Genomic DNA, 54,022 nt, shown 5'->3' on the forward strand with positions numbered 1-54,022 from the left:
GGCGCCGTGCGCTGACGCCCGGCCCCCGTCCAGCCGTCCGCTCGTACACTGGATCCATGCGTGTTCTGGCGGCGATGAGCGGGGGAGTGGACTCCGCCGTGGCCGCGGCGCGCGCGGTCGAGGCCGGTCACGACGTGGTGGGCGTGCATCTCGCGCTCTCCCGCGCGGGCGGCACCCTGCGCACCGGAAGCCGCGGCTGCTGCACGATCGAGGACGCGATGGACGCGCGGCGCGCCGCGGATCTGCTCGGCATCCCGTTCTACGTCTGGGACTTCTCCGAGCGCTTCCGCGAGGACGTGATCGACGACTTCGTCGCGGAGTACCGCGCCGGCCGTACGCCGAACCCGTGCCTGCGCTGCAACGAGAAGATCAAGTTCGCGGCGCTCCTGGAGCGCGCGATCGAGCTCGGCTTCGACGCCGTGTGCACCGGGCACTACGCGACGCTCGTCGACGGCGAGGGCGGCCTGGAGCTGCATCGCGCCTCCGACGCCGCCAAGGACCAGTCCTACGTGCTCGGCGTGCTGAACGCCGAGCAGCTCGCGCACACGTACTTCCCGCTCGGATCCACGCCGTCCAAGGCACTCGTGCGCGCGGAGGCGGCGGAGCGCGGACTGAGCGTCGCGCAGAAGCCGGACAGCCACGACATCTGCTTCATCCCCGACGGCGACACCCGCGGCTGGCTCGCGGAGAAGGTCGGCGCCGAGCAGGGCGAGATCCTCGATCGCGACGGCGAGGTCGTCGGAACGCACGACGGCGCGCACGCGTTCACCGTGGGCCAGCGCAAGGGCCTTCGCCTCGGCGTGCCCGCACCCGACGGCAAGCCCCGGTTCGTGCTGGAGGTCCGCCCGGTCTCGAACACGGTCGTCGTCGGTCCGAAGGAGGCTCTCGCGATCGCCGAGATCTCCGGCGGGCGCCGGTCGTGGGCGGGGTCCGCGCCTGCCGCGGAGGAGTTCGCCTGCGAGGTCCAGATCCGCGCTCATGCCGATCCTGTTCCCGCGCGTGCCTTCATCGCGGAGGACGGCGTCAGGGTCGTCCCCGACGAGCCGCTCGACGGCGTCGCACCGGGCCAGAGCGCCGTGCTGTACGTCGGAACGCGGGTGCTCGGCCAGTTCACGATCGACCGCACGGTCTCGGCGGTGCCGGCCGGGGTCTGAAGCCTGCTCCCTCGCGGGCGTCATGTCGACGGCGGCCGCCGCAGCCTCTGTGATGATGGGTGCACGGTCCGACGGAGGAGGCGCCATGACGAGGACGTACATCCGCGATTTCCACGGGGACGATCTGGACCAGATCGTCCGGTTGTGGGGGCAGGTCACGCGCGAGAACGAGTGGCCCATCTACTCGCTCGCCGAGGTGATCGCCTCGTGCCAGCAGGATCACGCCGTCGTCGCGGTCCAGGGCGAGCTGCTCGTGGGCGCCGCCGTCGGCCGGGGCGCGCACGCGCAGGGCTGGATCGTGTTCTTCGGGACGATCGACGACGCCGGATCCGAGGTGAGCTCGTCGCTGCTGCACGCACTCGAGCGCAAGATGGCGCCGCTCGGCCTCGCGAAGCTCTCGGTGCTCATCCCCGAGGCCGACGGGCTCGCCTCGTTCACCGAGAACGGCTTCCACGTGCACCATTCCGTGCGCTACCTCGAACGGGCGATGCCCATCCAGCGGCGTGAGATCGACGCGCTCAAGGAGGTGGGCGGACGCATCCTCCCGCCGCACCTGTGGGATCGCGTCGCGGGGATGACGCATGAGAAGACGCTCCTCGAAGAGCGCCTGGTGACTCCGCTCGCCCGCCCGGAGCTCGCCGAGCGGTTCGGGGTCGTGCCCCCGCGCGCCGTCATGCTCTTCGGCCCGCCAGGCACGGGCAAGACCACGTTCGCGCGGGCGGTCGCCTCTCGACTCGACTGGCCCTTCGTCGAGCTGTTCCCTTCGCGCCTCGCCGACGGGGGTACGGGCCTCGCCGGCGGGCTGCGCGCATCGTTCGAGACCATCGACGAGCTCGAGCACGCGGTCGTCTTCATCGACGAGGTGGAGGAAATCGCCTCCCGCCGCGGCGGGACGCCGCCCTCGCCTACGCAGGGCGTCACGAACGAGCTGCTGAAGCTCGTGGCCGACTTCCGCGACAGGGAGGGCCGGATCCTGATCTGCGCGACGAACTTCGTGCGCGCGCTCGATGCGGCGTTCCTCCGTCACGGGCGCTTCGACTACGTGATCCCGATCGGTCTGCCCGACCCCGACGCCCGCCGGGCGATCTGGGCGCGGTACATCCCGGTCGAGTCGGCCGGAGACGTGGATCTGGACCGTCTGGTCGCGGCGAGCGAGGGGCTGACGCCGGCCGATATCGAGTACGCCGCGCGGCGCGCGTCCCAGGAGGCGCTGGCGCGGGCGCTGAGCGATGGCGCGCACGGATCCGCGCTCGACACGGATGACTACGCGCGGGCCCTCGGGAGCACACGGGCGACGGTGTCGGCGGACGAGATCGCCGAGTTCAGGGCGGACATCGAGACGATCGCCCGGCTCTGAGGATCCGGAGCGGGGCAGGCGGATCCTGGCATCCGGCCTCGCTTCGGCCGCGGACCCGTCCGCTCATCTCTGCAGGAAGAGGAGGATCGCTCTCACGCGCCGGTTCTCCTGCGCCGGAGACAGACCGAGACCAGTGAAGATGTTGCCGACGTGCTTGCGCACGGCGGCATCGCTGAGGTGCAGGGCACGGGAGATGTCGCCGTTGGACGCGCCCTCGGCCATCAGCTCCAGCACCTCGCGCTCGCGGGGAGTGAGGCAGTCCAGCACGTCAGGACCACCGCTGCGCAGCAGGTGGCGGGCGACCTCGGGGTCGATCACGGTGCCGCCGCCCGCGATCGTGCGGAGCGCGCGCTCGAAATCGGAGATCCGGTTCACCCTGTCCTTGAGCAGATACCCGATCCCGCCCTCGGGCAGCGTCAGCAGCTCGCGTGCGTAGTGGTCGGCGACGTACTGCGAGAGCACCAGGATCGGCTGCGTCGGGTGCCTCCGCCGTATCGCCAGAGCCGCCCTCAGTCCGTCGTCGGTGCCGTCCGGCGGCATGCGCACGTCCGTCATCACGAGGTCGGGGGCCGGGACCGCAGCGGCGAAGGCCGCACGGAGCTCATCCGCATCCGCGGCCGTGCCGACGATCTCATGCCCGAGCCGGACGAGCAGGGCGGTGAACGCCTCGCGGAGCAGCGCCGAATCCTCAGCGAGCAGGATGCGCATGCGCGACCTCCTCGAGCCCGCGCGGGGCTGTCAGCGCGATCGTCGTGGGCCCGCCGGCGGGGGAGTCGATCTCGAGCGCGCCGTCGAGCGCCGCCGCGCGCGCGATCAGGCCGGTGAGGCCCGTGCCGGCTGCGGGGTCCGCGCCGCCGCGGCCGTCGTCCCGCACGACCACTTCGAGAGAGGCGCCGTCCGTGCGTGCGATCACGTCGACACGCGTGGCGTCCGTGTGCTTGACCGCATTCGTGAGCGCTTCGCGCACCACGAAGTACGCCGCGGCCTCGACAGCGGGACCGGCGTGCCGGAGCTCGTCGCACTGCAGGGCCACGCGGAGCGGTGATCGCCCCGCCAGCTCCTCGAGAGCGGCGCCGAGGCCGCGATCGGCGAGCACCGCAGGGTGGATCCCCCGCACGGATTCCCGCAGCGCCGCGGAGGCGCGATCGGCCTGATCCTGCGCCGCAGCGAGAGACCGACGGGCGGGATCCGCCTCGTCGCCGAGGCGCGCCAGGTCGAGCTCGAGCGCGCCGAGTCGGGTCGCGAGCACGACGAGTTCCTGTTGCACGCCGTCGTGCAGGTCTCGTTCGATGCGCCGGCGCTCGTCCTCGTGCGCGGTCACGATCGCCGCGCGGGAGCGGGTGAGCCGCTCCATCCGCTGCTCGATCTCGGCTCCGCGCGGGGCGAGCAGCCAGGAGATCGTGAGGCTCTGCGCCGTCGCCAGGGCGAGGTTCAGATACGCGGCGACGACCAGGACGATCACGAGCGCCAGCGGAGGGAGCCACCAGGTGCCTGCGTCGAGGCGGATCCTGGCGTCGCCGAAGAGCAGGATCTCGGTGGCCCCGCGGCTCAGCGCATGGATCGGCACGCCCACGACCACGATCAGGGCCATCGCCTCGAAGAAGAGCAGTCCGAGCGAGAGGAGCCCCGCGACCAGGTCCAGCAGCAGCACGAGCACCTCGCGCCAGGTCGCGGGCTCGGTGAGGCGGATGTTCAGCCAGTTCTGCCGGTCCTCGCCCGCCACCCGGACGTGCCCGGTCGGGATCGCCGCGAAGCCGAGCAGCCTCTGCCGCCGGCGTTCGAGGGCCCCGATGGCGATCCCCCAGATCGGCAGCAGCAGAAGCGTGAGGGGGAGGAGGACCAGAAGCAGCAGGCCGAGCACGGCCGAGATCAGGAGATAGCAGAGCGCCCGCCACGGCCACCAGGAGGTCAGGACGACCCAGGGCGCCCGCTGCAGGGCCTGCGTCACGGTGTGCGCACGACGCGAAGAGAGAAGGCGCGTGCTCATGCGGTCAGTCTAGGGACGAGGGGGATCGGCCGAGCGCGGCTGCGGCGAAGAGTAGACCTGGCGCTACCGGCGAGGAGGCTCGCGGCCTCCTGCGCGCACGACCGGATCCGGCTGGACTGGAGGCATGGAAGAGATCCTGGTGGCCGAGGGCCTCATGAAGCAGTACATCGCGGGCCGGGAACGGGTACCGGTGCTGCGCGGCATCGACCTCGCCGTCGATGCCGGGGAGATGGTGAGCATCGTCGGCCCGAGCGGATCCGGCAAGTCGACGCTGCTGTACTGCCTCGCGGGTCTCGAACGCGCCGATCAGGGGCAGGTCAGGATGCATGGGGAAGCGCTGACCGGTGCGTCCGCGTCGAGGCTCGCGACGCTGCGGCGCGACCGGATCGGCTTCGTCTTCCAGTCCTACAACCTGATCCCTTCATTGTCCGTCCGGGAGAACGTGGCGCTCCCCGCCCGGTTGGCCCGTCGCGCGGCGCCGGACGTCGAGGGTGCGCTCGCCGCGGTGGGGCTGGCGGAACACGGAGCCAAGCGCCCAGGGCAGCTCTCCGGCGGTCAGCAGCAGCGCGTGGCGATGGCGCGGGTCCTCGCCGCGCAGCCGGCCGTGCTCTTCGCGGACGAGCCCACCGGAGCGCTGGACTCCGCGGCCGGCGGCGTGGTGCTCGATCTGCTGCGCGGATATGCGCAGGGGGAGCGCTCCGTGGTGCTGGTGACGCACGACCTGGACGCCGCCGCGCGTGCCGATCGCACGATCGTGCTCCGGGACGGCCTCGTCGTGGCCGAGCTGCGGAGACCGAGCGCCGCGCAGATCCTCGCCGCGCAGCACGCCTCGAGCGAAGACTCTTCCGCGGCCGGACGCGGTGCGGGAACCCATGTGCTCCGCACGGCCGAGGCCGGCGCATGATCCGGCTGCTGCTCGGCGAGCTGCGTGCGGACTGGCGCTCCTGGGCGGGCCTCGTGCTCGTCGCGGCCGTTGCGGGTCTCGCGATCGGGATCGGCGGATCCTTCCTCGAGACCGGCCTTCACGTCGGCGGGCGGAGGGGGGAGGGGATCAGCGGCGTCTCTTCGATGATCCTGGTGTTCAGCGGTGTGAGTGCGATCGCAGTCACCAGCGCCGTCGCCCGTCTCGCGGTCGACCTCGGCAGGCCCGGCTATGCGCGATGGCAGCTCTGCGGGGTCACCCCTCGGCAGACCGCTGCCGTCGTCCTGGGTCAGGTGGTGGTGCTGAGCCTGACCGGGGCAGCGGTGGGTCTCGGCGCGACCGCGCTGCTCGCCCGCTTCGTGCTGAGACTCGCGTTCGACGGCGCGTCCGGAGGCTACGAGACCACGACTGCGATCGTCGGACCGCTGACCGCGATCCTCCTGGGCGGAGGCGTGCTGCTCGTCGCCCTGCTCGGCGGACTGCCCGCCGCGCGCCGGGCCGCCCGCACCCCCGCGCTCGAGGCGCTCCGCGAGTCGGAGCCCCAAGGCACGGCGATGCGGTGGTGGCGATGGGCGCTGTTCGCCGTCCTGACGGCGGGCATGGTGGCCGCGGTGCAGGCGTGGATGTCCTCGGCCGCCACCGCCACCCCCGAGGATCGCAGCACCCTGATCTCGCAGACGCCGCTCATCGCGCCGCTCCTCACGATGGTGATCGTGGCCGGAGGTCCGGTCCTGTACGCGCCGCTGCTGCGGGCATGGACCGCGCTTCTGCCGGCGAGGGCGTCGTCGGCGTGGTTCCTCGCCCGGCACCAGGCGCGCTACCACCTCGGGCGCAGCACGGCCTCGATCACCCCGCTCCTCACCGGAACGGCGATGCTCGGCGGTCTCTACACCGTCACCGCGACCTGGGGGGCGGCGGCGAGAGCCGCCGGCGAGCCCTTCGAGGGGCTCAAGCTCGGCCAGGTGATCGTCCTGCTGGGCGGACCGCTGCTGCTCGCGGGGATCGGCGCGGCCGTGGTCGTGTTCATGAGCAACCGCACCCAGGCACGGGAGCAGGCGCTGCTGTCGGCGAGCGGCGCGACGACGACCGTGATCCTCCGAGCCGCGGTGCTGCAGGCGCTCATCCACGTGTGCACCGCCGCGCTGCTGTCCGGCGCGGTGATCGCGGCGACCGGCGTGCTGACCACCGCCATGCTCCGCCCGTTCTATCCCGCCGTCGTGCCGCAGTTCGACGTCGGATCCTCCTGGGTCCTCGTCGGTGCGGGTGCGCTGCTCACCGCGGCGGCCGTGCTGATCCCGGTCCTGTCACGGCTGCGGGCATCGGTGGCGACGGCGCTCAACGCGGTGTGAGCGCCATCCGGGTGCCGCCCCGCGGATGTCCGTGTCCGCTCGTAGACTTCAGAGGTGCCGGAGAACATCTCGCTGGAAGCCGCCCGCGTCGAGGCCGAGGAGCTGACGACCCGCATCCTGGAGGCGAAGGACGCGTACTACGGCCGCGACACCTCGCTCGTCGACGACGCCACCTACGACGGCTGGATGCACCGGCTCGAGGAGCTCGAGCGCGTGCACCCCGAACTGCAGGGGCAGGATTCGCCGACCCAGATGGTCGGCGCGGCCGACGCGACGGGCCTGCAGACCATCGAGCACGCCGAGCGCATGCTCAGCCTCGACAACGTGTTCTCGCTCGACGAGCTGCGCGAGTGGGCCGCCAAGACCCGCGCCGCGGCCGCTCGCGACGTCGCCTGGCTCACCGAGCTCAAGATCGACGGCCTCGCGATCAACCTTCGTTACGAGCACGGCGTCCTCACCTCCGCCGCCACGCGGGGCGACGGCCGCGTCGGCGAGATCGTGACCGAGAACGCGCTGCGCGTCGCGGGCATCCCCGAGCGGCTCAGCGGCTCAGGGCACCCGGCGATCGTCGAGGTGCGCGGCGAGGTCTTCATCCCCGTCGCCGCGTTCGAGCGGCTGAACGCGGCGCAGGCCGCGTTCCGCGACCGCGCGTACGCCGAGGCGCTGGAGCGCTTCCAGGCCCGTGGCGGCGCCAAGAAGCCCTTCGACGAGGAGAAGGCCCGCACCGCGGCCGCCCGGCGCTTCCCCTCCTTCGCGAACCCCCGCAACGCCGCGAGCGGAGGCCTGCGCCAGCAGCTGGACAAGAAGGACGGCATGGAACTCGAGGCGGGTCTGCTCCGCGTGGACTCCCTCGCGCTGTACGTGCACGGCATCGGAGCCTGGCCGGATCCGCCCGTCTCCGCGCAGAGCGAGGTCTACGAGCTGCTCGCGGAGTGGGGGCTGCCCACGAGTCCGCATACGAAGGTCTGCGCGACGATCGATGAGGTCGCCGAGTTCGTCGCCTACTTCGGCGAGCACCGGCACGACATCGAGCACGAGCTGGACGGCATCGTCGTGAAGGTCGACGAGCTCGATCTGCACGCCGAACTAGGCGCCACGAGCCGTGCGCCCCGCTGGGCGATCGCCTACAAGTACCCGCCGGAGGAGGTGCAGACGACCCTTCTCGACATCGTGGTGTCGGTCGGTCGCACCGGCCGCGCGACGCCGTTCGCGGTCATGGCTCCCGCGCACGTCGCCGGAAGCGTCGTGCGCCAGGCCACGCTGCACAACAAGGACGTGGTGAAGGCCAAGGGCGTGCTGATCGGCGACACGGTGGTGCTGCGCAAGGCGGGCGATGTGATCCCCGAGGTGCTCGGCCCGGTGGTCGAGCGGCGCGACGGCTCCGAGCGGGAGTTCGTGATGCCGGAGCGCTGCCCGGAGTGCGGCTCGATCCTGGCGCCCGCCAAGGAGGGCGACATCGACCTGCGCTGTCCGAACACGCGATCCTGCCCTGCGCAGGTGCGCGGTCGTGTCGAGCACATCGGATCCCGCGGCGCGCTCGACGTCGAGGCGCTCGGCGAGGTCACCGCGGCCGCGCTCACGCAGCCGAGCCACCCTGCGGTCCCGCCGCTGGAGACCGAGGCGGGACTGTTCACGCTCACGCTCGAGCAGCTCGTGCCGATCGAGGTCGTCGTCCGCGACGCCGAGACGGGGCTCCCGAAGGAGGACGAGGACGGGATCGTGAAGACCCGCGCACCGTTCCGCCGCAATCCGACCGCGGCCGAGAAGAAGGAGGGCGTCAACGCGTCTCAGCCGTCCTCCCAGGCCGTCAAGCTGCTCGCCGAGCTCGAGAAGGCGAAGACGAAGGACCTGTGGCGCCTGCTGGTCGCGCTGAACATTCGCCATGTCGGGCCGGTCGCCGCGCGCGCCCTGGCGCAGTGGTTCGGATCCCTGGATGCGATCCGTGCCGCGTCCCGCGAGGAGCTCGCCGCGGTCGAGGGCGTCGGCGGGATCATCGCCGACTCGCTCCTGGACTGGTTCACCATCGACTGGCATCAGGACATCGTGCAGCGCTGGGCGGACGCCGGTGTGCAGTGGGCGACGCCAGGACACGCCGGGCCGGGAGCCGCGACCGCGGAGGGCGGAGTCCTCGACGGGCTCACCGTCGTCGCGACCGGATCCCTCGACGGCTACACCCGCGAGGGCGCGCAGGAGGCGATCATCAAGGCCGGAGGCAAGGCCGCGTCGAGCGTCTCGAAGAAGACCGACTTCGTGGCCGCGGGTCCCGGTGCCGGATCCAAGCTCGCCAAGGCGGAGGAGCTGGGTCTGCGGATCCTCGATGCGGCACAGTTCCACCTCCTCGTGACCCAGGGGCCCGACGCGCTCGACGCCTGAGAGCGCGACAGCCGGGGAGGAGCTGGGCATGACGGGCGGGATCGATCTGCTGCCGACGGTGATCGGGGTGCTCGTCCTCGCCGCGATCGCGACCGCGGCTCTGCTCGCCTTCCGGGTGCCGGGGCGGTGGACCCCGGCGCTCGCGGTCCTGCGCGGCGCGGTGCAGCTCGCGGTGATCAGCGCGATCCTGACCGGGATCGTCTCGCAGCCGGCGTGGATCGGCGTCGCACTGCTGGTCATGTTCGGCATCGCCACGGGCGTGGCCGTACGGCGGACGGGCGGCGGTGCGCACATGGTCCTCGTCATGGCGACCTCGATCGGCGCGGGCGCGGTCGTGTCCATCGGCACGGTGTTCGCGACCGGGGCGCTGCAGCCCACGCCGCGCTACCTCCTCGCGATCGGGGCGATCCTCATCGGCAACTCCATGAGCATCGCCACGCTCGCCGGGCGCCGGTTCACCGCGTCGGTGGCCGACCGGTGGGAGGAGGTCGAGGGGTGGCTCGCCCTCGGCGCGACCCCGCGCCGCTCCACGCTCGATCTCGCACGCCGGGCGGTGCGCGAGGCCCTCATCCCGTCGATCGATCAGACCAAGACGACCGGCCTCGTGGTGCTGCCGGGAGCGTTCGTCGGCGCGATCTTCGGCGGCCTGTCGCCGCTGGAGGCCGGGCGCTTCCAGATCGTGGTGCTGGCCGCGATCATGGCGGCCGGATCCCTCACCGCGGTCCTGATCGCGACGTGGCTCGGCCCGGTGCGCACGAAGCCGGTCATCGCGGCGTGACTGGTCGGCCGGTCTGGTTGCGGCTCCTCATGAGGGGTTGAATACCGTCATGGACGAGGGCGGCGAGTTCCTGGAGTGGTTCGGAACGACCTGGCAGGCGGCCGAGGCCGCGCTGTACGCGGGCGACGCCGGTCCGCGGTTCTCCACGTGGTCCTCGATCGAGCCGGTGACGCTGTTCGGCGCCTCGCGCAGTGCGACGGGGGCCGGCGCTGTGCGCGATGTGTTCCTCGCACTGGCGTCCTCGTACTCGGATATGACGTCCTTCGCCATCGAACTCGGCGCCGCCGAGGCGCATGGCGATCTGGCGTACACCGCGCACCGGGAGATCATCGCCATGTCCGTGGGCGGGCACTCGGGCCGCTACGTGCTGCGCGTGACGCAGGCTTATCGGCGTGAAGACGACGCGTGGAGGGTCGTGCACCGGCACGGCGATCAGGAGCGCGATGCCGACCGCATCCTGAGGCGCCGTGATGCTCCGGCATCGACTTCGACGCTAGCCACAGCCGGAAGCGAGGCGTTGAATACCGCCATGGACGATCGCGACGAGTTCCTGGCCTGGTTCGAAACGACCTGGCAGGCGGCCGAAGCCGCGCTGCACGCGGGCGACGCCGGTCCGCGGTTCTCCACGTGGTCCTCGATCGAGCCGGTGACGCTGTTCGGCGCCTGGTTCAGCGCGTCGGGCGTCGACGACGTGCGCGAGGTCTTCCGAAAGCTCGGGGAGTCCTTCTCCGACACCGCCACCAGCACTGTGGAGCTGCTCGCGGCGGAGGTGTCAGGAGACCTCGCCTACACCGCGCACCGGGAGATCACCGCTGCAGCCGTCGACGGCCGGCCGCGCAGCTACGTGCTGCGCGTGACGCAGGTGTACCGGCGTGAAGACGGCACGTGGAAGGTCGTGCACCGCCACGGCGACGAGGAGCTGAGCTCGATGCGCTGAGCGCAGGCGAGTGTGCCGGTGGATGGCCGGGTGCAGGTGCTTCACCCGTCGAGTGCACGGGAAGCTGCCGAATGCGCGGGTACTTTGCGTCGAGTTCCCGTGCGTTCGGCAAGTAGCCGTGTGCACGGTGGATCCGCGTGTCGAGTTCCCGTGCACTCGGCAAAAGGCCGTGCGCCCGGCGAGAACGCCGGGCGCACGAGGGTGCTCAGTCCTTGTGGCGCGGCTTGCGCGGGGGACGGTCGTCGCTGCCGCGGTCGTCACGCGGGGCGTCGTCGCGGCGCGGGCGGTCGCCGTAGCTGCGATCCGCGGATCCGCTGTCGTACGAGCGGCGCGGGCGGTCGCCGTAGCCGCGGTCGTCGCGGCGCGGACCGCGGTTCGGGCGCCCGGAGTCGCGCTGGATCTCGATGAGCCGGCCCGAGATGCGGGTGTCGCGCAGGCGGTCCAGCACCGAGGAGTCCAGGTTGGAGGGGAGCTCGACGATCGAGAAGTCCGGACGGATCGTGATCGCACCGAAGTCGTCACGGCCCAGGCCGCCCTCGTTCGCGAGCGCGCCGACGATCTGTCGCGGCTCGACGCGGTGACGACGGCCGACCTCGATCCGGTAGGGCGTGTAATCGCCGCGGCTGCGTCGTTCCGGACGTGCGCCGCGGTCGTCACGGGCGCCGTCGCGCCCGCCCGAGCGCTCGGTGCGCTCGCGCTGCGGCCGGTTGTCGGCCGCGATCGCCGCCGAGAGCGAGTCCTTCGCCGGATCCAGCAGCAGCGGGGTGTCGCCCTGAGCGACCACGGCGAGGGCCGCGGCCACGTCGGCCTCCGGCACGTCGTGGTTGCGCACGTAGTGGGCGATGATGTCGCGGAAGCCCTCGATCCGGCCGGTCTCCTCGAGCGCCGCGGTGATCGCGTCGTCGAAGCGCGTCAGACGGGTGCTGTTCACGTCCTCGGTCGTCGGCAGCGCCATCTGCGTGGGCTGCTGGCGCGTGGCGCGCTCGATGTGCTTGAGCAGGTAGCGCTCGCGCGGGGTGATGAAGCTGATCGCGTCGCCGGAACGGCCCGCGCGGCCGGTGCGGCCGATGCGGTGCACGTAGGACTCGGTGTCCGTGGGGATGTCGAAGTTGACGACGTGGCTGATCCGCTCGACATCGAGGCCGCGCGCGGCGACGTCGGTGGCGACGAGGATGTCGAGCTTGCCGTCCTTGAGCTGGCCGACCGTGCGCTCGCGCATCGGCTGCGCGATGTCGCCGTTGATCGCGGCGGCCGAGTAGCCGCGGGCACGCAGCTTCTCGGCGAGCGTCTCGGTCTCGTTCTTGGTGCGGACGAAGACGATCATGCCCTCGAAGTTCTCGACCTCGAGGATCCGGGTGAGCGCATCCACCTTCTGCGCGTACGACACCACGAGGTAGCGCTGGGTGATGTTCGCGTTGGTCGTGGTCTTGCCCTTGACCGAGATCTCCTCTGGATCGTGCAGGTACTGCTGCGCGAGCCGGCGGATCGTGGCGGGCATGGTCGCCGAGAACAGCGCGACCTGCTTGTCCTCCGGGGTCTGCGCGAGGATCTGCTCCACGTCCTCCGCGAAACCCATCTTGAGCATCTCGTCGGCCTCGTCGAGCACGAGGTTCTTCAGCTCGGACAGGTCGAGGGTGCCCTTGGCGAGGTGGTCCATGATGCGGCCCGGCGTGCCGACGACGATGTGCACGCCGCGGCGGAGCGCCGACAGCTGCACGCCGTAGCCCTGGCCGCCGTACACGGGCAGCAGGTGCACGCCCGGCATCTGGGCGGCGTACGCCTCGAAGGCCTCGGCGACCTGCAGCGCGAGCTCACGGGTCGGGGCGAGCACGAGCGCCTGCGGCTTCTGCTGCTGCAGATCCAGGTTCTCCAGGATCGGCAGGGCGAACGCCGCCGTCTTTCCCGTTCCGGTCTGCGCGGTGCCCAGCACGTCGCGCCCGCCGAGCAGCAGCGGGATCGTCTCGCGCTGGATCGCGGACGGGGTCTCGTACCCGAGCGCCTTGACGGCGGCGAGGACGGGCCCGCTGATGCCGAGTTCCGCGAAGCCGGGACTGGCCGGCGCTTCCGTTTCGGTCGCTCCGTCGCCCTCCGCAGCGGGGTCGATAGGGGTCTCGGTCGGCGTCGCGTCTTCTCGGGTCACAACTCAGAGTACCGTCCCAGGCCTGGGAGATCGCAGTCCAGAGCGCGCGAATGGCTCGATCCGAGGCCGGAATAGAGCCAATTGCGCGCTCTGAAACAGGCGGACGGGTCAGCTCCCAGAGGTCAGTGCGACCAGGCGCTCCTTGACCTGGCGGCGCAGCACCTTGCCGATGAGCGAGGTCGGCAGCTCGTCGACGACGAAGATGCGGCGCGGCACCTTGTAGGGAGTGAGGATCCCGCGGGCGAACTCGCGGATCGCCTCGACGTCGATGTTCGCGCCCGGATCCACGACGATCGCTGCGACGACCTCCTCGCCGGAGTGCTCGCTGGGAAGCCCGACGACCGCGGCATCGACGACATCCGGGTGCTGGCGCAGCGCACCCTCGACCTCGGTGGGGGCGACGTTGAAGCCGCCGGTGATGATGAGCTCCTTGATCCGGTCGACGATGCGCACGAATCCGCCTTCGTCGATCGTGACGATGTCGCCGGTGCGGAACCAGCCGTCGGCGAACACGGCCTCCGTCTCCTCCGGCTTGCCGTAGTAGCCGGAGAACACCTGCGGTCCGCGGACGACGAGCTCGCCGGGCTGCCCGGGCTCGACGTCCTTCGTCGGCTCGTCCGGATCCACCACGCGGCACTCGGTGCCGGGCAGCGGGAGACCCACCGTGCCTGGTACGCGGTTGTCCGCGACGGGGTTCGCCATGAGCACGGGCGAGCACTCGCTCAGGCCGTATCCCTCGACGAGATAGCCCCCGGTGGCCTGCTCGAACGGGACCACGAGCTCGTGCGGCAGAGCCATCGCGCCCGAGATCGCCACCTCGATGCCGGCGAGCGACACACCCTGGGCGGTCGCAGCCTTGAGCAGGCGGTCCGCGATCGGCGGCACGAGCGGCAGGAACGTCGCGGGGTGCTTCTTCACCACGTCGAGCACGAGATCGGGGTCGAACTTGGGGAACAGCACGAGGCGCGCCCCCATGGACATCGCGAACGTGAGGCAGAGCGTGAGCCCGTAGGCGTGGAACATCGGCAGCACGGCGTACACGACGCAGCCGTTCCCGCGCGTGATCGAAGGCACCCACGCCTGGGCCTGCGCCGCATTGGCGAGCAGGTTGCGGTGCGTCAACGAGGCGCCCTTCGGGGTGCCCGTGGTGCCGGACGTGTACTGGATGATCGCCAGGTCGTCGGTTGCGGGACGCGGGTGCGACGAGGGGAGCGGGGAGTACCCGACGACGGATTCCCAGGTGACGGTGCCCCGGACCCGGGTGGTGAGCGCCTCCCTGGACTCGCGTGCCTTCGCGACCGGCAGACGCAGCGCGAACCGCGTGAGCGCGGGCATCGCGCGCGTGACGTCGACCGAGATGAGGTTCGTGACGGCGAGGTCCGCAGGGAACTCCTGCACCGACGCGACGACCTTGTTCCAGACGATCGCGTGCTTCGCGCCGTGGTCCTCGAACTGCTTGCGCAGCTCGCGCGGCGTGTACAGCGGGTTGTGCTCCACGGCCACGGCGCCCAGGCGCAGGACCGCGTAGAACGCGATGATGTGCTGCGGACAGTTCGGCAGCACGATCGCGACCGGATCCCCGGCCTTCACGCCGAGCGCCTTCAGCCCCGCGGCCGCACGATCGATCGCGGCCTGCAGGTCGCGGTACGACGTGGTCCGCCCGAAGAACTGCAGCGCCGGGGCGTCCGGATAGTCGCGGGCCGATGCCTCGACGATGTCGACGAGGGATCCGGCGACCTCGTCGAGATCCTCCGGCACCCCCTCGGCGTAGCTGGCGGTCCAGGGGCGCGGAGGAACGAACGTCGTCACCTGCTCAGCCTATGCCTGAGGCCGCAGCGATCGCGCTCCGGGCGACGCCACCCCCTTCGCGCCGCCCGGAGCACCTCACCGGCGCTGCTGCTCGCTGCCGGAGAGTTTCTGCGCCAGGGCGATCGGCACGATCGAGACGACGACCAGCACGACGGCGATGACGGAGACGATCGGCGCCTGGTTGGGGCGGGCGACGTTGTCGATGATGAACATCGGCAGCGTCCGCACCCCGGATCCGGCCGTGAAGGTCGTCACCACGATCTCGTCGAAGGACAGCGCGAAGGCGAGCAGTCCTCCGGTGAGCAGGGCGGAGCGCAGCTGCGGGAAGGTCACGAGCCGGAACGTCGTCCAGATTCCGGCGCCGAGGTCGGCCGAGGCCTCTTCGAACGAGGTGCCCATGCGCCGCAGCCGGGCGACCGCGTTGTTGAACACGGTGACGATGCAGAACGTGGTGTGCGCGATGATCACTGTCCAGATCGACAGCGGCACGCCGAGGATCGTACGGAACAGGTTGTTCAGCGCGATGCCGGTGATGATGCCGGGCAGCGCGATCGGAAGGATCACGAGCAGGTTCACCGTGTTTCGGCCGAAGAATGAGAACCGCTGCAGCGCGAAGGACAGCATCGTGCCGAGGACGAGCGCGAGGGCCGACGAGATCAGCGCGACCAGGGCGCTGGTGCCGACCGCCTCCAGCGCGCCGTCGCTGCGGAACGCCCGGCCCCACCACTCCAGCGTGAAGCCGGGGGGAGGCCAGGTGAGCGAGGACGATGTGGAGAACGAGTTGACCAGGACGACCAGCAGCGGCACGTACACGACCGCGAGGATCACCGTGGTGACGACGCCGAGGGTGACTCTGGTTCCGAGGGAGATGCGCACGATGACTCCTACAGGTTGTCCAGCGCGCCGGTGCGGCGCACGAGGAACAGGTAGCCGAAGATGATGACGATCGGGATGAGGGCGATCGCGCTCGCGAGCGGCAGGTTGTTCGCCGCGCCGATGTCCTGATAGACGAGCGTGCCGAGCATCTGAGCGCCTCCGCCCACGATGCCGATCGTGATGTAGTCGCCGAGCGACAGCGAGAAGCTGAAGATGGTGCCGGCGATGATCGCGGGCAGGGCCATCGGCCAGACCACCAGGCGCAGGGTCGCCCAGCTGCGCCCTCCCAGATCGCCGGAGGCCTCCAGCAGCGAGCTCGGCACCCGCTCCAGCCCGGCGTAGATGGGCAGGATGACGTACGGCAGCCACAGGTACGAGAGCGTGATGATCGTCGCCGTGATGCCGTAGCCGGGAGTGCTCCCGCCGAAGGGACGCAGCAGCCAGTCCAGGATGCCGTCGCTGGAGAGCACGGAGCGCCAGGCGAAGGCCTTGACGAGGTACGAGGCCCAGAGCGGGGTCAGCACGAGCACGACCAGGGTGCGCTGCAGGGCGGGGGACGCCACCATCGCCATGAAGTAGGCGATCGGCAGCGCGAGGGCGACGTCGATCAGGGTCACGGCGAGCGCGATCCCGACCGTGCGCAGCGTGATGCCCTGGTAGAACGCGTCGGTGACGACCGTCACCACGTTGTCGAGGGTGAACTCGGTGCGGATCTGCCCCGTGTACGTGTCGGTGGTCCAGAACGCGGTGACGAGCAGCAGCGCCAGAGCGACGACGTACACGGCTCCCAGCCAGAACAGCGGGGCCGACAGGAGCAGGGCGAGACGGGCGCGCGGGTGCGCGGAGAGGTAGACGGATCCGCGTCGCGCCGCGGAACGGCGCGGGGAGGGGATCGCGGTGCGCGGCGGCGTCTTCGCCGGTGCGATGGTGGTCATGACGGGCCTTTCGAATCCCGGTCCCGGTCGCCCGGAGCGCGAGGCCCCGGGCGACCGGATCCGATCAGTTCCGGATCTGCTGCCAGGCCGTGGTCCAGCCCGCGTAGTCGATGCACTTCACATCGGTGCGGCCGTCCAGGCACTTCGCGATCGGGGTGGTCCAGTACCAGATCTTGCTCGCGTAGTCGGCGTCACCCGCGTGGTACGACGCGCAGTCGTCGCGGAAGTCGCAGGCCTTCTCGCTCGAGGGGGCCTCGCCGAAGAAGGCGGTGGCCTGGGCGTTCGCCTTCGGGCTCGAGATGTAGTCCAGCCACGCGTACGCGCAGTTCGGGTTCTTCGCCTTGGAGGAGATCATCCAGGTGTCGCTCCAGCCCGTGGCTCCCTCGCTGGGCAGCACGACCGCGGTCTTGGCGCCTTCGCCCTCGAGCGTGTTCTGGATCACCTGCCAGGTGGTGCCGGCGACGCTGTCGCCGGACTGGAAGGACTGCACCTCCTTGAGGTAGTCGCCCCAGTACTCGCTGATGTTCGGACGCTGCTCTTTGAGTAGGGACACCGCGGCGTCGAACTGCTTCTGGTCCAGCGCGTAGGGGTTCTTGATCTTGAGCTCCGGCTTGTGCGCCATGAGGTAGACCGCCGCGTCCGCGATGTAGATGGGGGAGTCGTAGGCGGTGATCTTGCCCTGATGCGCCGAGGCCTTGTCGAAGACGACATCCCACGAGGTGGGTGCGGTCGGGAACGCCTCGGTGCTGTACATGAGCAGGTTGGCGCCGTAGCCGTGCGGGACGCCGTAGTGCTTCCCGTCGACCGTGTTCCAGGCGCGATCCTTGAGGAACGGGAAGATCCCGTCGTAGTTCTTCAGCAGCTTCGTGTTGACCTCGGCCACGTCCCCCGACGCGACGAGGCGCAGCGAGGCGTCGCCGGAGGCGGAGATGACGTCGTAGTCGCCCGTCTTCATGAGGTTCAGGGCCTCGTCCGACGTGCCGAACGTCTTCGCCTCGACCTTGCAGCCGGTCGCCTTGGTGAAGTCCGAGACCCAATCGACGTTCGGATCGTTCGAGCCGTCCTCCACGTACCCGGGCCAGGCGAGGATCTTCACCGCGCCCTCGGTCTTGCCGAGCTTGTCGGCCGGTCCTCCGGCGGCGCCGCCCCCGCCGGATCCTGCGGTGCCGCAGCCGGTCAGGGCGGCGATCACCGCCGATGCCAGGCCGATGGCCGCGAGGGCCTTGAGGGTGTTCTTTCGCATGGGATACTCCTTCGTTCTTCTGCGTGCGTGGATGCGAGGGGTGCGGGTCAGCGGGCGCCGACCGTGCGGATGGTGCGGGACGGGGTGTCGTTCTGCGCGGCGATCGGGGCGTCGCCGAGCGCCACCACATCGGCCTCCCGCCAGGAGACGAACACGCGGTCGCCGTGGTCGCCGTGCGCGTGCCCGCCGACGTTCTGCTGGAGGACGGTGACGCGCGGGCCCTGGTCGAGGTCGACCACGAGACGCACGCCGGAGCCGAGGTAGATGGCCTCCGCGACGACGCCCGCGGCGGACCGGGATCCGGGCTCGGCCGAAGCCGCGGGGGAGACCACCAGCTTCTCGGGGCGGAGCGAGTGGTGCCCCGCGCGGCCGAGCACGAGCTCGCTCGTGACGTCGTCGAAGAGATTCGAGGTGCCGACGAAATCGGCGACGAACCGCGACGCCGGCTGCTCGTACAGCTCGAACGGCGTTCCCAGCTGCTCGATCCGTCCTGCGCTGAACACCGCGATCCGGTCGGAGAGCGTGAGCGCCTCCTCCTGGTCGTGGGTCACGAAGATGAACGTGATGCCGAGATCGCGCTGGATCTGCTTCAGCTCGACCTGCATCTGCTCGCGCAGTTTCAGATCCAGCGCTCCGAGCGGCTCGTCCAGCAGCAGGACCTTGGGCTCGACGACGGTGGCGCGGGCGAGCGCCACCCGCTGCCGCTGGCCGCCCGAGAGCTGGCTGGGCTTGCGATCCGCGACGTGCTCCAACCGCACACTCGCGAGCGCTCTCCGGGCGCGCTCGCGGCGTTCCTTCGCGCGGACGCCGCGCACGCGCAGTCCGTAGGCGACGTTGTCGAGCACCGTCATGTGCGGGAACAGCGCGTAGTCCTGGAACACCGTGTTGACGTCGCGGTCGAACGGCGCCTTCGTCGTCACGTCCTCCCCGAACAGCTCGACCGTGCCGGAGGTGGGCTGCTCGAAACCGGCGATGAGGCGCAGCACGGTGGTCTTGCCGGATCCTGATGGTCCGAGCATGGAGAAGAACTCTCCCTCGGCGATCTCCAGATCCACGCCGTCGACGGCGGTGACGGATCCGAATGCACGGGTGAGTCCGGTGAGTCTGATCGCGACGGGCTTGTCGGCCATCACATCTCCTTCGATGCGAGGACTAATCCTCTGTTAGTAGATGTTTGGAATCATATGGGAACAGAGGATTTTGTCAACACTCGTGTTACCGTCGTCTCACAGCCCCGAGAGGAGAGCGGCGTGGCACAGGTGTCGGCAGGTGTGGATCCCGCGCGGTCGGCCGTCTTCGCGCCTCTGTCGGACATCGGGCGGGCCGAGATCGTGGAGCGCCGGCTGCAGGACGCGATCACCTCCGGCGTGCTGCACGACGGGGAACGGCTGCCCAGCGAGTCGCAGCTGGGGCGGCGACTCGGCGTCGCCGTGGTCACCGCGCGAGAGGCGCTCGAAGCGCTGCGCGACGCCGGCCTCATCGAGACCAGGCGGGGTCGCGACGGCGGCAGCTTCGTCACGTTCGATCCCGATACCGCCCGGCGTTTCACCGACGAGCGGATCCGCGCGGTCAGCCGGGTCGAGCTGCGGGACGCGTCCATGCACTACGCGGCGATCGCGGGCATGGCCGCAGAGCTCGCGGCAGACCGCGCCGGAGAGGACGATGTGCAGGGCCTGCGCGAGCTCGAGGAGCAGGAGGACCTCTCCACGGCGGGCGGGGCGCGGCGCGCGGTCGCGCGGTTCCAGCTTGAGGTCGCAGCTCTCAGCCAGTCGCCGCGACTCGTGCGCGAGGAACTGCGCCTGCAGGCGGAGATCGGATCGCTGATCTGGCTGGGACTGCGCGAGGAGGACAACCGTATGCGCAGCCGCGCCGCACGGCAGGCGGAGGTCGATGCGATCGGCGCGGCCGATACCGAGGCTGCGAGAGCCATCGCCGTCCGCCGCATCGCGGGCGGCGTCGAGTGGCTGCTGGATGAGAAGTCCCGGTTGGAGACGGCGGCAGAGGCCGTCGCATCTGCACGGGCGTGAGATCGAACACACAGAAGGAGCGCGAGATGACCGGCACTGTCGCCGAGCATGACGCACGCATCGCCGACCGCATCGAGGCCACATTCGCGCCTCTGTTCGCGCTCGTGGAGGGATGGCGCACCGCGGTGCAGGACGAGTTCCGCGCCTTCGCAGAGCACGGGGCCGCCCCTGCCGCCTCCGTGCTGGATCCCTTCATGGAGGCGCTGGCGAGACCCGCGCTCGAAGCGCCAGGAGGGCTCGTCACCGGGGCCGGCTTCGTCGCCACCCCGGGCGTCTTCGCAGACGCGCCCTGGCATCTGGCCTGGTGGCTCCGGGAGATCCACGGCCTCGACCGCGGCGACCGCGGCGGCGTGCGCCGGTTGGAGGCGGTGAACGACCCGGACTCCGACCAGTTCCGCGACTACCGGCAGCTGGAGTGGTGGAAGGTGCCGGAGCGCACCGGCCGGCGTCACGTCACAGGCCCCTACGTCGACTACCTGTGCACCGACGACTACACGGTCACGGTGACGACGCCGGTCGTTCACGAGGGGCGCATGGTCGGCGTGGTCGGCATCGACGTGCACGTGTCGCGCCTGGAGCGCGTGATCCTGCCGATCCTGCGCGACGCCGCGGGCACCGGCACCATCGTCAACGCGTCGGGCCGAGTGGTGGCCTCGAGCGACTCGCACCGCGTGACGGGGACGCTGCTGCGCGGCGACGACGTGCAGAGCGCGCTCGCCGCCCTGCGCTCGGGGGCCGAGCCCGCGGGCGGCGCTGAGGGGGTGCGCGTCTCGCGCTGCGGCGACACCGCGCTGATCCTCGTGCTGCAGGGCTGAGGCCCTGGCGGCGGGGCAGCGGTTCAGCGGGCGGGGGAGCGACAGCCCGCTGGCTAGACTGTCCTGGTGTCTGAAATCACCCCTGATCTCGTACGCCATCTCGGCGTGCTCGCGCGCATCCAGCTCTCCGACGACGAGGTGACGCAGCTGACCGGTCAGCTGGACGCCATCGTCGACAACATCGCGAAGGTCTCGGAGGTGGCGACGCCCGACATCGCCGCGACGAGCCACCCGATCGCGATGCACAACGTCTTCCGCGAGGACGTCGTGGGTCAGACCCTCACCACCGCGCAGGCGCTGCAGAACGCGCCGGACGCCGACGGTGACCGCTTCCGCGTCACCGCGATCCTGGGAGAAGAGCAGTGAGCGAGATCATCCGCTGGACCGCCGCCGAACTCGGCGCCAAGCTGGCGGCGGGCGAGGTGTCGAGCGTCGAGGCGACGCAGGCCCACCTCGACCGCATCGCCGCCGTCGACGGCGATGTGCACGCCTTCCTGCATGTCAACGAGCACGCGCTCGACGCCGCCGCCGACATCGACCGCCGCCGCGCGGCGGGGGAGAGCCTGGGCGAACTGGCCGGCGTGCCGCTCGCCATCAAGGACGTGCTCGTCACGACCGACCAGCCCTCCACGAGCGGCTCCCGGATCCTCGAGGGCTATCGCTCGCCGTTCGACGCGACCGTCGTCGCCCGGGCGCGCGCCGCCGGCCTCGTCGGCATCGGCAAGACCAACATGGACGAGTTCGCGATGGGATCCTCCACCGAGCACTCCGCGTACGGTCCCACGCACAACCCGTGGGACCTGGACCGGATCCCGGGCGGCTCCGGCGGAGGCTCGGCTGCGGCCGTCGCCGCCTTCGAGGCACCGATCGCCCTCGGCTCCGACACCGGCGGCTCCATCCGCCAGCCCGCGCACGTCACCGGCACGGTCGGCATCAAGCCGACCTACGGCGGCGTCAGCCGGTACGGCGCGATCGCCCTCGCGTCGAGCCTCGACCAGGTCGGCCCCGTGAGCCGCACCGTCCTCGACGCCGGCCTGCTGCACGACGTGATCGGCGGTCACGACCCGAAGGACTCGACGTCCCTCCCCGATGCGTGGCCGTCGTTCGCCGAGGCGGCGCGCGAGGGTGCGACCGGACAGGTCCTCAAGGGTCTCAAGGTGGGCGTCATCAAGGAGCTGCCCGACTCCGGCTTCCAGGCGGGAGTCGCGAGCTCGTTCCACGCCGCGCTGAAGCAGATGGAGGCGCAGGGTGCGGAGATCGTCGAGATCTCGGCCCCGCACTTCGAGTACGGCGTCGCCGCCTACTACCTGATCCTGCCCGCCGAGGCCTCCAGCAACCTGGCGAAGTTCGACTCGGTGCGCTTCGGTCTGCGCGTCACGCCCGACGGCGGCGGCACGGTCGAGGACGTCATGTCGCTCACCCGCGAGGTCGGCTTCGGCCCCGAGGTGAAGCGCCGCATCATCCTCGGCACCTACGCCCTGTCGGCCGGCTACTACGACGCCTACTACGGGAGCGCGCAGAAGGTGCGCACGCTCATCCAGCAGGACTTCGACGCCGCGTTCGCGCAGGTCGACGTCATCGCGACGCCGTCCGCGCCGACCACGGCGTTCAAGCTCGGCGAGAAGATCGACGACCCGCTGCAGATGTACCTCAACGACCTCACCACGATCCCGGCGAACCTCGCCGGCGTGCCCGGGATCTCGATCCCGTCGGGCTTGGCGGAGGAGGACGGCCTGCCGGTCGGCATCCAGTTCCTCGCCCCCGCCCGCGAGGACGCACGCCTGTACCGGGTCGGCGCCGCACTGGAGACGCTGCTCGTCGACGCCTGGGGCGGGCCGCTGCTCGACCGCGCCCCGGCTTTGAGAACGGTTGCTGAGCCTGTCGAAGCACAGGGACCGATGGGAGAGGGCATCTGATGGCCGCCGTGAAGCTCATGGACTTCGACAAGGCGCTCGAGCTGTTCGAGCCGGTGCTCGGCTTCGAGGTGCATGTCGAGCTCAACACCGAGACCAAGATGTTCTCCGACGCCCCGAACCCGGCGAACGAGCGCAACCACGACGCGGAGCCGAACACTCTCATCGCGCCGGTGGATCTGGGGCTTCCCGGCTCCCTCCCCGTCGTGAACGAGACGGCCGTGCGCTCGTCGATCAGCCTGGGCCTCGCGCTCGGCTGCTCGATCGCCGAGTCCTGCCGGTTCGCGCGGAAGAACTACTTCTACCCCGACCTCGGCAAGAACTATCAGATCTCGCAGTACGACGAGCCGATCGCGTTCGAGGGATCCGTCGAGGTCGAGCTCGAGGACGGGACGCTCGTGACGATCCCGATCGAGCGCGCGCACATGGAGGAGGATGCCGGCAAGCTCACCCACATGGGCGGCGCGACCGGTCGCATCCAGGGCGCGGAGTACTCGCTCGTCGACTACAACCGCGCCGGCGTGCCGCTCGTCGAGATCGTGACCAAGCCGATCTTCGGCGCCGAGCACAGCGCCCCCGAGCTCGCGAAGGCGTACGTCGCCACGATCCGCGACATCGTGCGGGGCCTCGGCATCTCCGAGGCGCGTCTGGAGCGCGGCAACCTGCGCTGCGACGCGAACGTCTCCCTGCGTCCCCGCGGCCAGGAGAAGCTCGGCACCCGCACCGAGACGAAGAACGTCAACTCGATGCGCTCCGTCGAACGCGCCGTGCGCTACGAGATCCAGCGGCAGGCGGCGATCCTCGCCGACGGCGGCACGATCACGCAGGAGACCCGGCACTGGCACGAGGACACCGGCACCACGTCGCCGGGACGCCCCAAGTCCGACGCGGACGACTACCGGTACTTCCCGGAGCCCGATCTGCTTCCGGTCCGACCGGACCCTGCTCTCGTCGAGGAGCTGCGTGCCGTGCTGCCGGAGCAGCCCGTCGCGCGTCGCCGTCGCCTCAAGGCCGACTGGGGCTTCGGCGACATCGAGTTCCAGGGAGTGGTGAACGCCGGCCTGCTCGACGAGGTCGAGGCGACCATCGCCGCGGGCACGACCGCCGACGCCGCCCGGAAGTGGTGGACCGGTGAGATCAGTCGTATCGCCAACGAGCGCGAGGTCGACGCCGGGTCGCTGATCGCCCCGGCATCGGTCGCCGCGCTGCAGCAGCTCGTCGACGCCGGCACGCTGACGGACAAGCTCGCACGCCAGGTGCTCGAGGGCGTCATCGCCGGCGAGGGCACCCCGCAGCAGGTCGTCGACGCCCGTGGGCTCGCGGTCGTCTCCGACGACGGCGCGCTCATCGCCGCGATCGACGAGGCCCTCGCCGCTCAGCCCGACGTGATGGCCAAGATCAAGGACGGCAAGGTGCAGGCCGCCGGCGCCGTGATCGGCGCCGTGATGAAGGCGATGAAGGGGCAGGCGGATGCCGCCCGCGTGCGCGAGCTCATCCTGGAGCGCGCCGCGCAGTAGCGACGACCCGCCCCGTACACGCTCAAGGGCGCCGCACTCAGAGTGCGGCGCCCTTGAGCGTTGCGGCCTGAAGGCCGGCGCCGAGCACGCGGGCGATCGCGCGCAGGCTGGCCGGCTCGTGCAGCCTGCGGCGCTGTTCCTCCGGACTCTCGTCGGAGGCGGCGTCGAGGGGTCGTGCGGTGATCGTCGCCGACCAGGCGTCGGCGGCGGCCCTGACGGCGCCGCGATCCGTTCCGGCGGGCAGGCACGCCGTCAGCGCGCGCTCGACCGTGTCGTGCAGCGCGCGGCGGTAGCGGGAGAGTGCTTTCGCGACCTCCGGACGCACGTGGGACTCGTGCCAGAGGATCTCGCGCAGCACATCCGACGCCTCCCGATCGCGCAGCACCCGCTCGCCCACGTTCATCAGCGTCTGAACGGGGTCTCCGCGCACCGCGAGCGGTCCCGCATCGAGGGCGGCGGTGCGGAGGCGCTCATCGATGAGGGCCGCGAGGATATCGGGCTTGGCCGGAAAGTAGTAGAAGAGCAGGCCCTTGGGCACCGCCGCGGCGTGCGCGATCCGGGCCGTGGACGTGCCGTCGAAGCCGAGGCGGGCGAACAGGGTCTCGGCGGCGTCGAGGATCCGGGTGCGGGTGTCGCCGGCATCGGAGTTCTCGGTCATCGTGCCTCCTCGCGACGGTGCGGGACGGGGGTTTCCCCGCGTCCCGCACCCTGTGCGACCGTGCAGGTCACGCGTGAGCCGCCGTGGGGCCGCCGTGCGAAGCACGGTGGGCCTTCTCGGCGGGCACCAGTGCCCAGAGCCCTGCGGCCGCGCAGACGGCTCCGCAGATCCACGAGGTCCAGGCGGGCCCCGCATCTCCGGCGTAGGAGCCGATCCATGGGGAGATGAAGAGCAGCGCGCCGATCGCGGCGAGGATCCACTCCATCGACACGAGACCGGGAGCTGCGAGGCTCCATACCCCGGCAGCGATCATCAAGACGCCCAGGACGATCATCATGGTCATCGACATGCCCATGCCGGGCGTCATCATGATGCCCGCCACGACCGCGACCAGTCCGGCGGCGACGGCCACCCAGTCCTGCCAGCGTGTCCACTTCTTCATAGAACTCATCCTCCTTGCAGTCAGATGGCTCCCGAATGGGGGTCGCCACGATTCTACCGCTTTGATTGACCGACCGGTCAAAGAGTGCGAATCCGATGTCGGCGACCTCCGGGAGAATGGATGCATGGGACGAGGCGACGGGTCAGGACGGATCGTCTCGGCGCTCGGCGCCGATGACAGCGGGACGGGGATCCTGCACGTCGACATGGACGCGTTCTACGCCGCCGTCGAGGTGCTGCACGATCCTTCGCTGCGCGGACTCCCGCTGATCATCGGTGCCCCGGATGGGCGCTCCGTGGTCTCGAGCGCCTCCTACGAGGCGCGGCGCTACGGCGTGCGGTCGGCGATGCCGGTGGCGCAGGCGATCCGGCTCTGCCCGACGGCGCGGATCGTGCCGCCCGACTTCACGAAGTACCGCGACGTGTCGCAGAAGGTCATGGCGATCTTCGAGCAGGTCACCCCTCTCGTCGAGCCGCTCTCGATCGACGAGGCCTTCCTCGATGTGCGGGGCGTCCGGCGGCTCTGGGGGAGTCCAGGGCGGATCGGCGCCATGATCCGGGAGCGCGTGCAGGATGAGGTGGGGATCAGCTGCAGCGTGGGGGTCGCCGCCACCAAGCACGTCGCCAAGATGGCCTCGACCATGTCCAAGCCCGACGGACTGCTCATCGTCGCCGCGGCCGACACGCTCGACTTCCTCGCCACCAAGCCGGTGCGCGCGATGTGGGGCGTCGGGCCGAAGACGGCGGAGGCCCTGGAATCGCGCGGCATCCGGCTCATCCGAGACATCCGCGCCACTCCCGCGTCCGCCCTCGAGCGGGCGGTCGGTCCGGCGCTCGCGCAGCGCCTGGGCGACCTCGCCGAGGGGCGGGATCCGCGGGGCATCGAGACGAACCGCGTGGAGAAGAGCGTCGGGCACGAGGAGACGTTCGACATCGACGTCTCCGACCGCGAGGCGCTCCGCTCCGAACTGCTGCGCCTCGCCGACCGGGTCGCCGCGCGACTGCGGAGGGCGGGCTGGGAGGCCGGGACCGTGGCGATCAAGATCCGCTTCTCGGACTTCACGACCCTGAGCCGGTCCCAGACTCTTCCTGAGCCGACCTCGGTCGGCCAGCGCATCGGCGAGGTGGCGCGCACGCTCTTCGAGGCGATCGACCGGCGGGACCCGGTGCGGCTGGTGGGCGTGCGCGCCGAGCGGCTGACGGATGCCGGCGGCGCGCTGGGGCTGTGGGACGACGACGCCGAGTGGCGTCGGGTGGAAGACGCGCTCGACAGTGCTCAGGCGAAGTTCGGATCCGGGATGGTCACGCGCGCCCGGCATCTGGGCGCGCGGGCCGGACGCGGGGCGGCACCGCATCCCCGCGCGCACGGGCTGGACTGATCCCGGCGCGATGCCGGGCGGACCCTCTGAACGGCAGCGGCCGGTGGTCGAGGTCGCGCGGGTGGGCTAGCGTGGACGCATGCCGCACATCGCACTCGAGCTTGGCAAGAACTCCGCGTCCTTCGGCGTCAAGAGCGCCTACGGCGAGACGCAGGAGGTGGACGGCGCGTCCTTCACTCCGGTCGCCCTGACCTTCTCCGGCTTCGGCGGAGGCTCCGGCGGTGCCGAGGGCACGGCCGAGGGTGAGGGCGGCGGTGGCGGCGGCATCGCGATCCCGCTCGGCGTGTACGTGCGGCGCGAGGAGGGGCTGCGGTTCGAGCCGAACCTGGTCTCGCTGCTGGCCGTGGCGGTGCCCTTCGTCTGGGTGGCCGGGCGCGCGATCTCCCGCATCATCCGTGCCCTCAAGAAGTGACGATCCGGTCGCACGCGCGTTGAGCGAGGCGGTCTCCCGGATCGCGGACGCCGTGCGCGCCGTGCAGGCGTCGAATCCGGTCGTGCTCGTGGACGGGCGCAGCGGCGCGGGGAAGTCCACGCTCGCGCGGCTGCTCGCGGAGCACTGGCCGCTGCGCACGGATCCGCAGCTGATCGCACTGGACTCGATCTATCCGGGCTGGGACGGCATGGACGCCGGCGCCGAGCGCGCCTATGAGCAGATCCTCCGCCCGCACGGACGCGACCTGGTCGGCACGTGGCAGCGCTACGACTGGGACGCCGGCGAATACGCGGAGAGCTATGCGGTGGATCCCTCGCGCGGCGTGATCCTCGAAGGCTGCGGCGCGCTCACGCCCAAGGCGGCGCGCATCGCCGACGTCCGGGTGTGGGTGGAGTCGCCCGAACCGAGCCGCAAGCGCCGTGCGCTGGATCGGGACGGCGAGCTCTTCCGGCCGCATTGGGAGCGCTGGGCCAAGCAGGAGGTGGTGCACATCCGACGGGACGACCCGATCGGTTTCGCCACGCTGGTGGTCTCGATCCCGTGACCGGTCAGACGCCGTCGAGCTCGTCCGCGGCCTCGACGAGCAGATCCAGCCGGTAGCCCAGCCATTCGTAGACGCCGAGCCGGGGATCCTCCGGATCGGGAGCGGGGTCGTCCTCGATGCCGAGCCGCGAGGCGATGACGAGCCGCAGCGCGGCGAGCGTGCGCAGCCACGCGTCCACCTCGGCGGGGGCGAGCACCAGTTCGTCCGGCGCCTCCGTGCCCTCGCCCAGAGCGCCGAGGCCGGTCTGCACCACACGGGCGTCGGCGGCGCGCCGGTCGAGCAGATCGGCGCTCGTCGCATCCGCGAACTCGGCCGATGCGTCTGCGTCCTCCGGGTACACCGCGGGGGTGAGACGGCTCAGGGCGGCGTCCGCGCCGATCTCGGTCTCGCGGAGCAGGTCGAGGAACTGCTCGACGAGCTCGGCGAGATGCTGGGCCTCGATCGACTGCATCGGCACATGGATCCCGGATCCGGTCATCCCGCTCATTCTCCCGCCCGGCGCACGGTCGCCCACAGTCCGTAGTCGTGCATCGCCTGGGCGTGCACCTCCATGGTCTCGCGCGGGCCGATCGCCACGACCGCATGACCCTCGTTGTGCACGGCCATCATGAGGCGGGTCGCCCGATCCTTCGGATAGCCGAAGTACGTCCGGAAGACGCGCACCACGTAACTCATCAGGTTGACCGGGTCGTCCCAGACGACGAGCTCCCACGGCACGGCGGGCGCGGCCTGCAGGTCGAGCTGCTCATCGACGTCGGGGGTGAGGAGAGGAGAGCTCATGCCCACCCCAGCTCGTGCAGCTGCGCGTCGTCGATCCCGTAGTAGTGCGCGATCTCGTGCACGAGGGTGGTGTGCACCTCGGCGCGGAGCTCCTCCTCGTCGGCGCACTGGGCGAGGTGCGGCTCTCGGTAGACGATGATCCGGTCGGGAAGCTCTCCCATGCCGTAGTTCCCGCGCTCCGTGACCGCGAGGCCGTCGTAGAGCCCGAGCAGGTCGAGGGAGCCGTCCTCCGGCCGGTCCTCGACGACGAAGACCAGGTTCTCGAGGCCCTCGACCATCTCGTCCGGCAGGCGGTCGAGTTCGTCCGCGACGAGTTCTTCGAACGGCTCCGGATCCATCTCCATGCCACCGGAGAGCTCGAACGTCATGTGCACACGGCGTCCGAGGTCGTTCAGCCCGATCCGCTGCTCGGTGTCGAGGAGCGCGCGATAGAACGGATGGTCGGGGGAGTCCTCCTCCGTGAAGCCGAGCGTCGCGTAGAACGGCGCGTTCCACGGCACGTCGGCGAAGGTGCGCAGGGTGACGGCGAGGTAGCCGCGGTCGGCCGCTTCGTCGAGAGCCGCCTCGACCAGTTCGCGTCCGTGCCCGCGGCGCGCATGCGAGGGCAGCACGGAGAGCTGTTCGAGGTGCGCGTGGCCGTCCTCCTCGAGCACGTGCACGAAGCCCACAGGCGCGCCGCCCTCCTCCTCCGCGATGACGAGGACGAAGCCCGGTTCCGCCGCGCGGGCGGCGCCGGAGGGCGCCCCGCCGGCGAGCGCGGTGCCGAACAGCGGGGTGAAGAGCGCGTCGGCCTCGTCCTCGATCCCGGCCAGCTTCGCGAGGTCGGCATCGGTCGCGGTGCGGACGAAAGAAGCCATGCCTCGATGCTATCCGGCCTGCGGAAGGGGCGACCGCGGCGGTGCGGCTCTCGGATCCGGCCTCGGAGCGGTCAGCGCCCCGGGGCGCCGAGGCCGAGACTGCGCAGCGCTTCGCGCGCGTGCGCGGAGGCCGCGGCGGCGTCCGGCGCAGGGGCGAGGCCCAGCAGGCGCCGGCGGTGCGGCTCTCCGAGGAGCAGGGAGAAGAGCGCGGCGGCTGTTCGCTCCTCCGATCCGGGGAGAAGCGCGACCAGGGCGCGGATGTAGGCCTGAGGTCCCTCGTCGTAGAACCTGCGGGCGAGCTCGGGAAACGCGTGGGCCTCGACGATCATGAGCCGGTGCAGCCCGATGGCTTCGTCGGAGTGCAGTGCCTCGACGATGCGGATGGAGAGCTCCGCGAGGCTCTCGCCGGCCACGCGGCCGGGGACCGTGCGGTCGCGGAGACGCTCGACGCCGGCGAGGAAGACATCGGTGCGATCGCCGATGTGCGTGTAGATCGTGCGCTTGGTCACGCGGGCCTCCGCGGCGATCTCATCGACCGACACCTGTGCGAGGCCGCGCTCGGAGAACAGGCGGATTGCGGCGTCCAGCACGTCATCGAGTCGCTGTGCCCGCTCGGCGGCGGTCGGGCGACCGCGCTTGCGCGGCGCGGAGTCCTCAACGGCGCTCATGGCGTTCCCTTCCGTCGACCGATCGTGGCTCCATCCTATAATGATACGTATAGCGTGTCATTAATGAGTCGAACAGGCCGGCACACGGCCCGGACCGACCGCCCTCCGCATCCCGCGCGCAGACCCTGCGTGTCACGGATGCCGTATCTCCGCACGAGAGGAGCTCCCATGCCCACCACTTCGAAGGCCCCGCGCCGATCTGCCCGGCGCCCTGCGGCTGGTGCACCAGCCGTATCGGTGCCGCCGAGCGAGCCATCGCTCACGCCGGAGCGGATGCTGGCGTTCTACCGCCGGATGATGCTGATCCGCCGGTTCGAGGAGCGGGCCGCGCGCGCCTACACCGAGGCCGAGGTCGGCGGGTACTGCCACCTGAACCTGGGGGAGGAGGCGACGGTCACGGGGGTGACGGCCGCGCTCGGCGCGGGCGACTACGTCTACGCGAACTACCGCGAGCACGGCTACGCACTCGGCCGAGGCATCGCGCCCGGTCGGCTGATGGCGGAGCTGTACGGCCGGCAGGACGGCGTGTCCCGCGGGTGGGGCGGCTCGATGCACATGTTCGACGTCGATGCGCGCTTCATGGGCGGCTACGGCATCGTCGGCGGCCAGGTGCCGCTCGCCACCGGCACCGCTCTCGCGATCGACTACCGCGGTGGTGCCGAAGCGGTCGTCTGCCTGATGGGCGATGGCACGACGAACATCGGCGCGTTCCACGAATCGCTGAACATCGCGGCGCTCTGGGGGCTGCCCATCGTCTACGTGGTGAACAACAACGGTCTCGGCATGGGCACCACCGTCGAACAGTCCTCAGCTGAGCCGGAACTGTACAAGCGTGCGGCGTCGTACCGGATGCCGTCCGCCCGGGTCGACGGCAACGACCCGGTCGCCGTCTTCGGCGCCATGCGGGTCGCACTCGCGAACGCGAGGGAAGGGAAGCCGTACCTCCTCGAGGCGATGACCGGTCGCATGAAGGGCCATTCCGTGGTCGACCCCGCGCGATACCGGAGCAGAGAGGAGGCGGAGGCCGTGAAGGCCGCGGATCCGGTCGCCGCCTATGCGGTACGGCTGCACGGGCAGGGCATCCTGACCGACGACCTCATCGTCTCGATCGACGCCGAGGCGATGACCGTCGTGGCGGAAGCGGTGGCGTTCGCGGAGGCCAGCCCGCCGCCGGACGTCTCCACGCTGTTCGACTACACCTACGCGAGCCCGGTGCCGAACGACACACGGCGTCTGCCCGGGGCCGCGCTGTACCCCGCCGCGCCCCGCCCGGTCCTCTCGGAGGTCTCCGCATGAGCGTCATCAGCTATCGTCAGGCCCTGCACGATGCCCTTCGCGAGGAGATGCTGCGAGACGACGAGGTCTTCCTCATCGGGGAGGAGATCGGCGTGTTCGAGGGGTCCTACAAGATCACCGCCGGAATGCTCGCGGAGTTCGGACCCCGGCGCGTCCGCGACACCCCGATCGCCGAGGAGGGGTTCACCGGCGCCGCCATCGGCGCGGCGATGGTCGGGCTGAGACCCGTCGTCGAGATCATGACGATCAACTTCTCCCTGCTGGCGCTGGACCAGATCGTCAATCACGCGGCCAAGATCTACGGGATGTTCGGCGGGCAGGCCCGCGCTCCGCTCGTCATCCGGACGCCGGGCGGCGGCGGCCAGCAGCTCGGCGCGACCCATTCCCAGAACATCGAGCTGTACTACGCCTTCGTGCCGGGTATGAAGGTCGTCGCCCCCTCCACCCCGGCGGATGCGAAGGCCCTGTTGCTCGCCGCGATCCGCGATGACGATCCCGTCCTCGTGCTGGAGAACCTCGCCCTCTACAACACCACCGGCGAGGTCCCCGATGACCTCGAGCCTGCGGAGATCGGGCGTGCCAGGATCTCCCGCGAAGGCGCGGAGATCACGGTCGTCTCCTACTCGCGGATGGCGACCGTCGCCCTCCGTGCGGCGGAGCAGCTCGCGGCGGAAGGCATCGACGTCGAAGTGATCGACCTCATGAGCCTGCGCCCGCTCGACCGGCCCACGATCATCGCCTCGGTGCGGAAGACCGGCTGTGCGGTGATCCTGGAGGACGACTGGCTCACCTACGGGATCGGCGCGGAGATCGCCGCGACGATCTCGGACGGCGCGTTCGACTGGCTCGATGCGCCGGTGCGCCGCGTGGCGATGGCGGAGGTGCCGATGCCGTACGCGAAGTCCCTGGAGACGGCTGCCCTGCCCTCCCTCGAAGATGCGGTGAACGCGATCCGCGAAACGTTGGACGCCGTCGCCCGGCGTCGCTGAAAGGAACCATGATGATCGACATCCTGATGCCTCGCCTCTCGGACACCATGACCGAGGGCGCCATCGCCGCCTGGCACCGACGCCCCGGCGACACCGTCGCCTCGGGCGACGTGCTCGTGGAGATCGAGACCGACAAGGCCGTGATGGAGCAGGAGTCCTACGAATCGGGGACCCTTGCGGAGATCCTCGTCGATGTGGGCGAGACCGTCGCGATCGGCACTCCCATCGCGCGCCTGGACGATGGAAGCGGGAAGGAGCCGGAGCGCTCCGCCCGTTCGGCGGCCGCCGGCCCGACCGTCCCTGCCCCGGCAGCCGATTCGCCGGACGCTGATGTCCCGGCGGCTCTTGCTGCGGCCGTCGAGCCGGCCGCTCGACCGGAGCCGCCGCGCGCGGACTCGGAGCGCCTGATCGCGACGCCACTGGTCCGCAGACTCGCCAAGGAGCGCGGAACCGACCTCTCCGCGGTCACCGGCAGCGGTCCCGGCGGACGCATCGTCCGCGCCGATCTTGACGCTCTTCCGGACGGGACCCCCGCCCCGTCGGCCGTCCCCGCCCCGACGGTCGCGGCCGCTGACGATGGTCGCGGATCCGAGATCGTGCCCTTCGACGCGATCCGGCACACGGTGGCCTCGCGGCTGACCGAGAGCGCGACGACGACCCCGACGTTCACCGTGACCGCCTCCGCCGACGTCGACGCTCTGCTCGCGCTCCGCGCCCAGATCAACACGGCGATGGCGGATTCCGGCGCCGGGAGGAAGGTCACGGTGAACGATCTCTTCGTGCGAGCCGTCGCTCTCGCGCTCCGCGCCCACCCGGGAGTGAACGCGTCGTACTCGCCGGAGGGCCGTGGGCAGACGCTCGTGCACGCCCGTGTGAACGTCGGCATCGCGGTCGCGTCGCCTTCGGGACTCGTCGTCCCTGTCGTGCGCGATGCCGATCGCACTGCGGTCTCGGTCATCGCCGACGCCACGAAGGAGCTGATCGGGAAGGCGTCGGAACGCGGGCTCACCGCTGCGGACCTGTCCGACGGGACCTTCACGATCAGCAACCTCGGTATGTACGGCGTCGAGCACTTCACGGCGATCATCAACCCGCCCCAGGGCGCGATCCTCGCGATCGGCGCCGCCCGTGAGGAGCTGGCCCTGATCGAGGGGGCGGTCATCACCCGCACGCGGGTGCGGTACACGCTCACGGCGGATCACCGGATCATCGACGGGGCACTCGCGGCGCAGTTCCTCGCGACGCTCACGGGGTTGATCCAGAACCCGATCCGCATCGTGGCATAGGCGCAGGGGCGGCGGGGCTCCGGGGCATCCGCGAGGCTTGGTCCCCGATAGTCGATTGTTCTTGGATCTTCTGTGCGATCCAGAAGCCATCCAGCCTGGAGGCATGGATACGAGCTTTCTGGTGACATCGATCGTGATCACCGCGACCCCGGGCAGCGGCGCCCTGTTCACGATCGCCGCGGGGCTGTCGCGGGGCGTCCGCGCGGGGATCGTCGCGGCCGTCGGGTGCACGCTGGGGATCCTGCCGCACCTCGCGCTGGCGTTGTCGGGCGCCGCCGCCGTGATGGCGGCGAATCCCGTCCTGTTCGACGTCATCCGCTGGATGGGCGTGGCGTATCTCCTGTTCATGGCCTGGGGCATGTGGCGGGACGAACGCGGGCTCGCTGCGGACGCGGGGACGGAGGACGGTGCTCACGCGCCGAGGATGTCGTTCGGCCGGGTGATCCGCGATGCAGTGCTCGTCAATCTGCTGAATCCGAAGCTCACGATCTTCTTCTTCGTTTTCCTGCCGATGTTCGTGGACGTCGGGGCGGCCGACGGCGTGCTGGGGATGGCGGGCCTGGGCGCGGCCTTCATGGGGATCACGTTCGTCATCTTCGCGGCGTATGGCGCAGGAGCCGCACGGGTGAGGGACTTCGTGCGTGCGCGTCCCGGGGTGAACCGGCTCCTCGGCCGTGGATTCGCGCTGACCTTCGTCGTGCTCGCGGTGCTCCTCGCGATCACTCCACGCTGAGAGCGATCCGGCGGGATCAGAGGAGGCGGCCGAGCGTCGCGATCGCGGCGGCGAGCCGGGCGCTCGAGTGGGGGCCGTAGCCGATCACGAGGCCCGGCGGGCCGGGGGAGAAGCGGTAGTCCGAAAGCGGCTTGACCGAGATGCCCTCGGAGGCGGCCCGCCGCGCGAGGTCTGCGTCGTCGACGCCGTCCGGCAGCATCACCTGGATGTGGAGTCCGGCGGCGATGCCTTCGACGCGACACCCCGGCATGTGCTCGCGGATCGCTGCGACCGCGTCATCTCGGCGCTGCCGGTGTCGCAGCCGCAGACGTCGCACGTGGCGCTCGAGAACGCCGGTTCGGATGAGCTCGGCCAGGACGAGCTGCGGCAGAGCGGGCGAGCCGAGATCGGTCGCCCAGCGCCTGCGGATGAGATCGCCGGTCCAGGCCTCCGGAGCGATCATCCAGCCGATCCGCAGCGCCGGGGCGAGCACCTTGGACAGGCTCGAGATGTGCAGGATCCGCTCCGGCGCACTCGCCTGCAGGGCGGGGATCGGCGCGCGGTCGTAGCGATACTCGGAGTCGTAGTCGTCCTCGATGATCACGCCGTCCGTGCGCTCCGCCCAGGCGATGAGATCCCGGCGGCGCGAGGGGGAGAGCACCACGCCGGTGGGGAACTGATGCGCGGGTGTGGTCAGGACGGCTCGGACGCCGGTCGCCTCGAGCGCGGTCACGTCGATGCCGTCGCGGTCCACGGGAACGGGGCGCAGCTCGTCCAGCCAGTACCCGAGGATGCGACGGTTCCCATCCGCGCTCGGGTCCTCGATGCCGCACGTGGTCGCGTCGCGCTCACGCATGGTCTGGGCGATCAGGCTGAGAGCGCCCGTCACGCCCGCCGTGACGATGATGCGATCCGGCGACGCGACGATGCCGCGACGGCGCGCCAGCCATCCCGCCAGAGTCTCGCGCAGCGCGGGTACGCCCTGGGGATCCGCGTAGCCGAGGTCACGAGCGGTCGCCGTCGCGAGGACCCGGCGCTCGGCCTGCAGCCAGGCGGCGCGGGGGAACGCGCTCAGATCGGGGGCTCCCTCGGAGATCTGGAGCGACTCCACCGCCTCGAGCGGCTCGACGAGCCGGCGCGGACGCGCGGCAGGAGGCATCACCTCCGCGATCCGCGTGCCCGCTCCGCGATTCGTGACGAGCAGCCCCTCCTCGGTCAGGCGGCGGTAGGCCTCGACCACGACGCCGCGGGAGAACGAGAGCTCCTCGGCGAGCTCGCGGCTCGGCGGCATCCTCGTGCCGGCGCCGAGGGTCGCGTCGGAGACCGCGGCGCGGATCTGCGCGGTGAGCCACGCGGTGCGACCGCGGGACGGCGCGTCGCGCGGGTCCAGTCGGAGGAAATCGGAGCCGGTCATCTGACTGGGGAGCCTATCGGGCGTGTCGCGCCGCTTGCGGCCTGTTCGTCTCGACGAACGACGCGGGCAAAAGGAAGAGGCCCGGATCCATGCGGATCCGGGCCTCTTCGGTTGGGGTGGCTAACGGGACTTGAACCCGCGGCCCCCGCGACCACAACGCGGTGCTCTACCAACTGAGCTATAGCCACCATGTGCCTGCCGGAGCGGGCAACCTGACAAGTGTATTACAGGTTTGGGGCGAACTCTGACACGACGGCGTCCGACGTCGCCTGGACTTCCTCGGTCGTCGGTCCGGGCTGGTCGATGAACACCGCGCGGCGGTAGTACTCCAGCTCGCGGATCGACTCCAGGATGTCCGCGAGGGCGCGGTGACCGCCGTCCTTCGACGGGGCGTGGAAGAAGACGCGCGGATACCAGCGCCGCGACAGCTCTTTGATGCTCGAGACGTCGACGTTGCGGTAGTGCAGGTAGTGGTCGACATCGGGCATGTACTTCGCGAGGAACATGCGGTCGGTGCCGATCGTGTTGCCGGCGAGCGGCGCCTTGCGCTCCTGCGGCACGAATCGCCGGATGTAGGCGAGCGTCTGCTCCTGCGCCTCGGCGAGGGAGACGCCGCTCGGGATCTCCTCGTACAGGCCAGAGGTGCGGTGCATGTTCGTGACGAAATCGTTCATCTGCCCCAGCGCGGCGTCGCTCGCGCGGATGACCACCTGGAACCCGGGATCCACCAGGCGCAACTCGAAGTCGGTGATCACGACCGCGATCTCCACGAGTTCATCGATCGCGAGATCGAGCCCCGTCATCTCGCAGTCGATCCAGACCAGACGATCGTTCTCGGACGAAGAAACCATGCGGCCATCCTACTGAGCGGCACCGACGCGCTAGCCTGGAGGGGCGCCTCCTTAGCTCAGTGGATAGAGCAACGGCCTTCTAATCCGTCGGTCGCAGGTTCGAATCCTGCAGGGGGCACTTGTTCTGCGCCGGTTCAGGCGGCGGATCGACGCCCGACCCGCGAGGCGACCACGTCGACGATGAGCCAGCGCACGGCGGCGGCCGTCGTCAGCGCCCAGACGACGGACCCGAGCACATCGGTGGGGAAGTGCAGGCCGTCGCTCACCACGGCGAGACCGATCACCGCGGTGGCGACGACACCGAGCACGATGGGCAGCCAGGCGTACCGGGTGTCGCGGAGCAAGAACCAGAACGCGATCGCCAGGGCGACGACGTAGGCGGTGTGACCGCTGGGGAACGAGCCGTCGGTCTGCAACGGCGAGAACGGGTGAACGAGCAGCGACGCATCGGGGCGAGGTCGGTCCACCAGGATCTTGACGGCCGCGACGGGCAGCCAGGTGAGCGCCACGGTGAGCCCGAACAGGATCGCGGTGCGCAGCGAGCGGGAGACCGCCCACACGATTCCGGCGATCACGAGGGTGATCACCACGGCCGGGACCGGCTCGATGCCGCGATAGATCGCGTTGCCGATGGTGCCCCAGAGGCCCGTGTGGGTCTTGTTGAGGGCGATGACGAGGCTCTGATCGGCCTGTGTCGCCTTCATCGCGAACCCGAGGGCGATCACGGCGACGGCGCCGATGACCGCGACGGCCACGGCGACCAGGGGACGCCGGGTGGTGCGCTCGATGCCGGTGAGCGGCCGGGTACGGGTGCGTCGCAGCTCAGTCATGGGGATCCTCATCCGTCGCGTTCCTCGCGATGGCGGCATCGGAGGCGGGCGCTCGCGGGTTCACGCGCGCCGGATCCATGTTCCGATGCATCACCTAAGGATTGGCCAAGAAACGCGGGCTCCGTCGGCTCGTGTTGCGCCGACGGGGTCAGAAGCGCAGCGCGGCCACGGCGTCGTCGGCGCTCCAGAAGTCGCCGACGATGCGGAACACGCCGGAGGGGAGGTGCAGGCGCTCTGCGCGGTAGCGCAGGCCGAGGTCGTGCGGCATGATCCGCAGGTGCCCGCGGATCGCGCCGCGGCGATCCAGCACGCGCCAGAGGCATTCGCCGGCCGGCTGCAGCGTCTCGACGGAGCGGGTGAGAACGGGCGTCGCCCAGCGGATGGTCGGCGCGGGGGTGGTGTTCGTGGTCATTGTTCCTCCTTCTCCTTCGAACATAAGGACGGCCACCGACATTCGTGCGAGAGGCCGGAATTCCGTGCGCCCGGATAGTCCCTACACTGTGCTGGTGACCGTGACTGTATGGCTCTCGCTGGTGGTGGCGTGCCTGGTGATCAGCCTCACGCCGGGTGCGGGCGCGATCAACACCATGACCAACTCCCTGAACGAGGGATGGCGGCGTTCGATCTGGGGGATCGTCGGGCAGCAGCTCGCGCTCGTCGTGCACGTCGCGATCGTCGCTGCGGGGGTGGGCCTGCTCGTGGCACGTGTTCCGTGGCTGTTCGAGACGGTCCGGTACGTCGGAGCCGCGTACCTTGTCTACCTCGGGATCCGGCTGATCGTCGCGCGCGTTCCCGAAGCCGTCGCGGACGCCGAGGCCCTGCGCCCCGCCGAGGGGCGGTGGCCGATGCTGCGCCGAGGATTCTGGGTCAATCTGCTCAACCCGAAGGCGATCGTGTTCTTCCTCGCGTTCGTGCCGCAGTTCATCCGCCTGGACCGCGACCCCTGGCCGCAGTATCTGATCCTCATCGGGACGACGGTGGTCATCGACGTGATCGTGATGTGGTTCGTGTTCGCCGCGACGGCGCAGAGCTTCCGACGGCTCACCTCCAGCACGCGAGGCCAGCGCACGCTCAACATCGTCTTCGGCGCCCTGTTCATCGCCGTCGCGGCGCTTCTGCTCTTCGTGCACTGAACCCGCTGTTCTGGCTTCCCGGCCCCCGCCGGGCGCGATCCTCCTCCACAGACGGACCGACGGGCGGTTTCGGCACCGATTGCGCATCGCCGTCTCCACGGCCCTGGCCGGGGCGTGACGCTGTCTGCAGGAACGGAGCCGATTCGAGCTCCGCAGGAGCAGAGAAGAGCAGATCATGGCCGACACCATCACCGTGCTGGGCAACGTCGCGTCCGACCCGGATCGGGGCGCCACGGCGACCGGCATCCCCACGCTGAGCTTCCGGATGGCCACCAACCATCGCCGCCCGGATGGTACGGGCGGCTGGATCGACGCGGGGACGAACTGGTTCGAGATCAGGGCGTACCGCGCCCTGGCCGAGAATGCCGAGGTCTCTCTCGCGAAGGGCGACGCGGTGGTGGTCGTGGGGCGGCTGAAGCTGCGCGAGTGGGATGCCAAGGACGGCAAGCGGATGAACGTGGAGATCGAGGCCGAGAGCATCGGACCGGATCTGCGGCGCGGGCGCAGCGTGTATCACCGGGTATCGCATCAGGCACCGTCCCGCGGAGATGGCGCGGTGGGCAGAGGAGGGGGAGCGGCGGTGGGCGGCGGCGGCGCCGGTGCCGGTGCCGCTGCCGGCGCGGGGCCGTCGGGAGGCCACGAGGGCGTCGATACCGGTGCGCCGGAGCCGGCGGTCGATGCATGGGCGACGCCGGGCGGCGATGCCACGCCGTTCTGACCGGACGAGAGGGCTGGTCGGCCGGGGATCGTCCCGGCCGAGCGCCGCCTAGACTCGTGGAGTGCGTGGATCCCAGGCTGTGCTCGTCCGAACACCCGTGATCCGTTCCCTCGCGCCCTTGGCGCTGCTCGCCGCGCTGGTCTTGAGCGGCTGCTCGGTGGGACCGTCGGCGCCATCGGCATCGCCTTCCGCGACGGCGAGCGCCGCGACCGCTGCACCGGCCGCGGCTCCCGTGCTGCACCCCGACGGCTCCGCGGAGGACAACCTTCCGCTGTTCTCCGCCGTCGTGGCGCGGGTCTGGGCGGGGGAGAGCCGGGTCAAGGGCGTGGCCTACATCGATGCGCTCACGGCTGCGGGATTCGCCCGGGCAGACATGCAGGTCACGGCGGATGAGACGACGGTGGGCAACCCCGCCGAGAGCATCCAGTTCTCCGTGCGATGGGGGCAGGACAAGTGCCTCGTCGGACAGGTCGGTCCGTCCACCGGGGATCCGGTCACGTCGGTGCTTCCTCAGGTGGACGGCGGCAAGTGCCTCATCGGCAAGACCGCACCTGTCGGGCCGTAGCCGTCCCGGGGAGGAAGGGCGCGCGCCCCGGGTAGGCTGGAGTGTCGATCCCACGGAATACCGTCGGAGAGCGACCCGCAGCCTCGCAACCGTCGTCATGACGACAGAAGGAGCGCCCTCGTGGCCGAATACATCTACTCCATGGTCCGCGCCCGCAAGGCCGTGGGCGACAAGCTCATCCTCGACGACGTCACCATGTCGTTCCTCCCGGGCGCGAAGATCGGCATGGTCGGCCCGAACGGCGCGGGCAAGTCGACGATCCTGAAGATCATGGCGGGCCTGGACACTCCCTCCAACGGCGAGGCCAAGCTCACGCCCGGATTCAGCGTGGGCATCCTCATGCAGGAACCGGAGCTCGACGAGTCCAAGACCGTGCTGGAGAACGTCCAGGAGGGTGTGGCGGTCAAGGCCAAGGTCGATCGCTTCAACGAGATCTCCGCCCTGATGGCGGACCCCGACGCCGACTTCGACGCGCTGCTCGCCGAGATGGGCGTGCTGCAGGAGGAGATCGACGCCGCCGACGGCTGGGACCTGGATTCCCAGCTTGAGCAGGCGATGGACGCGCTGCGCACGCCGCCGGCGGATGCTCCCGTGACCAATCTCTCCGGTGGTGAGAAGCGTCGCGTCGCCCTCGCGAAGCTGCTGCTGCAGAAGCCCGACCTGCTGCTGCTCGACGAGCCCACCAACCACCTCGACGCCGAGAGCGTGCTCTGGCTGGAGAAGCACCTCCAGGCCTACAAGGGCGCGGTGATCGCGATCACCCACGATCGATACTTCCTCGACAACATGGCGGAGTGGATCGCGGAGGTCGATCGCGGCCGCCTCATCGGCTACGAGGGCAACTACTCGACGTACCTCGAGAAGAAGGCAGAGCGCCTCGACATCCAGGGCAAGAAGGACGCGAAGCTCGCCAGGCGTCTCAAGGACGAGCTGGAGTGGGTGCGATCGAGCGCCAAGGGCCGCCAGACCAAGTCGAAGGCGCGCCTGGCCCGCTACGAGGAGATGGCGACGGAGGCGGAGCGGACGCGGAAGCTCGACTTCGAGGAGATCCAGATCCCCGCGGGTCCGCGTCTGGGCAGCGTCGTGATCGAGGCGAAGAAGCTGCAGAAGGGGTTCGACGGGCGCTCGCTCATCGACGGCCTCAGCTTCAGCCTGCCGCCGAACGGCATCGTCGGCGTGATCGGCCCGAACGGCGTCGGAAAGACCACGCTGTTCAAGACGATCGTGGGACTCGAGCCTCTCGACGGCGGCGACCTGAAGGTCGGCGAGACGGTCAAGGTCAGCTACGTCGACCAGTCCCGCGCGAACATCGACCCCGACAAGACCCTGTGGGAGGTCGTCTCCGACGGCCTGGACATCATGATGGTCGGCAAGATCGAGATCCCGTCCCGCGCCTACGTCTCGAAGTTCGGCTTCAAGGGCCCCGACCAGCAGAAGAAGGCCGGTGTGCTGTCCGGCGGTGAGCGCAACCGTCTGAACCTCGCCCTCACGCTCAAGGAGGGCGGCAATCTGCTGCTGCTCGACGAGCCGACCAACGACCTCGACGTCGAGACGCTGAGCTCCCTCGAGAACGCGCTGCTCGAGTTCCCCGGCTGCGCGGTGGTCATCACGCACGACCGGTGGTTCCTGGACCGGATCGCGACCCACATCCTCGCCTACGAGGGCACCGACGAGAACCCCGACCAGTGGTACTGGTTCGAGGGCAACTTCGAGGCCTACGAGCGCAACAAGATCGAGCGCCTCGGCGCAGATGCGGCCAGCCCGCACCGCTCCACGCACCGCAGGCTCACGCGTGACTGAGATCGCCGCTGCCGGCGCTCCCGACGCCGCGGCTCCCGACGGGGCCGCGGCGGGGGAGCGGCTGCACATCCCGATCCACCTGCGCTGGGGCGATCTCGACGCGTTCAACCACGTGAACAACACCTCGATGCTGAAGCTGCTCGAGGAAGCTCGGGTGCGGGCGTTCTGGCGGCCGGGCGAAGGGGAGCACGGCCCGAGCACAGCGGTGCTGAGCTCGGGGCTCGATGCCGGCGTGCTGACCCTCGTCGCGCGGCAGGAGATCGAGTACCTGGCGCCCGTGCCTTATCAGCGGCACCCGCTCGAGGTCCAGATGTGGTTCGGCAAGCTCGGCGGGTCCAGCATCGAGGTCTGCTACGAGGTCTACAACGACGCGGCGTTCGAGGACCGCGTGCTGTACGCGCGCTCGACCGCGGTGATCGTGCTGGTGGACGCGGCCACGGGCCGTCCCACGCGGATCGGCCCCGAGATGCGCGACGCCTGGTCGCCCTATTCCGGGCCGTCGATCGTCTACGCGCACCGCTGAGCGGCACGACGGCGGCTTCGCGCGCGCCGCGCAGTGAGGTGCGGGATCAGGCCTCGGGGACCCGGATCGTGATCTCCTGGGCGACGCTCGCCACGAGGGCGCCGCTGCGATCGTAGATCCGCCCTGTCGCGAGTCCCCGTCCTCCGCGCGCGTTCGGCGACTCCTGCACGTACAGCAGCCAGTCGTCGACGCGTCCGGGGCGGTGCCACCACATGGCGTGGTCCAGGCTCGCGACCTTCAAACCGGGCACGTTCCAGCTGAGGCCGTGCGCGCGCAGGATCGACTCCTGGATCGACATGTCGCTGAGATACGCGAGCGCCGCGCGGTGCAGAGCCGGGTCGTCGGGGAACGGGGCGCGCAAGCGCATCCACACCGCCTGGTGCGCGGACTCCTCCGCCCCCGCCTGGCCGAACAGCGGTCCCTCCACGTGCCGCATGTCGACCGGGCGGTCGATGAGCATGCGCTTCGACAGCGGGTGGATCCCGTCGGACAGCTCCTCGTCCGGGGCGAGGTCCTCCGGACTCGGGATCCCTTCCGGCATCGGTTCGGCGTGATCGATGCCGGGGTTCTCGTCCTGGAACGACGCGATCATCGAGAAGATCGGCACGCCGTTCTGATACGCCTGGGCTCGTCGGGTCGAGAAGGAACGACCGTCGTGGATGCGGTCGACCGCGAACGTCAGTCCCTGCGAGGCGTCCCCGGCACGGAGGAAGTAGCCGTGCATCGAGTGCGGGACGCGGCCGTCGGGCATCGTCCGCTCCGCCGCGATGATGGACTGGCCGAGCACCTGTCCGCCGTAGATCCGTCCGGTCGGCATCGGATGCGAGACGCCCGTGAAGATGTCCTCGGTCGTGCGTGCATCGGAGGAGTCGAGATCGAGGATCCCCCGCAGCATCTCGACCGATCGGCGGGCGTGCTCGTCGTGCGTCATGGGATCCTCTCGGCGGCTGCCGCGACACACCGGGGGACCCGTCGCGACCGGTTGCTAGTTTAGAGGGCGTGCCAACGCCCCTGATCCTCGCCGATGCCGACACCGCGCGTGATGCGCTCACCTTCGTCTCCCGGGCCGGTCGCGCCGGCGACGAAGGCGTCAGGCTGCAAGCCGACGGAGGGGTGCTCGCGATGACGGCAGCGGCGCTCGTGCCGCAGACGCTGTTCGATGCGACGCCGACGATCCTCGCGATGCGGATCGTCCGGGCCGACCCCGAGCTGCGCTGCGACATCGTGATCGACGAGCTCACCACCACCGACGACCCTCGCGCCCTCGCGCTGCCCGACACCGGTCGCAGCCCCTCCTGGGCCGGCGTCGCGCCGCCACGGAGCGGTTGGACGCCGGTCGGGACGCTGGGTGCCGACGTCATCGCACAGCGCGCCCAGTGGGGCATCTCGGCGGTCGCGCACGGATCCCCGGCCGGCGCGGGCGAGGATGCGGTCCGCGCGCTGCGCGCCGCGATCTGGGGCGAGCCGGATGAGGACCTCCTCGGCCTGCCGCGCGGCATCGCCTTCGCCGCGCACGCCTTCGGCTTCATCTCCGGCGCCGAGCAGGTGCCGATCACGACCTCGGGGCGGTGGACGCGTCTCGCATTCTCGCGCGGGCACGTGCTCAGCCGCGGCCCCGCTGCGGTGGGGCTCACCGCGGTACGGGCCACGGGCAGCGCCGGCTGAGGCCGGTCGCGCCGCCGAGGCCGTCAGCGCCGGACGACGGTGATCGTCGGCGCTGAGGCGAGGCTCTGCCCGACGACGCAGTAGCGCTCGGTCGAGGCGGCGATCCGCTGCAGGCGGCCGTCGTCGGCGTCGCTGTCGATCGTGATCGTGACGGAGATCTCGCCGACCCCGACCGGCGCCTCCCGGTCCAGCCCCAGCGTCCCGCGCGCGTCCCAGTGGCACTCCGCGGTGAGCCGGACGTTCTCCACCGTCACGCCCATCGCCGTCGTCACGGCGCGGAACGTTACCCCGACGCACCCCAGCAGAGCCTGCATGAGGAGGTCCGCCGAGCACGCATCGGCTCCGTCGCCGCCGGTCGCGGGATGCTGCCCGGCGCGGACAGGGCCCGCCCATCCGTCGATGGTCGCGGTGATGCCGGGATCCCGGTAGTCCCCGGTCGCCCCGGAGACGACGCGGGCGCTGCCCGGATCCTGGCGGTAGCGCTCCTTGAGCGGCGCCTGGCGCGCTCTCAGCTCTTCAGCGTCCATGTCGCGATCCTGGCACCCCGACCGTGCGGGGTCCAGGGCCGCGGGTGGATGTCAGACCGCGTGCGCCGCCGCGCGCCCGGCCTGGCGTCCCGAGAACAGGCACCCGCCGAGGAAGGTTCCCTCCAGCGCGCGGTACCCGTGCACCCCGCCGCCGCCGAAACCGCTCGCCTCGCCCGCGGCGTACAGCCCCGGCACGGGATCGCCGCCGGCGTCCAGAGCGCGCCCGTCCAGATCCGTCTCGATGCCGCCGAGTGACTTGCGGGTGATGACCCGCAGCCGCACTGCGATCAGCGGCCCGGCGGATGCGTCCTGCAGGCGGTGCGGGGATGCCGTGCGGATCAGCCGGTCTCCGCGGTAGGCGCGCGCCGACCGCAGCATCGCGATCTGCGCGTCCTTGGTGAAGTCGTTGTCGATCTCGCGGTCGCGCGCGACGACCTCCTCGCGCACCCGGTCGGGGTCCAACGCATCCCCGCCCGGGAGCTCCTGCATGCGGGCGATCAGCCGGCCGAGGTCGTCCTCCACGACGAAGTCCTCGCCCTTGTCCAGGAACGCCTGCACCGGATCCGTGGGCCCCTTCGCGAGCCTGGAGCGCACGAGGAGCGGCACGTCCTTGCCGGTGAGATCTGGATTCTGCTCGCTGCCGGACAGCGCGAACTCCTTCTCCACGATCTGCCGCGTCGTCACGAACCAGGAGTGATCGTGCCCGGTCGCACGCAGATGGGCCAGGGTGCCGAGCGTGTCGAATCCGGGGAACAGCGGCACGGGGAGGCGGGCGCCGGTCGCGTCCAGCCAGAGCGACGACGGGCCGGGCAGGATCCTGATGCCGTGGCCGGGCCAGACCGGATCCCAGTTGCGGATGCCCTCGACGTAGTGCCACATGCGATCGCCGTTGATGAGTCGGGCGCCCGCCGTCGCGGACACCGCCTGCATCGAGCCGTCGACGTAGGCGGGAACCCCGGTGAGCATGTCCGCGGGCGGCGTGCCGAGGCGCGCGGGCCACGCGGCACGCACGAGGTCGTGGTTGCCGCCGATGCCGCCCGAGGTCACGATCGTCGCCCCTGCGGCGATCTCGAACGTGCCGATGGTCTCGCGGTCGCTCTGCACGCCGCGCGCCGCCGCGGACGATGCGAGGATGTCACCCTGCGCGCCCGTGACGACGCCGTCCTGGACCGCGAGGGCCGTCACGCGATGCCGGGGGAGGACCACCAGATGCCCTGTCTTCTCGGCCTGTTCGAGGGCGGTCTGGAACGGCGCGACGATGCCGGGGCCGGTGCCCCAGGTGATGTGGAAGCGGGGGACCGAGTTGCCGGGTCCCAGAGCGCCGTAGCCGCCGCGCTCGGCCCAGCCCACCACGGGGAAGAAGCCCACCCCGCGCTCTCGGAGCCAGGACCGCTTCTCGCCGCTCGCGAACTGGAGATAGGCCTCGGCCCAGCGCCGCGGCCATGCGTCCTCTTCGCGGTCGAACCCCGCGTTCCCGAACCAGTCCTGCCGGGCCAGCTCGTAGGAGTCGGAGATGCCCATGCGGCGCTGCTCGGGGGAGTCGACGAGGAACAGCCCACCGAAGGACCACCAGGCCTGCCCGCCCAGGTTCGTGCGCGGCTCCTGATCCAGGACGATCACGCGCCTGCCTGCGGCGATCGCCTCCGCAGCCGCGACGAGGCCGGACAGGCCCCAGCCGATGACGAGGACGTCCGTGGAGTGGGTGGTCGTGGTCGCGGTCATGAGATCTCCGTCGAACTCGGTGTGCGTGCGGCGCCCCGCTAGAGGACGGGGCGCCCGTCTGGGGTCGGTGCGCCCGCCGCGCTCGCGCGGCTCGGCTCGAATGTATTTACCATCGCATGCGCGGCGCGCTCGAGGTAGTCCCACAGCGTCGCCTCGTGGATCGGCGAGAGCTGCGCATCGTCGACCGCCGTGCGCATGCAGCGCAGCCAGCGGTCGCGGGCGTCCGGATCGACGTGGAAAGGCATGTGCCGCATCCGCAGCCGCGGGTGTCCCCGCTGCTCGCCGTAGGTGGTGGGCCCGCCCCAGTACTGCTCTAGGAACATGCGGAGCCGGTCTGCGGCCGGACCGAGGTCCTCCTCGGGGTACATCGGCTTCAGCACGGGATCGAGGGCGACCTCACGATAGAAGACCTCGACGAGACGCTGGAACGTCGCGTGGCCGCCGACCTCGTCGTAGAAGGACACCGGCTCGGTCATCGTTCGTCTCCAGGGGTCTGCGGATCCTGCGGGCTCTGCGGATCGGGGAGGGGCGGGAGGGGCAGGCTCTGCGGCGCCGACGGAGGAGTCTTCGGCTTCTCGGTCTTCTCGGCCTTCTTCGGCGTGGGAGTGGTCGGAGCGGGCTTGGTGCGCGGCGGCGGCGTGACCGTGGCGGGCTTCTCATCCTCGGTCTTCTTCTTGCGCCAGAATCCGCGCTCCGGCACCCTGGGGGCGGTCGCGACGGGGTTCGGACGGGTGCGCGGCGGGTTGGCTCCGTGCACGCGGCGGGCGCCTTCGGGGCCGGCGAGCTGCACCGTGGCCATGCTCGGGACGGTCAGCTCCATGCCGAGCATGGTGTCGCGCAGCCGCATCCGCAGCTCCTGGGCGACGTCGTCCATCGCGTTCGTGCGGGTCTTGATGACGACCCGGACCACGAGGGCGTCGCCGTCGATCGACTCCAGCCCCCAGATCTCGGGTTTCTCGATGATGCGGGTGCGCCACTTCGGATCCTTCGCGAGGCCCTGTGCGGCGGCGAGCAGCGCGTCCTCGACCGCGGGGACGTCCGCGTCGGCCGGCACGCCGAGATCGATGATCGCGCGAGCCCAGCCCTGCGACATGTTGCCGATCCGGGTGATCTCGCCGTTGCGCACGTACCAGAGGGTGCCGTTCGCGTCGCGCACCTGCGTGATGCGCACGCTCACGTACTCGACGACGCCGGAGGCGAGACCCAGGTCGACCACGTCGCCGATTCCGACCTGATCCTCGGCCACGAGGAACATGCCGTTCAGGACGTCCTTGACGATGTTCTGGGCGCCGAAACCGAGGCCCGCGCCGACCGCGGCGGTGAGCAGGGTCAGGGACCCCAGCAGATTGGGTTCGATGATGTTCACGATCAGGACGAGCGCGACCACCACGAGGATCACATTGACGATGTTCTGCAGGATCGTGCCGAGCGTCCTCGTTCGCTGCACGAGCCGCATGTCCGCGAGCGGGGAGCGTTCGAGCGCTCTCGTGTCCGTGACCTCGGCCTTCGATTTGGCACCCGCGACGATCCGGCGCACGATCCGTCGGATGACGAAGCGGAGCGCGTAGGCGATCGCGGTGCACACGACGATCGTCACGGCGCTCCAGAGCGCTTTCATGCCGATATCGCCGAGGACGGTGAGGATCTGGGTCCACGCGTCGGCGGCCTTCTCTGCCTGAGTTGCCATGGGGACGATATTCATCGTTCACGATCCTAAGACCGGGGCCTTGGCGGGTTCTGAACAGCCACGGCGCTTCGTCGGGAGCCACCCGGTGCGGCGGGGAACGGCGAAGGGCCGGAAGGAGCGAACTCCTTCCGGCCCTTCGGCTCGTCGCTCTGGGCGCGTCAGCTCTGCGCGTCCGCGGCCACGGCCTCGACGGTCTCGGCGTCGAGGGCCTGGGCGGCAAGTGCGCGCTCGACGTCGGCGAGGTTCTCGAACACGAGGCGGCGGAGTGCGGGCGCGGCGTCCTGGTGGGCGGAGAGCCAGGCGCGGGTCGCGTCGCGCAGGGCGACGTTCGCGAGCGCCTTCGGGTACAGGCCCACGATCAGGTAGTTCGCAACCTGGAAGGTGCGGCCCTCCCAGATCGAGATCAGGGCGTCGAAGTACTGCGCGACGAACGGCTCGAGCAGTGCGACTCCGGCCGGGTGCGTGAAGCCGAGCGCCGCGGAGCGGACGATCGTGTTGGACAGGTCGTCGTGCTCGACGAGCGAGGACCACGCGGCCTGCTTGTCCTCGGGCGTCGGCAGCGCCGCGCGGGCCTGTGCGGCGAACTCCCCGCCCTTGGCGGTGTTGTCGCCTGCCAGTGCGGCGTCGATCGCCCCGCCGTCGACGGCGCCGACCGTGGCGAGGCCGACGAGCAGCTGCCAGGAGAGGTCGGTGTCGATCGTGAGGCCGTCGAGCGTCAGCGCGCCGTCGCGGAGGCGGCGGACGACATCGGCGTGCTCGGGCGTGGTGAGCGAATTCGCGAACGCCGTGACGAACTGCAGCTGGCTGTCGGATGCGGCCTCCGCGCCCTGGGCGAGCGTCCACAGGCCGTCCGCCACGCGGGTGCGGGCGGCGGACCGGTGCTCCGGCGTCACGTACAGCGCGGCCGCGGTCTGCAGCTGGCTGAGCGTGGTGCGCACCGTGGTCGACTCGGTCTCGCGGCCGATGTTGCCGAGCACGAGGTCGATGTAGTCGCTCGCGGCGCTCTCGGCGTCGCGGGTCTGGTCCCACGCCGCGCCCCACACGAGCGAGCGGGCGAGCGGGTCGCTGATGTCGGCGAGGTGCGCGACGGCGGTCGCGAGGGAGCGCTCGTCGAGACGGATCTTCGCGTAGGCGAGGTCCTCGTCGTTGAGCAGCACGAGGTCAGGGCGCTTCAGGCCCTGCAGCTCGGGGATCTCGGTGCGGTCGCCGTCGACGTCCACCTCGACGTGGTGGGTGCGCACGAGGGAGCCTGCGGCGTCGAGGTTGTAGAACCCGATGCCCAGGCGGTGCGGGCGGATCGTCGGGTAGTCCGCCGGCGCGGTCTGGGTGACCGCGAAGCGCGAGATGGAGCCGTCCCCGGCCTCCGCGATGACCGGTGCGAGCGTGTTGACGCCCGCGGTCTCCAGCCACTTCTTGGACCAGACCGTGAGGTCGCGACCGCTGGTCCGCTCCAGCTCGACGAGCAGGTCGCCGAGCTCGGTGTTCTGCCAGGAGTGCTTCTTGAAGTACTCGGACACGCCGGCGAAGAACGCCTCGATGCCCACCCAGGCGGCGAGCTGCTTGAGGACGGATCCGCCCTTGGCGTAGGTGATGCCGTCGAAGTTCACCTGCACGTCGTCGAGGTCATTGATCTCGGCGACGACGGGGTGCGTGGAGGGGAGCTGGTCCTGACGGTAGGCCCAGGTCTTCTCCATTGCGTTGAAGGTCGTCCACGCCTCGGTCCACTCGGTGGCCTCGGCGGTCGCGATGGTCGACGCCCACTCGGCGAACGACTCGTTCAGCCAGAGGTCGTTCCACCACTTCATGGTGACGAGGTCGCCGAACCACATGTGCGCGAGCTCGTGCAGGATCGTGACGACGCGGCGCTCCTTGACGGCGTCGGTCACCTTGCTGCGGAAGACGTAGGTCTCGGTGAAGGTCACCGCACCCGCGTTCTCCATGGCGCCGGCGTTGAACTCCGGAACGAAGAGCTGGTCGTACTTCGCGAACGGGTACGGGACCCCGAACTTCTCCTCGTAATAGGCGAAGCCCTCACGGGTCTTGTCGAAGATGTAGTCGGCGTCGAGGTGCTCCCACAGGCTCTTGCGCCCGTAGACGCCGAGCGGGATCACGCGGCCGGATGCGCTCGTCAGCTCCGAGAAGGTCTCCTCGTAGGGGCCGGCGATGATCGCGGTGATGTACGACGAGATCCGCGGGGTGGGCTCGAAGCCCCAGGTGGCGACCGCGCCGGTCTCCTCCGATGCGGACCCGTTCGAGACGTCATGACGGATCGGCTCGGGGGTGGGGGAGTTAGAGACGACCTTCCACGCTGCGGGCGCGGTGATCGTGAACTGGAACGTCGCCTTCAGATCGGGCTGCTCGAACACGGCGAAGACGCGACGGGAGTCGGGGACCTCGAACTGCGAGTAGAGGTAGACCTCGCCGTCGACGGGGTCGACGAAGCGGTGCAGGCCCTCGCCGGTGTTCGTGTACTCGCAGTCGGCGTCGACGACGAGCACGTTCTCCGAGGCCAGGCCGTCGAGCGCGATCCGCGAGTCGGCGTACGCCGAGGTCGGGTCGATCTGCTCGCCGTTCAGGGTGATCTCGCGCACCTCGCGCGCGATCAGGTCGATGAAGGTCGCGGATCCCTCGGCGGCGCTGAAGCGCACCACGCTGCGGGATCCGAACACCTCCGCGCCCTTGGTCAGGTCGAGCGCGATCTCGTACGACTCGGTGTCGACGATCGCGCGGCGCTCCTGCGCCTCGATGCGGGTGAGGTTCTCTCCAGGCACTGCTCTGACTCCCAGGGGTGAGGGTTTCGGCCGCAAGATCCGCGCTGCTGGCGCCGGCGGCAACCGTCCCAGCCTACGCCAGAGCGCGTCTCGCATGATTCCGCGGGCTCCCACCGGCTTCCGCCGGCCGCTGCGGCGGCGCTCGGCGGCGGCAAAGGAACTTCAGGGGAAGATAGGAGGGTGAGTGCTCGAAATGTGACCGCAGCAACCGTTCCCTTCGCCTCCGCGCCCGCCGCGAGCGGGCCCGAGTTCGTCGAGACGCCCGTCGCGTATGACGGCATCCTGCTCGCAGGATTCGGCGGACCCGAGGGGCAGGACGACGTGATCCCGTTCCTGCGAAATGTCACCCGCGGCCGCGGCATCCCGGATGAGCGGCTCGAGGAAGTCGCGCATCACTATCGGCACTTCGGGGGCGTCAGCCCGATCAACGCGCAGAACCGCGCGCTCAAGGCCGCACTCGAATCCGAGCTCGTGCGTCGCGGGATCGACCTCCCGGTGTACTGGGGCAACCGCAACTGGGCTCCCTACCTGTCCGACGCCGTGACCGAGGCGTCCGAGAGCGGCGACACGACGCTGCTGGCGTTCGCGACGAGCGCGTACAGCTCCTTCTCCAGTTGCCGTCAGTACCGCGAGGACTTCGCCCGCGTGCTGGACGAGACCGGTCTCGGTGAGACCGTGACGATCGACAAGATCCGTCCGTTCTACGACCACCCCGGGTTCGTGACGTCCTTCGTCGAGGGCGTGCGCGACGCGATCACCGCCTTCACGGCGGACGGCGCCGATGCCGCGGCGATCCAGGTCCTCTTCACCACGCACAGCGTTCCCACCGACGACGCGCTGCGCTCCGGCCCCCGCGACGTCGACTGGGGCAGCGGCGGCGCCTACGCCGCGCAGCACGAGGCCGTCGCGGCGTGGGTCATGAGCCGCGTGGCCGAGCTACTTCCGAGCGCGGCCGACGTCCCGTGGGAGCTCGTGTACCAGTCCCGTTCGGGCCCCGCATCACAGCCCTGGCTCGAGCCCGACATCTGCGACGTGATCGAGGAGCTGCCCGCTCGAGGGCGCACCGCGGTCGCCGTGGTCCCGCTCGGCTTCGTGAGCGACCACATGGAGGTGCTCTGGGATCTCGACACCGAGGCGAAGGACGCGGCCGCGGAGGCGGGCCTCGCCTTCATCCGCACGCCGACGCCCGGAGTGTCGGACTCCTTCGTGGCGGGGATCGTGGACCTCATCCAGGAGCGGCTGGAGGGGCGCCCTGCTGCGGACCGCGCGCACGTGACGGCGCTCGGCCCGGCGTTCGACGTGTGCCGTCCCGGGTGCTGCGAGAACATCCGGGCGGGGTTCAAGCCGGCCGCGGCGGGCATCGCGCCCTGATCGGTCCCCAGGGCCGCGTCACGCCGCCTCGCGTCGGTCGCGCCGCTCCGTAGGATTGAGCCATGCGCATCCACATCGCCACCGATCACGCCGGTCTCGAGTTCTCCACGCAGCTGCAGCATCACCTCGCCGAGGCGGGGCATGAGGTCGTGGACCACGGGCCCGTCGAGTACGACGCTCTGGACGACTACCCGGCGTTCTGCATCCGCGCGGCGCAGGCGACGATCGACGACCAGCGTGCGGGCGTCGAGGCGCTCGGCGTGGTGTTCGGCGGATCGGGCAACGGCGAGCAGATCGCGGCGAACAAGGTCGAGGGCATCCGTGCGGCCCTGGTGTGGAGCATCGCGACCGCCGAGCTCGCGCGGGAGCACAACGACGCCAACGTGATCGCGATCGGCGCGCGCCAGCACACCTTCGACGAGGTCGCCGGCTTCATCGACCGCTTCATCGCCACGCCGTTCTCGAACGAGGAGCGGCACGTGCGCCGGATCGCGCAGATCGCCGACTTCGAGCGCGACGGATCCCTGCTCCCGGACCCGCGCGCCTGATGCCCGAGGGCCATTCCGTCCACCGGATCGCGCGACAGTTCGCGCGCAACTTCGTCGGCAAGCCCGTCGTCGCGTCGAGCCCCCAGGGCCGATTCGCCGAGGGTGCCGCGCTGCTCGACGGTCGCGCAGTGGAGAGCGTGCAGGCCGTGGGCAAGCAGATGTTCCTCGAGACCGAGGGGGATCTGTGGCTGCGCGTGCACCTGGGGCTCTACGGCGCCTGGGACTTCTCCGGCGAGATCCTGGTGGATCCGACCATCGCCTCGGCGAACGGGCGGATGGGCCAGACGAATCAGCGCGGCACGGATCTCGACGAGGCGCCGATCCTGGACGATGCCGGCGAGAACTCGCTGGCGTCCATCGGTGCTCCGCGGAAGACCCGCGTGCATGTGCGCATGTCCGAGGCGACGAAGGGCCTCGCGGACGAAGGCGCCGAATGGCCGCCGCCCGTGGTGGGGCAGGTGCGCCTGCGCCTCATGACGGACGCGACCTGCGCGGATCTGCGCGGGCCGACAGCGTGTGTGCTGCAGACGCCGGATGAGATGCTGGCGACGGTCGCGAAGCTCGGACCGGATCCGCTCGTTGGCGACGTCGACGCGGGGGAGGAGCGCTTCGTGGCCGCGGTGCGGCGCCGGGCTGTGCCGATCGCACTCCTGCTCATGGACCAGTCCGTGGTCAGCGGTATCGGCAATGTGTATCGAGCGGAGCTCCTGTTCCGTGCGCAGCTGAACCCGCACACCCCGGGGCGCGATGTGCCGGAGGAGACCGTGCGCGCGCTCTGGCGCGACTGGGTGCGTCTGCTCGCGATCGGCGTCGAGACGGGTCAGATGATGACCATGGACGATCTCACGTCCGACCAGTATCGGGCGGCCATGGCGCATCGCGACGACCGGCACTGGGTGTACCACCGCACGGGGTTGCCGTGTCGTGTGTGCGGCACCGACATCGTTCTCGAGGAGATCGGCGCCCGCAAGCTGTACTGGTGCCCGCGCTGTCAGGCGTGAGCGGGCGCGATCGCTTCTGACTGTTTCTGCTTGGTCGGCGGCGCGCTCCTCGACTGCCTGACCCGGCCTCAATTGGGGTGGGTTCAGGCGGCGGGGTGGAATCGTTTGGGTGGTGGGTCGATGTCGCCCCACGCGTATCTCAGGGGAAGTCTCTTGTGCAGCACGGACTGTTCCCCGTCGGGGTGGTGCAGGACGAAGTCGTCCTTGCGGTGGCGGGTGATGTGCCATTGTCCGTGGTGGAGTTGCATGTGGTGGAACCGGCAGAGCAGGATCCCGCGGTCGATGTCGGTGCGGCCGTTGTCGCGGGCCCATTCGTCGATGTGGTGGGCTTCGCAGTAGGACGCGGGTCTGTCGCATCCGGTCCATCGGCATCCGCCGTCGCGGATGGCGAGTGCGATGCGTTGTTTCGGGGTGAACAGGCGTGATTCCCGCCCCACGTCGAGCGGGTTCCCGGACGCATCCGCAGTGACCGGGATGGTCCCGGTGTCGCAGATCCGTCGTTCCACGACCGCCGCGGGGAGGGCGGTGAGGCCGTCCTCGGTGACCGCGACCCGGTTAGGCGCGCCGTCGGCGATCTGCTGGACGAGCCGCACTCCGGCCTGCCGGGTGCCGAACACCGCGGCCGGGTCGGCGAGCGCCCCGGCGCGGATGAGGTCGAGGAGCAGGTCATAGGACAGCTGATCATTCGTGCGTGGATCCACGGACAACTCAGCGGCGGACG

54 protein-coding genes, 2 tRNA genes and 1 pseudogene (1 of these 57 only partly in view) are annotated in these 54,022 nt (G+C 70.5%); 30 read left to right on the forward strand and 27 right to left on the reverse strand.

The genetic code is table 11. The features are described 5' to 3' along the window. From CQ044_RS12585 to CQ044_RS12595, 3 genes are all read left to right on the forward strand, one after another. Positions 1-15: the 3' end of a cysteine desulfurase family protein gene (locus tag CQ044_RS12585; protein WP_258133293.1), read on the forward strand. The gene continues 1,158 nt to the left of window position 1, outside the view; the window shows 15 of its 1,173 coding nt (coding positions 1,159-1,173); its start codon lies beyond the left edge, outside the window; the stop codon is at positions 13-15. A gap of 41 nt (positions 16-56) precedes the next feature. Then, entirely contained in the window at positions 57-1,154 is a 1,098-nt protein-coding gene (gene mnmA / locus CQ044_RS12590; protein WP_105688786.1) for a tRNA 2-thiouridine(34) synthase MnmA, read from the forward strand. A gap of 85 nt (positions 1,155-1,239) precedes the next feature. Continuing rightward, entirely contained in the window at positions 1,240-2,511 is a 1,272-nt protein-coding gene (locus CQ044_RS12595; protein WP_105688787.1) for an ATP-binding protein, read from the forward strand. A 63-nt stretch (positions 2,512-2,574) separates the two neighbouring features. Here the strand turns inward: CQ044_RS12595 and CQ044_RS12600 are convergent, their stop codons facing one another. Continuing rightward, a complete protein-coding gene (locus tag CQ044_RS12600; protein ID WP_105688788.1) occupies positions 2,575-3,219 on the reverse strand; it encodes a response regulator transcription factor in 645 nt (214 codons plus the stop codon). Next, the gene (locus tag CQ044_RS12605) at positions 3,200-4,498 is read right to left on the reverse strand and encodes a sensor histidine kinase (protein WP_105688789.1); all 1,299 of its coding nucleotides are present in this window, start codon (positions 4,496-4,498) and stop codon (positions 3,200-3,202) included. The genes CQ044_RS12600 and CQ044_RS12605 overlap by 20 nt, the downstream gene beginning before the upstream one ends. Before the next feature lie 124 nt (positions 4,499-4,622). Here CQ044_RS12605 and CQ044_RS12610 point away from each other — a divergent pair, with 124 nt between their 5' ends. Genes CQ044_RS12610 through CQ044_RS19850 form a run of 5 tightly spaced genes read left to right on the forward strand, consistent with a single transcriptional unit; the run spans position 4,623 to position 10,857 of the window. Next, positions 4,623-5,402, forward strand: coding sequence for an ABC transporter ATP-binding protein (locus tag CQ044_RS12610; RefSeq protein ID WP_105688790.1), 780 nt, complete (start codon positions 4,623-4,625; stop codon positions 5,400-5,402). Beyond that, on the forward strand, positions 5,399-6,769 hold the full coding sequence (locus tag CQ044_RS12615; protein WP_105688791.1) for an FtsX-like permease family protein: 1,371 nt from the start codon (positions 5,399-5,401) through the stop codon (positions 6,767-6,769). The genes CQ044_RS12610 and CQ044_RS12615 overlap by 4 nt, the downstream gene beginning before the upstream one ends. Positions 6,770-6,823: 54 nt before the next feature. Then, complete coding sequence (gene ligA, locus CQ044_RS12620; RefSeq protein ID WP_105688792.1) at positions 6,824-9,142, forward strand: NAD-dependent DNA ligase LigA; 2,319 nt, start codon at positions 6,824-6,826, stop codon at positions 9,140-9,142. A gap of 28 nt (positions 9,143-9,170) precedes the next feature. After that, positions 9,171-9,920 carry an ABC transporter permease gene (locus CQ044_RS12625; RefSeq protein ID WP_045270553.1) on the forward strand — a complete coding sequence of 250 codons (750 nt, stop codon included), beginning with the start codon at positions 9,171-9,173 and terminating at the stop codon, positions 9,918-9,920. A 49-nt stretch (positions 9,921-9,969) separates the two neighbouring features. Beyond that, entirely contained in the window at positions 9,970-10,857 is an 888-nt protein-coding gene (locus CQ044_RS19850; RefSeq protein WP_258133294.1) for a nuclear transport factor 2 family protein, read from the forward strand. Between the two features lie 205 nt (positions 10,858-11,062). On the opposite strand, the gene CQ044_RS12640 is transcribed toward CQ044_RS19850, so the two are convergent. The 6 genes from CQ044_RS12640 to CQ044_RS12665 all read right to left on the reverse strand — a co-directional run bounded on the left by CQ044_RS12640 (position 11,063) and on the right by CQ044_RS12665 (position 18,990). After that, positions 11,063-12,961, reverse strand: a complete 1,899-nt coding sequence (locus CQ044_RS12640; RefSeq protein ID WP_105688833.1) for a DEAD/DEAH box helicase — start codon at positions 12,959-12,961, stop codon at positions 11,063-11,065. Positions 12,962-13,105: 144 nt separating this feature from the next. Further along, positions 13,106-14,806 (reverse strand): long-chain-fatty-acid--CoA ligase, encoded by a 1,701-nt coding sequence (locus tag CQ044_RS12645; protein WP_105688793.1) that lies wholly within the window; start codon positions 14,804-14,806, stop codon positions 13,106-13,108. Positions 14,807-14,881: 75 nt separating this feature from the next. Next, positions 14,882-15,682, reverse strand: a complete 801-nt coding sequence (locus CQ044_RS12650; protein WP_105688794.1) for an ABC transporter permease — start codon at positions 15,680-15,682, stop codon at positions 14,882-14,884. Between the two features lie 8 nt (positions 15,683-15,690). Further along, positions 15,691-16,617: an ABC transporter permease gene (locus CQ044_RS12655; protein ID WP_105688795.1), complete on the reverse strand. Its 927-nt coding sequence runs from the start codon at positions 16,615-16,617 to the stop codon at positions 15,691-15,693. Between the two features lie 64 nt (positions 16,618-16,681). Next, complete coding sequence (locus CQ044_RS12660; protein WP_105688796.1) at positions 16,682-17,860, reverse strand: ABC transporter substrate-binding protein; 1,179 nt, start codon at positions 17,858-17,860, stop codon at positions 16,682-16,684. A gap of 47 nt (positions 17,861-17,907) precedes the next feature. Next, a complete protein-coding gene (locus CQ044_RS12665) occupies positions 17,908-18,990 on the reverse strand; it encodes an ABC transporter ATP-binding protein (protein WP_105688797.1) in 1,083 nt (360 codons plus the stop codon). Between the two features lie 120 nt (positions 18,991-19,110). Here CQ044_RS12665 and CQ044_RS12670 point away from each other — a divergent pair, with 120 nt between their 5' ends. The 5 genes from CQ044_RS12670 to gatB all read left to right on the forward strand — a co-directional run bounded on the left by CQ044_RS12670 (position 19,111) and on the right by gatB (position 24,132). Next, entirely contained in the window at positions 19,111-19,887 is a 777-nt protein-coding gene (locus tag CQ044_RS12670; RefSeq protein ID WP_181158309.1) for a FadR/GntR family transcriptional regulator, read from the forward strand. A 26-nt stretch (positions 19,888-19,913) separates the two neighbouring features. Beyond that, complete coding sequence (locus CQ044_RS12675) at positions 19,914-20,702, forward strand: hypothetical protein (protein WP_105688799.1); 789 nt, start codon at positions 19,914-19,916, stop codon at positions 20,700-20,702. 66 nt (positions 20,703-20,768) lie between these two features. Continuing rightward, positions 20,769-21,068, forward strand: coding sequence for an Asp-tRNA(Asn)/Glu-tRNA(Gln) amidotransferase subunit GatC (gene gatC, locus CQ044_RS12680; RefSeq protein ID WP_045270547.1), 300 nt, complete (start codon positions 20,769-20,771; stop codon positions 21,066-21,068). Further along, positions 21,065-22,618, forward strand: a complete 1,554-nt coding sequence (gene gatA / locus CQ044_RS12685; RefSeq protein ID WP_105688800.1) for an Asp-tRNA(Asn)/Glu-tRNA(Gln) amidotransferase subunit GatA — start codon at positions 21,065-21,067, stop codon at positions 22,616-22,618. The genes gatC and gatA overlap by 4 nt, the downstream gene beginning before the upstream one ends. Further along, complete coding sequence (gatB, locus tag CQ044_RS12690) at positions 22,618-24,132, forward strand: Asp-tRNA(Asn)/Glu-tRNA(Gln) amidotransferase subunit GatB (RefSeq protein ID WP_105688801.1); 1,515 nt, start codon at positions 22,618-22,620, stop codon at positions 24,130-24,132. Before gatA ends, gatB begins: the two co-directional genes overlap by 1 nt. Before the next feature lie 37 nt (positions 24,133-24,169). Here gatB and CQ044_RS12695 read toward each other — a convergent pair whose 3' ends face one another. Together CQ044_RS12695 and CQ044_RS12700 are read right to left on the reverse strand one after the other, a co-directional pair. Next, positions 24,170-24,790: a TetR/AcrR family transcriptional regulator gene (locus tag CQ044_RS12695; protein ID WP_045270544.1), complete on the reverse strand. Its 621-nt coding sequence runs from the start codon at positions 24,788-24,790 to the stop codon at positions 24,170-24,172. A 67-nt stretch (positions 24,791-24,857) separates the two neighbouring features. After that, a complete protein-coding gene (locus CQ044_RS12700) occupies positions 24,858-25,232 on the reverse strand; it encodes an SPW repeat protein (protein WP_045270543.1) in 375 nt (124 codons plus the stop codon). A gap of 124 nt (positions 25,233-25,356) precedes the next feature. Here CQ044_RS12700 and dinB point away from each other — a divergent pair, with 124 nt between their 5' ends. The 3 genes from dinB to CQ044_RS12715 all read left to right on the forward strand — a co-directional run bounded on the left by dinB (position 25,357) and on the right by CQ044_RS12715 (position 27,587). Next, a complete protein-coding gene (gene dinB / locus CQ044_RS12705; protein WP_105688803.1) occupies positions 25,357-26,610 on the forward strand; it encodes a DNA polymerase IV in 1,254 nt (417 codons plus the stop codon). A 79-nt stretch (positions 26,611-26,689) separates the two neighbouring features. Further along, a complete protein-coding gene (locus CQ044_RS12710; RefSeq protein WP_105688804.1) occupies positions 26,690-27,022 on the forward strand; it encodes a hypothetical protein in 333 nt (110 codons plus the stop codon). Continuing rightward, the gene (locus tag CQ044_RS12715; RefSeq protein WP_105688805.1) at positions 27,006-27,587 is read left to right on the forward strand and encodes a hypothetical protein; all 582 of its coding nucleotides are present in this window, start codon (positions 27,006-27,008) and stop codon (positions 27,585-27,587) included. The genes CQ044_RS12710 and CQ044_RS12715 overlap by 17 nt, the downstream gene beginning before the upstream one ends. 4 nt (positions 27,588-27,591) lie before the next feature. Here CQ044_RS12715 and CQ044_RS12720 read toward each other — a convergent pair whose 3' ends face one another. The 5 genes and pseudogenes from CQ044_RS12720 to CQ044_RS12735 all read right to left on the reverse strand — a co-directional run bounded on the left by CQ044_RS12720 (position 27,592) and on the right by CQ044_RS12735 (position 29,892). Then, positions 27,592-28,065 carry a DUF2017 family protein gene (locus tag CQ044_RS12720; protein ID WP_105688806.1) on the reverse strand — a complete coding sequence of 158 codons (474 nt, stop codon included), beginning with the start codon at positions 28,063-28,065 and terminating at the stop codon, positions 27,592-27,594. Positions 28,066-28,070: 5 nt separating this feature from the next. Continuing rightward, entirely contained in the window at positions 28,071-28,367 is a 297-nt protein-coding gene (clpS, locus tag CQ044_RS12725; RefSeq protein WP_082076505.1) for an ATP-dependent Clp protease adapter ClpS, read from the reverse strand. Then, positions 28,364-28,711, reverse strand: a complete 348-nt coding sequence (locus tag CQ044_RS19855; RefSeq protein WP_258133299.1) for a metallopeptidase family protein — start codon at positions 28,709-28,711, stop codon at positions 28,364-28,366. The genes clpS and CQ044_RS19855 overlap by 4 nt, the downstream gene beginning before the upstream one ends. A 114-nt stretch (positions 28,712-28,825) precedes the next feature. Further along, positions 28,826-29,224 (reverse strand): annotated as a pseudogene (locus CQ044_RS19860) (GNAT family N-acetyltransferase); the annotation flags it as partial. Between the two features lie 71 nt (positions 29,225-29,295). After that, a complete protein-coding gene (locus tag CQ044_RS12735; RefSeq protein WP_105688808.1) occupies positions 29,296-29,892 on the reverse strand; it encodes a TetR/AcrR family transcriptional regulator in 597 nt (198 codons plus the stop codon). Positions 29,893-30,060: 168 nt separating this feature from the next. On the opposite strand from CQ044_RS12735, the gene pdhA reads away from it, so the two are divergent. The 4 genes from pdhA (at position 30,061) to CQ044_RS12755 (ending at position 34,196) form a co-directional block, all read left to right on the forward strand. Next, entirely contained in the window at positions 30,061-31,188 is a 1,128-nt protein-coding gene (gene pdhA, locus CQ044_RS12740) for a pyruvate dehydrogenase (acetyl-transferring) E1 component subunit alpha (protein WP_105688809.1), read from the forward strand. Then, positions 31,185-32,177, forward strand: a complete 993-nt coding sequence (locus tag CQ044_RS12745; protein WP_105688810.1) for an alpha-ketoacid dehydrogenase subunit beta — start codon at positions 31,185-31,187, stop codon at positions 32,175-32,177. Before pdhA ends, CQ044_RS12745 begins: the two co-directional genes overlap by 4 nt. An 8-nt stretch (positions 32,178-32,185) precedes the next feature. Continuing rightward, a complete protein-coding gene (locus CQ044_RS12750; protein ID WP_258133295.1) occupies positions 32,186-33,463 on the forward strand; it encodes a dihydrolipoamide acetyltransferase family protein in 1,278 nt (425 codons plus the stop codon). Positions 33,464-33,566: 103 nt separating this feature from the next. Further along, positions 33,567-34,196, forward strand: coding sequence for a LysE family translocator (locus tag CQ044_RS12755; protein WP_105688811.1), 630 nt, complete (start codon positions 33,567-33,569; stop codon positions 34,194-34,196). A gap of 16 nt (positions 34,197-34,212) precedes the next feature. Here the strand turns inward: CQ044_RS12755 and CQ044_RS12760 are convergent, their stop codons facing one another. The 3 genes from CQ044_RS12760 to orn all read right to left on the reverse strand — a co-directional run bounded on the left by CQ044_RS12760 (position 34,213) and on the right by orn (position 36,440). After that, positions 34,213-35,589 carry a PLP-dependent aminotransferase family protein gene (locus tag CQ044_RS12760; protein WP_105688812.1) on the reverse strand — a complete coding sequence of 459 codons (1,377 nt, stop codon included), beginning with the start codon at positions 35,587-35,589 and terminating at the stop codon, positions 34,213-34,215. Between the two features lie 112 nt (positions 35,590-35,701). Next, positions 35,702-35,777, reverse strand: a tRNA-His gene (locus CQ044_RS12765). A gap of 36 nt (positions 35,778-35,813) precedes the next feature. Continuing rightward, entirely contained in the window at positions 35,814-36,440 is a 627-nt protein-coding gene (orn, locus tag CQ044_RS12770) for an oligoribonuclease (protein ID WP_105688813.1), read from the reverse strand. A 45-nt stretch (positions 36,441-36,485) separates the two neighbouring features. On the opposite strand from orn, the gene CQ044_RS12775 reads away from it, so the two are divergent. Next, positions 36,486-36,558: transfer RNA gene (locus CQ044_RS12775), tRNA-Arg, on the forward strand. 16 nt (positions 36,559-36,574) lie between these two features. Here the strand turns inward: CQ044_RS12775 and CQ044_RS12780 are convergent. Continuing rightward, a complete protein-coding gene (locus CQ044_RS12780; RefSeq protein WP_181158310.1) occupies positions 36,575-37,270 on the reverse strand; it encodes a phosphatase PAP2 family protein in 696 nt (231 codons plus the stop codon). A gap of 148 nt (positions 37,271-37,418) precedes the next feature. Next, positions 37,419-37,682 (reverse strand): hypothetical protein, encoded by a 264-nt coding sequence (locus CQ044_RS12785; RefSeq protein ID WP_105688815.1) that lies wholly within the window; start codon positions 37,680-37,682, stop codon positions 37,419-37,421. Positions 37,683-37,776: 94 nt separating this feature from the next. Here CQ044_RS12785 and CQ044_RS12790 point away from each other — a divergent pair, with 94 nt between their 5' ends. The 5 genes from CQ044_RS12790 to CQ044_RS12810 all read left to right on the forward strand — a co-directional run bounded on the left by CQ044_RS12790 (position 37,777) and on the right by CQ044_RS12810 (position 42,009). Then, positions 37,777-38,403, forward strand: coding sequence for a LysE family transporter (locus CQ044_RS12790; RefSeq protein WP_105688835.1), 627 nt, complete (start codon positions 37,777-37,779; stop codon positions 38,401-38,403). A 175-nt stretch (positions 38,404-38,578) separates the two neighbouring features. After that, positions 38,579-39,121, forward strand: coding sequence for a single-stranded DNA-binding protein (locus tag CQ044_RS12795; protein WP_105688816.1), 543 nt, complete (start codon positions 38,579-38,581; stop codon positions 39,119-39,121). A gap of 61 nt (positions 39,122-39,182) precedes the next feature. Next, positions 39,183-39,686, forward strand: coding sequence for a DUF6993 domain-containing protein (locus tag CQ044_RS12800; RefSeq protein ID WP_258133296.1), 504 nt, complete (start codon positions 39,183-39,185; stop codon positions 39,684-39,686). A gap of 120 nt (positions 39,687-39,806) precedes the next feature. Beyond that, on the forward strand, positions 39,807-41,486 hold the full coding sequence (ettA, locus tag CQ044_RS12805; protein ID WP_105688817.1) for an energy-dependent translational throttle protein EttA: 1,680 nt from the start codon (positions 39,807-39,809) through the stop codon (positions 41,484-41,486). Position 41,487: 1 nt separating this feature from the next. Beyond that, entirely contained in the window at positions 41,488-42,009 is a 522-nt protein-coding gene (locus tag CQ044_RS12810) for a thioesterase family protein (RefSeq protein ID WP_258133300.1), read from the forward strand. A gap of 46 nt (positions 42,010-42,055) precedes the next feature. On the opposite strand, the gene CQ044_RS12815 is transcribed toward CQ044_RS12810, so the two are convergent. After that, entirely contained in the window at positions 42,056-42,940 is an 885-nt protein-coding gene (locus CQ044_RS12815) for an acyl-CoA thioesterase II (RefSeq protein ID WP_105688818.1), read from the reverse strand. A 68-nt stretch (positions 42,941-43,008) separates the two neighbouring features. Between CQ044_RS12815 and CQ044_RS12820 the strand changes: the two genes are divergently transcribed. Next, positions 43,009-43,674 (forward strand): hypothetical protein, encoded by a 666-nt coding sequence (locus CQ044_RS12820; RefSeq protein ID WP_105688819.1) that lies wholly within the window; start codon positions 43,009-43,011, stop codon positions 43,672-43,674. A gap of 23 nt (positions 43,675-43,697) precedes the next feature. Here the strand turns inward: CQ044_RS12820 and CQ044_RS12825 are convergent, their stop codons facing one another. The 5 genes from CQ044_RS12825 to pepN all read right to left on the reverse strand — a co-directional run bounded on the left by CQ044_RS12825 (position 43,698) and on the right by pepN (position 50,381). Further along, on the reverse strand, positions 43,698-44,201 hold the full coding sequence (locus tag CQ044_RS12825; RefSeq protein WP_105688820.1) for an OsmC family protein: 504 nt from the start codon (positions 44,199-44,201) through the stop codon (positions 43,698-43,700). A 51-nt stretch (positions 44,202-44,252) separates the two neighbouring features. Then, complete coding sequence (locus CQ044_RS12830) at positions 44,253-45,923, reverse strand: FAD-binding dehydrogenase (protein WP_105688821.1); 1,671 nt, start codon at positions 45,921-45,923, stop codon at positions 44,253-44,255. A gap of 38 nt (positions 45,924-45,961) precedes the next feature. Next, positions 45,962-46,399, reverse strand: a complete 438-nt coding sequence (locus CQ044_RS12835) for a globin (protein ID WP_105688822.1) — start codon at positions 46,397-46,399, stop codon at positions 45,962-45,964. Further along, on the reverse strand, positions 46,396-47,610 hold the full coding sequence (locus tag CQ044_RS12840; protein ID WP_258133297.1) for a mechanosensitive ion channel family protein: 1,215 nt from the start codon (positions 47,608-47,610) through the stop codon (positions 46,396-46,398). Before CQ044_RS12840 ends, CQ044_RS12835 begins: the two co-directional genes overlap by 4 nt. A gap of 158 nt (positions 47,611-47,768) precedes the next feature. After that, entirely contained in the window at positions 47,769-50,381 is a 2,613-nt protein-coding gene (gene pepN, locus CQ044_RS12845; RefSeq protein ID WP_105688824.1) for an aminopeptidase N, read from the reverse strand. Positions 50,382-50,576: 195 nt separating this feature from the next. Here pepN and CQ044_RS12850 point away from each other — a divergent pair, with 195 nt between their 5' ends. From CQ044_RS12850 to CQ044_RS12860, 3 genes are all read left to right on the forward strand, one after another. Continuing rightward, positions 50,577-51,752: a ferrochelatase gene (locus tag CQ044_RS12850; protein WP_258133298.1), complete on the forward strand. Its 1,176-nt coding sequence runs from the start codon at positions 50,577-50,579 to the stop codon at positions 51,750-51,752. Positions 51,753-51,814: 62 nt separating this feature from the next. Then, complete coding sequence (locus CQ044_RS12855; protein ID WP_045270215.1) at positions 51,815-52,300, forward strand: ribose-5-phosphate isomerase; 486 nt, start codon at positions 51,815-51,817, stop codon at positions 52,298-52,300. After that, positions 52,300-53,301 carry an Fpg/Nei family DNA glycosylase gene (locus CQ044_RS12860; protein WP_105688826.1) on the forward strand — a complete coding sequence of 334 codons (1,002 nt, stop codon included), beginning with the start codon at positions 52,300-52,302 and terminating at the stop codon, positions 53,299-53,301. Before CQ044_RS12855 ends, CQ044_RS12860 begins: the two co-directional genes overlap by 1 nt. 83 nt (positions 53,302-53,384) lie before the next feature. On the opposite strand, the gene CQ044_RS12865 is transcribed toward CQ044_RS12860, so the two are convergent. After that, positions 53,385-54,022, reverse strand: a 638-nt coding sequence (locus CQ044_RS12865) for an HNH endonuclease signature motif containing protein (RefSeq protein ID WP_146116789.1), incomplete at its 5' end; no start/stop codon positions are given.

It is taken from the genome of Microbacterium sp. MYb64 (assembly GCF_002979495.1).
Lineage (GTDB): Bacteria > Actinomycetota > Actinomycetes > Actinomycetales > Microbacteriaceae > Microbacterium > Microbacterium azadirachtae_A.

Coding starts and splice junctions, on each gene's coding strand:
- CQ044_RS12625 (WP_045270553.1), top strand. CDS start 9,171: ATGACGGGCGGGATCGATCTGCTGCCGACGGTGATCGGGGTGCTCGTC.
- CQ044_RS12780 (WP_181158310.1), bottom strand. CDS start 37,270: ATGACTGAGCTGCGACGCACCCGTACCCGGCCGCTCACCGGCATCGAG.
- CQ044_RS12695 (WP_045270544.1), bottom strand. CDS start 24,790: ATGACCGAGAACTCCGATGCCGGCGACACCCGCACCCGGATCCTCGAC.
- CQ044_RS12700 (WP_045270543.1), bottom strand. CDS start 25,232: ATGAAGAAGTGGACACGCTGGCAGGACTGGGTGGCCGTCGCCGCCGGA.
- CQ044_RS12745 (WP_105688810.1), top strand. CDS start 31,185: ATGAGCGTCATCAGCTATCGTCAGGCCCTGCACGATGCCCTTCGCGAG.
- CQ044_RS12710 (WP_105688804.1), top strand. CDS start 26,690: ATGCCGCACATCGCACTCGAGCTTGGCAAGAACTCCGCGTCCTTCGGC.
- CQ044_RS12825 (WP_105688820.1), bottom strand. CDS start 44,201: ATGGACGCTGAAGAGCTGAGAGCGCGCCAGGCGCCGCTCAAGGAGCGC.
- CQ044_RS19855 (WP_258133299.1), bottom strand. CDS start 28,711: ATGGAGATGGATCCGGAGCCGTTCGAAGAACTCGTCGCGGACGAACTC.
- CQ044_RS12600 (WP_105688788.1), bottom strand. CDS start 3,219: ATGCGCATCCTGCTCGCTGAGGATTCGGCGCTGCTCCGCGAGGCGTTC.
- CQ044_RS19850 (WP_258133294.1), top strand. CDS start 9,970: ATGGACGAGGGCGGCGAGTTCCTGGAGTGGTTCGGAACGACCTGGCAG.
- CQ044_RS12660 (WP_105688796.1), bottom strand. CDS start 17,860: ATGCGAAAGAACACCCTCAAGGCCCTCGCGGCCATCGGCCTGGCATCG.
- CQ044_RS12795 (WP_105688816.1), top strand. CDS start 38,579: ATGGCCGACACCATCACCGTGCTGGGCAACGTCGCGTCCGACCCGGAT.
- pdhA (WP_105688809.1), top strand. CDS start 30,061: ATGCCCACCACTTCGAAGGCCCCGCGCCGATCTGCCCGGCGCCCTGCG.
- orn (WP_105688813.1), bottom strand. CDS start 36,440: ATGGTTTCTTCGTCCGAGAACGATCGTCTGGTCTGGATCGACTGCGAG.
- CQ044_RS12785 (WP_105688815.1), bottom strand. CDS start 37,682: ATGACCACGAACACCACCCCCGCGCCGACCATCCGCTGGGCGACGCCC.
- CQ044_RS12655 (WP_105688795.1), bottom strand. CDS start 16,617: ATGACCACCATCGCACCGGCGAAGACGCCGCCGCGCACCGCGATCCCC.
- CQ044_RS12665 (WP_105688797.1), bottom strand. CDS start 18,990: ATGGCCGACAAGCCCGTCGCGATCAGACTCACCGGACTCACCCGTGCA.
- CQ044_RS12755 (WP_105688811.1), top strand. CDS start 33,567: ATGGATACGAGCTTTCTGGTGACATCGATCGTGATCACCGCGACCCCG.
- CQ044_RS12605 (WP_105688789.1), bottom strand. CDS start 4,498: ATGAGCACGCGCCTTCTCTCTTCGCGTCGTGCGCACACCGTGACGCAG.
- CQ044_RS12815 (WP_105688818.1), bottom strand. CDS start 42,940: ATGACGCACGACGAGCACGCCCGCCGATCGGTCGAGATGCTGCGGGGG.
- CQ044_RS12830 (WP_105688821.1), bottom strand. CDS start 45,923: ATGACCGCGACCACGACCACCCACTCCACGGACGTCCTCGTCATCGGC.
- CQ044_RS12750 (WP_258133295.1), top strand. CDS start 32,186: ATGATGATCGACATCCTGATGCCTCGCCTCTCGGACACCATGACCGAG.
- CQ044_RS12735 (WP_105688808.1), bottom strand. CDS start 29,892: ATGAGCGCCGTTGAGGACTCCGCGCCGCGCAAGCGCGGTCGCCCGACC.
- CQ044_RS12675 (WP_105688799.1), top strand. CDS start 19,914: ATGACCGGCACTGTCGCCGAGCATGACGCACGCATCGCCGACCGCATC.
- CQ044_RS12840 (WP_258133297.1), bottom strand. CDS start 47,610: ATGGCAACTCAGGCAGAGAAGGCCGCCGACGCGTGGACCCAGATCCTC.
- dinB (WP_105688803.1), top strand. CDS start 25,357: ATGGGACGAGGCGACGGGTCAGGACGGATCGTCTCGGCGCTCGGCGCC.
- CQ044_RS12835 (WP_105688822.1), bottom strand. CDS start 46,399: ATGACCGAGCCGGTGTCCTTCTACGACGAGGTCGGCGGCCACGCGACG.
- mnmA (WP_105688786.1), top strand. CDS start 57: ATGCGTGTTCTGGCGGCGATGAGCGGGGGAGTGGACTCCGCCGTGGCC.
- CQ044_RS12595 (WP_105688787.1), top strand. CDS start 1,240: ATGACGAGGACGTACATCCGCGATTTCCACGGGGACGATCTGGACCAG.
- CQ044_RS12610 (WP_105688790.1), top strand. CDS start 4,623: ATGGAAGAGATCCTGGTGGCCGAGGGCCTCATGAAGCAGTACATCGCG.
- CQ044_RS12855 (WP_045270215.1), top strand. CDS start 51,815: ATGCGCATCCACATCGCCACCGATCACGCCGGTCTCGAGTTCTCCACG.
- CQ044_RS12720 (WP_105688806.1), bottom strand. CDS start 28,065: ATGACCGGATCCGGGATCCATGTGCCGATGCAGTCGATCGAGGCCCAG.
- CQ044_RS12760 (WP_105688812.1), bottom strand. CDS start 35,589: ATGACCGGCTCCGATTTCCTCCGACTGGACCCGCGCGACGCGCCGTCC.
- clpS (WP_082076505.1), bottom strand. CDS start 28,367: ATGAGCTCTCCTCTCCTCACCCCCGACGTCGATGAGCAGCTCGACCTG.
- CQ044_RS12860 (WP_105688826.1), top strand. CDS start 52,300: ATGCCCGAGGGCCATTCCGTCCACCGGATCGCGCGACAGTTCGCGCGC.
- gatB (WP_105688801.1), top strand. CDS start 22,618: ATGGCCGCCGTGAAGCTCATGGACTTCGACAAGGCGCTCGAGCTGTTC.
- CQ044_RS12615 (WP_105688791.1), top strand. CDS start 5,399: ATGATCCGGCTGCTGCTCGGCGAGCTGCGTGCGGACTGGCGCTCCTGG.